This window comes from Marinococcus salis, from assembly GCF_054971365.1.
The window spans coordinates 1-56,961 of record NZ_JBQOJB010000001.1 but is presented as its reverse complement, the minus strand read 5'-3'; the positions used below and the strand labels follow the sequence as shown (position 1 = coordinate 56,961).

58 protein-coding genes, 1 pseudogene and 4 riboswitches are annotated in these 56,961 nt (G+C 48.8%); of the genes and pseudogenes, 42 read left to right on the top strand and 17 right to left on the bottom strand.

What is annotated here, in order from left to right:
• The first annotated feature begins 18 nt into the window (after positions 1-18).
• The 6 genes from ACTTK6_RS00295 to qoxD all read left to right on the top strand — a co-directional run bounded on the left by ACTTK6_RS00295 (position 19) and on the right by qoxD (position 6,847).
• Positions 19-735 carry a class I SAM-dependent methyltransferase gene (locus ACTTK6_RS00295; RefSeq protein ID WP_462832306.1) on the top strand — a complete coding sequence of 239 codons (717 nt, stop codon included), beginning with the start codon at positions 19-21 and terminating at the stop codon, positions 733-735.
• A gap of 113 nt (positions 736-848) precedes the next feature.
• Complete coding sequence (locus tag ACTTK6_RS00290) at positions 849-2,639, top strand: solute:sodium symporter family transporter (protein ID WP_462832305.1); 1,791 nt, start codon at positions 849-851, stop codon at positions 2,637-2,639.
• 303 nt (positions 2,640-2,942) lie between these two features.
• Entirely contained in the window at positions 2,943-3,881 is a 939-nt protein-coding gene (qoxA, locus tag ACTTK6_RS00285; RefSeq protein WP_462832304.1) for a cytochrome aa3 quinol oxidase subunit II, read from the top strand.
• A 39-nt stretch (positions 3,882-3,920) separates the two neighbouring features.
• Positions 3,921-5,870 carry a cytochrome aa3 quinol oxidase subunit I gene (gene qoxB, locus ACTTK6_RS00280; RefSeq protein ID WP_462832303.1) on the top strand — a complete coding sequence of 650 codons (1,950 nt, stop codon included), beginning with the start codon at positions 3,921-3,923 and terminating at the stop codon, positions 5,868-5,870.
• Positions 5,867-6,475 carry a cytochrome aa3 quinol oxidase subunit III gene (gene qoxC, locus ACTTK6_RS00275; RefSeq protein WP_462832302.1) on the top strand — a complete coding sequence of 203 codons (609 nt, stop codon included), beginning with the start codon at positions 5,867-5,869 and terminating at the stop codon, positions 6,473-6,475. The genes qoxB and qoxC overlap by 4 nt, the downstream gene beginning before the upstream one ends.
• Positions 6,476-6,847, top strand: a complete 372-nt coding sequence (qoxD, locus tag ACTTK6_RS00270; protein WP_462832301.1) for a cytochrome aa3 quinol oxidase subunit IV — start codon at positions 6,476-6,478, stop codon at positions 6,845-6,847.
• 69 nt (positions 6,848-6,916) lie between these two features.
• Here the strand turns inward: qoxD and ACTTK6_RS00265 are convergent, their stop codons facing one another.
• The gene (locus ACTTK6_RS00265; RefSeq protein ID WP_462832300.1) at positions 6,917-7,717 is read right to left on the bottom strand and encodes an SDR family NAD(P)-dependent oxidoreductase; all 801 of its coding nucleotides are present in this window, start codon (positions 7,715-7,717) and stop codon (positions 6,917-6,919) included.
• A gap of 143 nt (positions 7,718-7,860) precedes the next feature.
• Here ACTTK6_RS00265 and ACTTK6_RS00260 point away from each other — a divergent pair, with 143 nt between their 5' ends.
• Positions 7,861-8,472 (top strand): flavodoxin family protein, encoded by a 612-nt coding sequence (locus ACTTK6_RS00260; protein WP_079474934.1) that lies wholly within the window; start codon positions 7,861-7,863, stop codon positions 8,470-8,472.
• Positions 8,473-8,529: 57 nt separating this feature from the next.
• Here the strand turns inward: ACTTK6_RS00260 and rpsN are convergent, their stop codons facing one another.
• The gene (rpsN, locus tag ACTTK6_RS00255; protein ID WP_022792513.1) at positions 8,530-8,799 is read right to left on the bottom strand and encodes a 30S ribosomal protein S14; all 270 of its coding nucleotides are present in this window, start codon (positions 8,797-8,799) and stop codon (positions 8,530-8,532) included.
• Between the two features lie 176 nt (positions 8,800-8,975).
• Between rpsN and ACTTK6_RS00250 the strand changes: the two genes are divergently transcribed.
• On the top strand, positions 8,976-9,251 hold the full coding sequence (locus tag ACTTK6_RS00250; protein ID WP_462832299.1) for a GNAT family N-acetyltransferase: 276 nt from the start codon (positions 8,976-8,978) through the stop codon (positions 9,249-9,251).
• Between the two features lie 208 nt (positions 9,252-9,459).
• Here the strand turns inward: ACTTK6_RS00250 and ACTTK6_RS00245 are convergent, their stop codons facing one another.
• Together ACTTK6_RS00245 and ACTTK6_RS00240 are read right to left on the bottom strand one after the other, a co-directional pair.
• Positions 9,460-10,425 (bottom strand): ring-cleaving dioxygenase, encoded by a 966-nt coding sequence (locus tag ACTTK6_RS00245; protein WP_462832298.1) that lies wholly within the window; start codon positions 10,423-10,425, stop codon positions 9,460-9,462.
• A complete protein-coding gene (locus ACTTK6_RS00240; RefSeq protein ID WP_094907531.1) occupies positions 10,425-10,856 on the bottom strand; it encodes a MarR family winged helix-turn-helix transcriptional regulator in 432 nt (143 codons plus the stop codon). The genes ACTTK6_RS00245 and ACTTK6_RS00240 overlap by 1 nt, the downstream gene beginning before the upstream one ends.
• 134 nt (positions 10,857-10,990) lie before the next feature.
• Between ACTTK6_RS00240 and ACTTK6_RS00235 the strand changes: the two genes are divergently transcribed.
• Entirely contained in the window at positions 10,991-11,860 is an 870-nt protein-coding gene (locus ACTTK6_RS00235) for an SMP-30/gluconolactonase/LRE family protein (protein WP_462832297.1), read from the top strand.
• A gap of 17 nt (positions 11,861-11,877) precedes the next feature.
• Positions 11,878-12,942 carry a sulfite oxidase gene (locus ACTTK6_RS00230; RefSeq protein WP_462832296.1) on the top strand — a complete coding sequence of 355 codons (1,065 nt, stop codon included), beginning with the start codon at positions 11,878-11,880 and terminating at the stop codon, positions 12,940-12,942.
• A 47-nt stretch (positions 12,943-12,989) separates the two neighbouring features.
• Here ACTTK6_RS00230 and ACTTK6_RS00225 read toward each other — a convergent pair whose 3' ends face one another.
• Positions 12,990-13,856, bottom strand: a complete 867-nt coding sequence (locus ACTTK6_RS00225; RefSeq protein ID WP_462832295.1) for an SDR family oxidoreductase — start codon at positions 13,854-13,856, stop codon at positions 12,990-12,992.
• A gap of 135 nt (positions 13,857-13,991) precedes the next feature.
• A complete protein-coding gene (locus ACTTK6_RS00220) occupies positions 13,992-15,155 on the bottom strand; it encodes an acyl-CoA dehydrogenase family protein (protein ID WP_462832294.1) in 1,164 nt (387 codons plus the stop codon).
• Positions 15,156-15,550: 395 nt separating this feature from the next.
• On the opposite strand from ACTTK6_RS00220, the gene ACTTK6_RS00215 reads away from it, so the two are divergent.
• The 3 genes from ACTTK6_RS00215 (at position 15,551) to ACTTK6_RS00205 (ending at position 18,460) form a co-directional block, all read left to right on the top strand.
• A complete protein-coding gene (locus ACTTK6_RS00215) occupies positions 15,551-17,083 on the top strand; it encodes a BCCT family transporter (RefSeq protein ID WP_462832293.1) in 1,533 nt (510 codons plus the stop codon).
• 168 nt (positions 17,084-17,251) lie between these two features.
• The gene (locus tag ACTTK6_RS00210) at positions 17,252-17,875 is read left to right on the top strand and encodes a cell wall hydrolase (RefSeq protein ID WP_462832292.1); all 624 of its coding nucleotides are present in this window, start codon (positions 17,252-17,254) and stop codon (positions 17,873-17,875) included.
• 114 nt (positions 17,876-17,989) lie between these two features.
• Positions 17,990-18,460, top strand: a complete 471-nt coding sequence (locus tag ACTTK6_RS00205; RefSeq protein ID WP_462832291.1) for a GNAT family N-acetyltransferase — start codon at positions 17,990-17,992, stop codon at positions 18,458-18,460.
• A 156-nt stretch (positions 18,461-18,616) separates the two neighbouring features.
• Here ACTTK6_RS00205 and ACTTK6_RS00200 read toward each other — a convergent pair whose 3' ends face one another.
• The 8 genes from ACTTK6_RS00200 to ACTTK6_RS00165 all read right to left on the bottom strand — a co-directional run bounded on the left by ACTTK6_RS00200 (position 18,617) and on the right by ACTTK6_RS00165 (position 24,626).
• On the bottom strand, positions 18,617-20,026 hold the full coding sequence (locus ACTTK6_RS00200; protein ID WP_462832290.1) for an MBL fold metallo-hydrolase: 1,410 nt from the start codon (positions 20,024-20,026) through the stop codon (positions 18,617-18,619).
• A 31-nt stretch (positions 20,027-20,057) separates the two neighbouring features.
• On the bottom strand, positions 20,058-20,372 hold the full coding sequence (locus tag ACTTK6_RS00195) for a rhodanese-like domain-containing protein (RefSeq protein ID WP_462832289.1): 315 nt from the start codon (positions 20,370-20,372) through the stop codon (positions 20,058-20,060).
• A 108-nt stretch (positions 20,373-20,480) separates the two neighbouring features.
• Positions 20,481-20,864 carry a DUF302 domain-containing protein gene (locus ACTTK6_RS00190; RefSeq protein ID WP_079474946.1) on the bottom strand — a complete coding sequence of 128 codons (384 nt, stop codon included), beginning with the start codon at positions 20,862-20,864 and terminating at the stop codon, positions 20,481-20,483.
• Positions 20,865-20,927: 63 nt separating this feature from the next.
• The gene (locus tag ACTTK6_RS00185) at positions 20,928-21,746 is read right to left on the bottom strand and encodes a sulfite exporter TauE/SafE family protein (protein WP_462832288.1); all 819 of its coding nucleotides are present in this window, start codon (positions 21,744-21,746) and stop codon (positions 20,928-20,930) included.
• A 27-nt stretch (positions 21,747-21,773) separates the two neighbouring features.
• Entirely contained in the window at positions 21,774-22,001 is a 228-nt protein-coding gene (locus ACTTK6_RS00180) for a sulfurtransferase TusA family protein (protein WP_462832287.1), read from the bottom strand.
• Between the two features lie 124 nt (positions 22,002-22,125).
• Positions 22,126-22,605: a DsrE/DsrF/DrsH-like family protein gene (locus ACTTK6_RS00175; RefSeq protein ID WP_462832286.1), complete on the bottom strand. Its 480-nt coding sequence runs from the start codon at positions 22,603-22,605 to the stop codon at positions 22,126-22,128.
• 263 nt (positions 22,606-22,868) lie between these two features.
• Positions 22,869-23,069, bottom strand: coding sequence for a hypothetical protein (locus ACTTK6_RS00170; RefSeq protein ID WP_079474950.1), 201 nt, complete (start codon positions 23,067-23,069; stop codon positions 22,869-22,871).
• A gap of 105 nt (positions 23,070-23,174) precedes the next feature.
• Positions 23,175-24,626 carry an aldehyde dehydrogenase family protein gene (locus ACTTK6_RS00165; RefSeq protein WP_462832285.1) on the bottom strand — a complete coding sequence of 484 codons (1,452 nt, stop codon included), beginning with the start codon at positions 24,624-24,626 and terminating at the stop codon, positions 23,175-23,177.
• Positions 24,627-24,825: 199 nt separating this feature from the next.
• Here ACTTK6_RS00165 and ACTTK6_RS00160 point away from each other — a divergent pair, with 199 nt between their 5' ends.
• Together ACTTK6_RS00160 and ACTTK6_RS00155 are read left to right on the top strand one after the other, a co-directional pair.
• Positions 24,826-25,779: a DMT family transporter gene (locus ACTTK6_RS00160; RefSeq protein ID WP_462832284.1), complete on the top strand. Its 954-nt coding sequence runs from the start codon at positions 24,826-24,828 to the stop codon at positions 25,777-25,779.
• A 43-nt stretch (positions 25,780-25,822) separates the two neighbouring features.
• On the top strand, positions 25,823-26,461 hold the full coding sequence (locus tag ACTTK6_RS00155; RefSeq protein ID WP_462832283.1) for an SDR family oxidoreductase: 639 nt from the start codon (positions 25,823-25,825) through the stop codon (positions 26,459-26,461).
• Between the two features lie 45 nt (positions 26,462-26,506).
• Here ACTTK6_RS00155 and ACTTK6_RS00150 read toward each other — a convergent pair whose 3' ends face one another.
• Entirely contained in the window at positions 26,507-26,932 is a 426-nt protein-coding gene (locus tag ACTTK6_RS00150) for a pyridoxamine 5'-phosphate oxidase family protein (protein ID WP_079474954.1), read from the bottom strand.
• Between the two features lie 235 nt (positions 26,933-27,167).
• Between ACTTK6_RS00150 and ACTTK6_RS00145 the strand changes: the two genes are divergently transcribed.
• The 4 genes and pseudogenes from ACTTK6_RS00145 to ACTTK6_RS00130 form a co-directional block, all read left to right on the top strand.
• The gene (locus tag ACTTK6_RS00145) at positions 27,168-28,088 is read left to right on the top strand and encodes a manganese catalase family protein (protein WP_342351580.1); all 921 of its coding nucleotides are present in this window, start codon (positions 27,168-27,170) and stop codon (positions 28,086-28,088) included.
• A gap of 90 nt (positions 28,089-28,178) precedes the next feature.
• Positions 28,179-29,096 (top strand): nucleoside hydrolase, encoded by a 918-nt coding sequence (locus ACTTK6_RS00140; protein ID WP_462832282.1) that lies wholly within the window; start codon positions 28,179-28,181, stop codon positions 29,094-29,096.
• Positions 29,097-29,153: 57 nt separating this feature from the next.
• The gene (locus ACTTK6_RS00135; protein WP_079474957.1) at positions 29,154-29,396 is read left to right on the top strand and encodes a DUF2584 family protein; all 243 of its coding nucleotides are present in this window, start codon (positions 29,154-29,156) and stop codon (positions 29,394-29,396) included.
• Positions 29,397-29,653: 257 nt separating this feature from the next.
• Positions 29,654-30,709 (top strand): annotated as a pseudogene (locus ACTTK6_RS00130) (sodium/glutamate symporter); the annotation flags it as partial.
• 458 nt (positions 30,710-31,167) lie between these two features.
• Here the strand turns inward: ACTTK6_RS00130 and ACTTK6_RS00125 are convergent.
• A complete protein-coding gene (locus ACTTK6_RS00125; protein WP_094907528.1) occupies positions 31,168-31,974 on the bottom strand; it encodes a 2OG-Fe dioxygenase family protein in 807 nt (268 codons plus the stop codon).
• 202 nt (positions 31,975-32,176) lie between these two features.
• Between ACTTK6_RS00125 and ACTTK6_RS00120 the strand changes: the two genes are divergently transcribed.
• The 17 genes from ACTTK6_RS00120 (at position 32,177) to ACTTK6_RS00040 (ending at position 47,742) form a co-directional block, all read left to right on the top strand.
• On the top strand, positions 32,177-34,333 hold the full coding sequence (locus ACTTK6_RS00120) for a type IA DNA topoisomerase (protein ID WP_462832281.1): 2,157 nt from the start codon (positions 32,177-32,179) through the stop codon (positions 34,331-34,333).
• Positions 34,334-34,364: 31 nt separating this feature from the next.
• A riboswitch (guanidine-I (ykkC/yxkD leader) is annotated at positions 34,365-34,463 on the top strand.
• A gap of 101 nt (positions 34,464-34,564) precedes the next feature.
• Positions 34,565-34,906 carry a DMT family transporter gene (locus tag ACTTK6_RS00115; protein WP_094907526.1) on the top strand — a complete coding sequence of 114 codons (342 nt, stop codon included), beginning with the start codon at positions 34,565-34,567 and terminating at the stop codon, positions 34,904-34,906.
• The gene (locus tag ACTTK6_RS00110; RefSeq protein WP_079474962.1) at positions 34,906-35,223 is read left to right on the top strand and encodes a DMT family transporter; all 318 of its coding nucleotides are present in this window, start codon (positions 34,906-34,908) and stop codon (positions 35,221-35,223) included. The genes ACTTK6_RS00115 and ACTTK6_RS00110 overlap by 1 nt, the downstream gene beginning before the upstream one ends.
• A gap of 118 nt (positions 35,224-35,341) precedes the next feature.
• Positions 35,342-35,680 carry a DUF1516 family protein gene (locus ACTTK6_RS00105; RefSeq protein WP_094907525.1) on the top strand — a complete coding sequence of 113 codons (339 nt, stop codon included), beginning with the start codon at positions 35,342-35,344 and terminating at the stop codon, positions 35,678-35,680.
• Between the two features lie 178 nt (positions 35,681-35,858).
• Positions 35,859-37,331, top strand: coding sequence for a potassium/proton antiporter (locus ACTTK6_RS00100; RefSeq protein WP_462832280.1), 1,473 nt, complete (start codon positions 35,859-35,861; stop codon positions 37,329-37,331).
• A gap of 57 nt (positions 37,332-37,388) precedes the next feature.
• Positions 37,389-38,288 (top strand): AEC family transporter, encoded by a 900-nt coding sequence (locus ACTTK6_RS00095; protein ID WP_462832279.1) that lies wholly within the window; start codon positions 37,389-37,391, stop codon positions 38,286-38,288.
• A 53-nt stretch (positions 38,289-38,341) separates the two neighbouring features.
• Positions 38,342-38,441, top strand: a riboswitch (TPP riboswitch).
• Between the two features lie 56 nt (positions 38,442-38,497).
• A riboswitch (TPP riboswitch) is annotated at positions 38,498-38,600 on the top strand.
• A 42-nt stretch (positions 38,601-38,642) separates the two neighbouring features.
• Positions 38,643-39,254: a thiamine phosphate synthase gene (locus tag ACTTK6_RS00090; RefSeq protein ID WP_462832278.1), complete on the top strand. Its 612-nt coding sequence runs from the start codon at positions 38,643-38,645 to the stop codon at positions 39,252-39,254.
• Positions 39,244-40,368 (top strand): glycine oxidase ThiO, encoded by a 1,125-nt coding sequence (thiO, locus tag ACTTK6_RS00085; RefSeq protein ID WP_462832277.1) that lies wholly within the window; start codon positions 39,244-39,246, stop codon positions 40,366-40,368. The genes ACTTK6_RS00090 and thiO overlap by 11 nt, the downstream gene beginning before the upstream one ends.
• Positions 40,352-40,552: a sulfur carrier protein ThiS gene (thiS, locus tag ACTTK6_RS00080; protein ID WP_079474968.1), complete on the top strand. Its 201-nt coding sequence runs from the start codon at positions 40,352-40,354 to the stop codon at positions 40,550-40,552. The genes thiO and thiS overlap by 17 nt, the downstream gene beginning before the upstream one ends.
• A 4-nt stretch (positions 40,553-40,556) precedes the next feature.
• On the top strand, positions 40,557-41,321 hold the full coding sequence (locus ACTTK6_RS00075) for a thiazole synthase (protein WP_079474969.1): 765 nt from the start codon (positions 40,557-40,559) through the stop codon (positions 41,319-41,321).
• Positions 41,318-42,337 carry a ThiF family adenylyltransferase gene (locus tag ACTTK6_RS00070; RefSeq protein ID WP_094907520.1) on the top strand — a complete coding sequence of 340 codons (1,020 nt, stop codon included), beginning with the start codon at positions 41,318-41,320 and terminating at the stop codon, positions 42,335-42,337. Before ACTTK6_RS00075 ends, ACTTK6_RS00070 begins: the two co-directional genes overlap by 4 nt.
• 60 nt (positions 42,338-42,397) lie before the next feature.
• Positions 42,398-42,739, top strand: coding sequence for a general stress protein (locus tag ACTTK6_RS00065; protein WP_158219013.1), 342 nt, complete (start codon positions 42,398-42,400; stop codon positions 42,737-42,739).
• Between the two features lie 456 nt (positions 42,740-43,195).
• Positions 43,196-44,344 (top strand): NAD-dependent epimerase/dehydratase family protein, encoded by a 1,149-nt coding sequence (locus ACTTK6_RS00060; protein ID WP_079474972.1) that lies wholly within the window; start codon positions 43,196-43,198, stop codon positions 44,342-44,344.
• Positions 44,345-44,363: 19 nt separating this feature from the next.
• A complete protein-coding gene (locus ACTTK6_RS00055) occupies positions 44,364-45,524 on the top strand; it encodes a glycosyltransferase family 4 protein (RefSeq protein ID WP_462832276.1) in 1,161 nt (386 codons plus the stop codon).
• Positions 45,525-45,555: 31 nt separating this feature from the next.
• Positions 45,556-46,038: a GtrA family protein gene (locus tag ACTTK6_RS00050; protein ID WP_079474974.1), complete on the top strand. Its 483-nt coding sequence runs from the start codon at positions 45,556-45,558 to the stop codon at positions 46,036-46,038.
• Between the two features lie 93 nt (positions 46,039-46,131).
• Positions 46,132-46,581 (top strand): hypothetical protein, encoded by a 450-nt coding sequence (locus ACTTK6_RS00045; protein ID WP_079474975.1) that lies wholly within the window; start codon positions 46,132-46,134, stop codon positions 46,579-46,581.
• 21 nt (positions 46,582-46,602) lie between these two features.
• Positions 46,603-47,742 (top strand): glycerate kinase, encoded by a 1,140-nt coding sequence (locus ACTTK6_RS00040; protein ID WP_079474976.1) that lies wholly within the window; start codon positions 46,603-46,605, stop codon positions 47,740-47,742.
• A 47-nt stretch (positions 47,743-47,789) separates the two neighbouring features.
• Here the strand turns inward: ACTTK6_RS00040 and cls are convergent, their stop codons facing one another.
• A complete protein-coding gene (gene cls, locus ACTTK6_RS00035) occupies positions 47,790-49,247 on the bottom strand; it encodes a cardiolipin synthase (protein ID WP_094907517.1) in 1,458 nt (485 codons plus the stop codon).
• A gap of 244 nt (positions 49,248-49,491) precedes the next feature.
• Here cls and coaW point away from each other — a divergent pair, with 244 nt between their 5' ends.
• The 6 genes from coaW to thiE all read left to right on the top strand — a co-directional run bounded on the left by coaW (position 49,492) and on the right by thiE (position 56,855).
• Positions 49,492-50,352, top strand: coding sequence for a type II pantothenate kinase (gene coaW, locus ACTTK6_RS00030; protein WP_094907516.1), 861 nt, complete (start codon positions 49,492-49,494; stop codon positions 50,350-50,352).
• Between the two features lie 5 nt (positions 50,353-50,357).
• Positions 50,358-50,816 carry a MarR family winged helix-turn-helix transcriptional regulator gene (locus ACTTK6_RS00025; protein ID WP_179124039.1) on the top strand — a complete coding sequence of 153 codons (459 nt, stop codon included), beginning with the start codon at positions 50,358-50,360 and terminating at the stop codon, positions 50,814-50,816.
• A 131-nt stretch (positions 50,817-50,947) separates the two neighbouring features.
• Entirely contained in the window at positions 50,948-54,322 is a 3,375-nt protein-coding gene (locus tag ACTTK6_RS00020) for an efflux RND transporter permease subunit (protein ID WP_094907515.1), read from the top strand.
• 41 nt (positions 54,323-54,363) lie between these two features.
• A riboswitch (TPP riboswitch) is annotated at positions 54,364-54,463 on the top strand.
• A gap of 96 nt (positions 54,464-54,559) precedes the next feature.
• Complete coding sequence (thiD, locus tag ACTTK6_RS00015; RefSeq protein WP_094907514.1) at positions 54,560-55,372, top strand: bifunctional hydroxymethylpyrimidine kinase/phosphomethylpyrimidine kinase; 813 nt, start codon at positions 54,560-54,562, stop codon at positions 55,370-55,372.
• 16 nt (positions 55,373-55,388) lie between these two features.
• The gene (thiM, locus tag ACTTK6_RS00010) at positions 55,389-56,192 is read left to right on the top strand and encodes a hydroxyethylthiazole kinase (RefSeq protein WP_079474982.1); all 804 of its coding nucleotides are present in this window, start codon (positions 55,389-55,391) and stop codon (positions 56,190-56,192) included.
• A gap of 9 nt (positions 56,193-56,201) precedes the next feature.
• On the top strand, positions 56,202-56,855 hold the full coding sequence (gene thiE / locus ACTTK6_RS00005; RefSeq protein ID WP_261763909.1) for a thiamine phosphate synthase: 654 nt from the start codon (positions 56,202-56,204) through the stop codon (positions 56,853-56,855).
• Positions 56,856-56,961 lie beyond the last annotated feature (106 nt).

Sequence of the window (56,961 nt, the reverse complement as noted above, 5' to 3'; positions counted from 1 at the left end):
AATAAAAGAGGTGCTTGTATGAAAGAACCAAGTTTAGAGGAAATCAGGGCCTCGGAAAAAGATTATCACCGCCGGTACTACCAGCAGCATGATTTGTTTGAAAAAGGCACCTGGATGAAAAAACCCGCTTCTCGCATTATCAGCGCCCTGGAACGCATCCGAAAAGGAGAGGACGTGCGGCTGCTTGATCTCGGCTGCGGCATCGGCCGTAACAGCATACCGGCCGCCAAGCAGTTTCAGGAGCAAGGCTGTGAAGTAGTATGTGTCGATTTCTTAGATGAAGCCATCAGCCAATTAACGGAATATGCCAGTGAGTACGGTGTGGAAAAAGAAATTAAACCGGTAAAAAAAGCAATAGAAGACTACATGCCAAAGGAAGCGTATTTTGATGGCGTCATCGCAGTATCAAGCATTGAGCATGTGCCTGATGAGAAAACCTTTTGGAGGCTGATTGATAAACTTCAGAAAGGCACAGCTGAGGGCGGCGTGCATGCGTTCTTAATAAACACTGGTATCCATGAAACAGATACCGAAACAAAGGAAGAACTTCCGGCAAAAATGGAAGTGAATTTTGATACAGGCGATATTATTCAACAGCTTTCCCGGCAGTACGCAGACTGGACGGTTCATAAGCTTGAGAGCGAAGCGCAGTCGTTTACGACCTACCGGGGGGAACGAAAGGTGCTTATTAATTCAAATATGCTGCTGCTTGAAGCAGTTAAAGAACGGGCCTGACGGCTCGTTCTTTTATATCTGCTGCATCGCAGGCTTAACGAATGGAAAAAGCGGGAAAGCAAAAATAAGCTTTTTGTATGCCTGTTTTACCATGAGGAAGGGGGGCAGTCCTGATGACAGAAAATATATTTATGCTTATTTCCTGTATCTTTTTTATGCTGTTGGTAGCTTTTATTTCTTATATGAAAACAAGGAATCGTATTAACAATTCCGACGGCTATTTTCTCGCAGGCAGGAGCCTGACCGGCGGGTTTATTGCGGGATCGCTTCTTCTTACTAATTTGTCGGCCGAGCAGCTGATCGGCTTAAACGGCCAGGCGTATGGGGCGAATATGTCGAATATGGCCTGGGAAGTAACGGCAGCCTTCTCGGTAATTATTTTAGCGCTGCTGCTTCTTCCAAGGTATTTGAGCGGGGCATTCAGCACTCTTCCTGAATTCCTGGGAGAGCGTTTTGACCAGGGTGTCCGCAGGTATGTAGTCGTATTATTCATGCTGGGCTACGTTTTCGTAACCATACCTTCTGTATTATATTCAGGGGCACTCGCTGTTCTGCAATTGTTTAATATTCCCGATTTATTCGGTATTACGTATGAGCAGTCTGTGTGGGCGATGGTCTGGACCGTGGGATTGATTGGCGCAGCTTACGCCATTTTTGGCGGCCTGCGTGCAGTAGCAGTGTCTGATACGTTAAATGGCATCGGCCTGCTCATTGTCGGGCTCATCGTTCCAATTCTTGGCTTTATCGAACTCGGGGGAGGGAATTTGCTGCAAGGAATGGAAACGATGGCGGTAACTGAGCCCGAAAAGCTGAATGCTATAGGGTCAAGTGAGGATGCGGTGCCTATTGGTACAGTATTCTCTGGCATGATAATGATGAATTTATTCTACTGGGCAACGAATCAATATGTTATTCAGCGGACGCTCGGGGCGAAAAACCTGGCGGAAGGGCAGAAGGGGGTATTGTTTTCAGGATTTTACAAAATGCTTGTACCACTTTTTATGATGGTACCCGGGGTGATTGCCTATCATTTATACGGAGATGGGCTGAGAAGTATCGACCTTGCTTATCCGGAATTGATTAATAATCTGCTGCCGGGCTTTTTGAGCGGATTTTTTCTCGCGGTCTTAATGGGAGCGGTGTTATCAAGCTTTAATTCGCTTTTAAACAGTGCTTCTACCATGTTTGCACTGGATGTTTATAAAGCTAACGCCCGAAAAAAAATTTCCGACCAGCATCTGATTACGGTCAGTAAATGGTTTGGAAGTGTTCTCGCGCTTGTTTCTTTTTTTATTGCTCCTTTGCTGATGTTTGCTCCGGAAGGCCTGTGGACCATTATCCGGGAATTCACTGGTTTTTTTAACATTCCAATTATAACGATCGTTTTATTCGGAGTATTTACCAGGCGGGTGCCTCCGCTTGCCGCCAAAATTGTCATTATTTTTCACGTGGTTTCCTATTACATTGCGCTATGGGGACTGCCTCAGTTTACAGGCGTAGAAATACCGATTAATTTTATTTATGTGTCGTTTGTTCTCTTTCTGATAGAAGCAGGCATTATGATGTTATTAGGTTGGTACAGGCCAATGAAAGGGGCAGCAAGACGGAACGCCCCAAAGGTATCGATGGTGCCATGGAAGCATGCTTTAAGTGTCTCATGCGTCCTTATTGGAGGGGTGGCTTTCTTGTTCCTGCTGTTCTCACGTGCGGGACTCGCATACGCCGATGGAATAGTTTCACCGTGGTTTTGGCCGCTCACAGCACTGATTGCAGGAGTGACCGCTGTGCTTGCAGCGTTTTCCTATCGACATTGGAACGAAAAGTATACAAATTACCTGCTTCAGTATAAATCAGGAAAAAATGAAAGTTCCCGGGTTCATATGGAACCGAAGAATAAGGCGTAAAAAAGCTCTGGGAACTTGAGTGATTTGTCCCAAAACCCTCTTTCACAGGTTGAAAATTGGCAGGCGTTAGGATACGATGATAAAGGTTCTAAGCAACAGGCGCATAGAAGTGAACGTTTTATGACATATTTGTGTTTAAAAATCGTCAATTTTGAAATTTTGCCAGAGAAAAAATGACGAGAGGCATAAAAATTTGCTACGATAATGGTGCGCTCTGCATATGAACGGGATGAACCGTGGCTGATGGAGAGAGGGGTTATTCATCACAGAAGTCGGTAATAAAAAGAAAGGAGCGTGAAGCGCTTGAAAAATTTAGTTTCCTGGTTCAAAAGGCTATTTATGGTACCGGGGTTGTTTGCTTTGCTGCTTGTCGCCAGCGGCTGCAGCGGTATTACAGTTTTGGACCCTAAAGGCCCTGTGGCCAGAACGCAGCAGGAACTTATCATTTTTGCTATTACATTGATGTCTGTCATTATCGTTGTTGTTTTTGTACTATTTTTCTACATGATTATTCGGTTTAGGGAACGCCCGAACTGGACAGACAAGGACTATGACCCTCACCAGCACGGGAATACCACGCTTGAGATAATTTGGACGGTCATTCCATTTATTATTGTAGCAGCTCTTTCAGTTCCTACAGTGACCTCTTTGTATGCACTGGAAAAACCACCGGAAGAGACAAATGACCAGGAGCCGCTGGTAATCCATGCCGATACATCCAACTGGAAATGGTATTTCAGTTATCCGGAGCAAAACATTGAAACGGTTAACTACTTACACATACCGGAGAATCGCCCGATCGAATTTAAGCTGGCGTCTGCTGATTCGATGACTGCGCTGTGGATACCGGCGCTTGGCGGCCAGAAATATAACATGGCTGGTATGCAGAATACACTGTATCTGCAGGCAGATGAAGAAGGCGAATTTGCAGGCCGCAACGCAAACTATAATGGCTCCGGATTTGCCGAGCATACGTTCACGGTTACCTCTGAAAGTGAAGAAGAGTTTAACCAGTGGGTAAGCGATATTCAAAATAACGCTCCTGAGTTAACTGAGGAACGGTTTAATGAATACCTTGAGCCGGGGCTTGCGCAGGAAGCGGAATACTCCAGCACGCATTTAGAGTACGTAGACTTTGGCATGAATTCAGGCAGAAGCTATATTACTGATCTTTACAGTGGCAATCTTGGGGAAGAGCTTCACCTTGAAGGTGGCGAAGGCGGTCCCTGGGAGCAAGAGTAATTGAAGCTATTTATAAAAACAGAAAGCAGGTGACATCCTTTGTGGGATTTTATATGGAATGATTTTCTTGTCACCGGAGAGCCGTTAATTTACGGGGCAATGGCTTCCATTGTCCTCGTTACGGTGGGAATTGTATTTGTCCTAACGTATTTCAAATTGTGGAAATGGTTATGGAATGAATACCTGACAACGGTAGACCATAAGAAAATCGGGATTATGTATATTATCGCCGCCCTGGCTATGCTCTTCCGCGGCGGTGTCGATGCCTTAATGATGAGGACGCAGCTTGCACTCCCGGGAATGAACTTTTTGAATTCCGTGCACTATAATGAAATTTTTACTACGCACGGTACGACTATGATCCTGTTCATGGCAATGCCGTTTATTATCGGACTGATGAACGTCGTGGTTCCTTTACAGATCGGCGCCCGGGACGTTGCATTTCCTTTTCTGAACGCACTAAGCTTTTGGACATTTTTCTTTGGAGCGCTGCTGTTTAACGTATCCTTTGTTATTGGAGGTTCTCCGAGCGCCGGGTGGACCAGCTATGTACCAATGGCCGGGCCCGAGCTCAGTCCAGAGATAAATCAGAACTACTATTTATTAGCGCTGCAGCTGTCTGGTATCGGTACGCTTGCCACAGGGATTAACTTTCTTGTTACAATTCTGCGGATGCGTGCGCCAGGCATGACGCTGATGAAGATGCCTATATTCACGTGGTCCGCATTGATAACATCCATTATCATCATCTTTGCTTTTCCAATTTTAACAATTGCCTTGGCTCTGATGACTTTGGACCGTATTTTTGGCACCCACTTCTTTACATTAGCCGGTGAAGGTATGCCGATGATGTGGGCTAACCTTTTCTGGCTGTGGGGACATCCGGAAGTATATATCGTTATCCTTCCGGCGTTCGGGGTCTTTTCTGAAGTTATCTCGACATTCGCCAGAAAGCAGCTGTTTGGTTATAAAGCGATGGTATACGCCATGTGTGTTATTGCAGGGCTAAGCTTTATCGTCTGGGTCCACCACTTCTTTACGATGGGGGCCGGAGCAGGGGTAAACTCTCTTTTCTCCATTACGACGATGCTGATTGCTGTACCTACGGGGATTAAGATATTCAACTGGCTTGGGACAATGTATAAAGGCCGTATTAGATTTAACGTCCCGATGCTGTGGGCGCTTGCCTTTATACCGAACTTTACTATCGGCGGTGTTACCGGGGTAATGCTCGGTATGGCCGCTGCGGACTACCAGTATCACAACACGTATTTCCTGATCGCCCATTTCCACGGGGTATTGATTGCCGGTACGTTGTTTGGAATGTTTGCAGGGCTTACGTACTGGTACCCTAAAATGTTTGGTCACAAGATGAACGAAAAAATAGGGAAAGTCAGCTTCTGGTTGACCGTTATCGGTTTCAATATTACCTTCTTACCGCAGTATTTCCTTGGCCTTATGGGAATGCCGCGCCGGACGTATACGATTGAACCGGAATGGATGCCGCTTAACCTGCTGTCGACCATAGGTGCTTTTATCCTTGCGAGCGGGTTCGTCATCTTTGTATACAACATTTATTTCAGCGCCCGCTACGAGCCGCGGGAAAAAACAGGCGACGCCTGGGATGGCCGTTCGCTCGAATGGGCGACGACAACACCAGTGCCGCATTACAACTTCGCTACTGTTCCATATGTGAACACTCACGAAGCATACTGGGATATGAAAGAAACAGGCGCGACTACCTATGATGAATCGAAGCTTGAGCCTATCCATATGCCTAACTACAAAGGCATGCCGATCATTATGGCAGCTATCATGTTTGTAGCAAGCTTTGGACTTGTCTGGCATTGGTTCTGGCTTGCAATCCCAGGACTCATCGGGGTTATTATATGCATGGTTATCCGCTCCTTCGACTATGATGAAGGGTATCACGTCCCTATTGAAGAAATTAAACGTACTGAGGAGCAGGCAAGGGGGCGTAAAGAATGAGTGAACACGCGGAATTAAAAACCGGGCCTCTTGAGTACCGAAAAGAAGAAGGAACGCTTACCATTCTCGGTTTCTGGATCTTTCTTGCAGCCGAGGTGGTACTCTTCTCCACGCTCTTCGCCACTTACGCCGTTCTGTTCGGCCGCTATGGCGATGCTACTCCGGCTCCGGAACTGTTTGAAATGCCAATGGCGCTTGCCATGACGTTTCTGCTTTTAACAAGTAGTTTTACGTGTGGGATAGCGATTCATATGATGAGAAAGGAATCCTTAAAAGGCCTCCTTATCTGGCTTGGCATCACGCTGGCCTTAGGTCTTGGATTTCTTGGATTTGAAATTTACGAGTTTGTACACTACGTACATGAAGGCGCAACGATCCAGTCAAGCGCATTCTGGTCAGCATTCTTTACGCTTACCGGTACACACGGCTTGCACGTAACGCTTGGTGTCATCTGGTGTCTGTTGATTATCATTCAGCTGGTTCGAGTTGGCCTGACACCGACAACAGCCAGAAAAACATTCGTGATTGGCCTGTACTGGCACTTTTTGGACGTTGTATGGATTTTCATCTTTACAGCCGTCTACCTGATAGGGATGGTGGTTTAAATGAGTGAACATACAGAACACAGTGAGTCGGGCATCCCCGTCAAACACATTATTGGCTTTATTGCTTCTATTGTTTTGACGCTGGTTGCGGCTTACACAACTGTGATGTCCGGACTCCCGGTGCCATGGATTATTGCCATCATTATGATACTTGCAGTAATTCAGGCTGTGCTTCAGCTCGTTATGTTCATGCACATTGCTGAGAAAAACCCAGTGCCGCAGTATGGAAATATCTTGTTTGGATTTTTCATCGCAGCGGTTGTCATCGCAGGTTCTATCTGGGTCATGTCCTTTGGCATGCACGACATGGATATGGACAGCGGCGGCGGATCCGGCGGCGGTTCAGAAGAAATGGATCATTCAGAGCATTAAATAATAAACGCCTGTCCCCAAGCTTGGGGGCAGGCGTTTTTCGTTTATAAAATTGAAAACCACAAACGTTTAGTGCACCACGCTTCCGCCGGAGATTTTTACGGCTTCTCCAACGATATTGGAGGCAGCGTCTGTTAACAGATAAGCAATGGTGTTGGCTACTTCCTGTGGCTGCGTCATCCGCCCGGACGGAAGGCTTTCGGCGGATACCTGCATTTGTTCCTCGAGACTTCTGCCGTTTTCTTCTGCCTTCATCTGCATGAGCTGCTCTACCATTTCTGTCTGCACATAGCCAGGACAGACGGCATTCACCCGGATGCCGTGTTCAATGGCTTCGAGTGCAAGAGACTGGGTAAAACCGGTGAGCGCAAACTTGGAAGCGGAATAAGCGCTATTTCCCGGGGTACCACGCAGGCCAGAAAGGGAAGAAACATTTACGATCGCACCCTTTTTCTGCGCCTGCATGCGCTTATACACAAGCTGAGTTAAAAGCACGGTAGACGTATAGTTTACCTCCATCATTTCCTGGAGGTCCGCCTCTTCGAGCTCTTCCACAAATTTTCGTTTCAGCACGCCTGCCGAATTCACGAGAAGGCTCAACGGTCCATGCGCCCCTTCCGCTGCTGTTACAAGCTCACTGCGCGCTGAAGCATCTGTGATGTCTGCCGGGCAGACAAATACACGAGCCTGCGGTTTCGCTTCGAGTATCAATTGTTTAGTTTCTTCAAGCTTGTCTTTGTTCCGGCCGGTAACTGTTACATCAGCACCCATGCGGGCAAGCTTAACAGCTGTTTCTCTTCCGATCCCCCGGGTGCTTCCGGTCACGAGGACATGTTCATTTTGCAGTGCGTTTTCAGCAAATGGCATCATTATGTATTCCTCCATATTTAAAGTAATTGATTTCTATTTACCCGGGAGAAAAAGAATACAAACGAATTGGAGCATAAGGGAAGATTATATCGGAAAAATTCGGGGTACATAGAGAAGCAGCTACTATAAAAAGAGGTGAAACTATGAAAGCAGTATTTTTAAACGGATCGTTAAAGGATTCTTCTCATACGTCGAATACAGATGCATTGGCAGATGAAATTATGCAAATCTGGGAAGAGGAAGGAGTACAGGTGGAGAAAATCCGTCTGGCAGATTACAATATCCCGTACGGAGTCGCAGACGACCTCGGGGAAGGAGATGACTGGCCGGCCATCCAGGCGAAGATTGAAGAAGCAGAGATGGTGCTGCTCGGCACACCGGTATGGCTGGGTGAAAAAAGCAGCATGATTACCAAGGCAATAGAACGGTTGAACGGCTCAGCCAGCCATACAAACGAAAAAGGACAGGGCGTTTATTATGATAAAGTAGCCGGCGTAGTAGCCACAGGTAACGAAGACGGAGCAAAACACGCCATTCAGTCGATCGTATTTGGCCTTTCTCATTTAGGCTTTACGCTTCCGCCGCGTCCCAACTGCTACTGGGTCGGTGAAGCCGGACCGGGACCTTCGTTTATTGAGGCAGAAGGCATTAAAAGCGAGTTTGTCCAAAAGCACATTCCTAAATTGGCGTACAACATGCTTCATGTGGGCACTATTTTAAAAGAAAATCCAATTCCGACAAAAGGCAATACGTAACAAATAAAAGCATACAAAAAAAGCAGCCGAGTGGCTGCTTTTTTTAGTAAGAACGGCTTACCAGCTTGCTTTTTTCACGCCTGGCACCTGGCCTTTATGGGCCAAGTCACGGAAAGCGATACGGGACATGCCGAATTTACGCATATAGCCGTGTGGACGACCGGAAATCGAACATCTATTGTGAAGGCGTGTTGGAGAAGCGTCACGAGGAAGCTTCTGCAGTGCCTCATAATCGCCTTTTTCTTTTAACTCACGGCGGAGTTCAGCGTATTTCGCTACCGTTTCTTCGCGCTTACGCTCTTTTGCGAGTTTAGATTGTTTAGCCAAAGTTCTCACTCCTTTTCATAATATTCGTGGCATTCATATTTTTAAGCACATACTTCATCATAACAGCTGCCTAAGTATGTGTAAAGGTTTGTTCTGGTTGTTTCTGATGTTTATGATTTGCCGGAAACGGTAATGAATTATCTAGTAACAACGTTTAAACGAAGGGAGTTTCTTTCATGGAAATAAAACATTACGATAACAGATTTACTGCTGAACGGGATGGCAAGGTTATTGGCGACATCTCATTTTTTGAAGAAGGCGAACAAAGCATTGTCATCGATAGTACCAAAGTAATTGAGGAAGAGCAAGGAAAAGGCGTTGGCAAAGAATTAGTCCGCAATGTGGTGGAAAAAGCAAAAGCGGAAAACAAAACGATCGTTCCCCGCTGTCCTTATGCGGAAGAAAAGATCAAAGAAAATGATGATTTCAAGCAGGTGCTTGAAACGCAGTAACAGTAGTACTGCCTCCTTAAATAAAAAGGGAGGCAGTCTTTTTTATGGTGCTCTGTTTATTCCTGTATAGTGCAGTATACTATGCGCCCCGGCTTCTGCTTCCTCTGAGGGTAGCCAAGGCCTTCGTGCGCCCGGTACAGTTCTGTGGAAGCCCCTGCTTCTTCAAAAAGATGATATAGAATTCCTGGCTTCTCCGTCCCATCGTTACTTAATCAATTGGTTTTAAGCGTGCTTCAATTTCCGGACGCTGAGGTTCGAGAAAAGGGGGCAGGGCAAGGGACTCCCCTAAGTGTTCAAACGGTTCATCTCCTTCAAATCCTGGACCATCAGTGGCCAGTTCGAAAAGAATCCCATTTGGTTCGCGGAAGTACAGCGATTGAAAATAGTAGCGTTCCACAAAGCCGGAATTTGGAAGCCGTGCGTTTTTAATGCGTTCAATCCACAGCTGCAGCTCTTCAGCATCTTCCACCCGGAAAGCTACATGGTGCACGGCTCCCCGCCCCTGGCGTTCAGCCGGTAAATCACTGCGCGTCTCTATATGAATTTCGGCGCCGGTTCCGCCTTTTCCTGTTTCAAATACACGAATATCCGGGAGAGTGGCATCGTCTGGATGAGGGTAGGAATCAATTTCGGAAAAACCCATTATATTCTGCAGTACAGCAGCTGTCGGTTCAGCTGATTTAACAGTTAAACGGACTGGCCCGAGCCCAGTGGCGCCATTTGCTGGCGATGCTTTTGAATTTTCCCACGGGACGCCGGGACTCACGCCTTTATTGTGTTCATCAGACACAAATTGCATCCGGTGGCCCTCGGGATCTTCAAATGGAAGGACGAGCCGCCCCGCTTGTTGCTGGATATCGGTATGCTGTACAGCGTGCTCTTCAAACCGTTGTTTCCAGTATTCGAGTGCGCTGTCGCCGTGCACCCGAAGAGAAACGTTTGTAATGCTGTTGGTGCCGCGCTTGTTGGAAGCGGCCATGGGGATTTCGAAAAACGTGACTTCGGTGCCGGGATTGCCCCGTTCGTCCCCGTAAAATAAATGGTAGACAGAAGTATCATCCTGATTAACTGTCTTTTTGACAAGACGCATCCCAAGTACATTAGTATAAAAATCAACATTGCGCGGTGCATTTGCTGTTAATGAAGAAACGTGATGAATTCCTTTCAATTGCATTATGTTTCCTCCTGTTCGGTTGTTTTCTGCAGTTTGCGGAGCAGCCGGAGCAGCTCTCTCTTTTCTGCAGCTGTCAGACTGTCAAACTGTGCGGCCTGAAAATGTTCCTGGCCGGGAGCGACTTCTTCAAGAGTTCTGCTCCCTTTTGGGGTAAGAGAAATATGCTTTTCTTTCCATGTCTGCCTGCGCGTGACAAGATTTTCGTCTTCGAGCTTTTTCAAAAGGTAGGTGACGCTGCCTTTTGTGACAAACAATTTACCCGCCAGCTCCTTTTGGGTAATTGGCTGGTGAGCGCGCACCTGGGCAAGAATATCGAACTGCGAAGGGCTGAGGTTCGCCTGCTTTAAATGGGCGGCTGAACGGCTGAGGTTTTGTTCATACACCCGGGCAAGCCGGAACCAGAGCAAAAGGCCTAACCTGGTTTGATTCATGGGCATTCGCTCCTTTATAACTATCATCAGTTTAAAATTAAACTGATGAAAAGTAAAGAAAATTGTTTTCGTCGCATTAAACATAGGGAGGAGAGGGAAGAAGAGCATTAGACCACTAAAAAGGAGGAGACAGGATGAGAGAGGCATCGCTTGTCATAGACCAGAAGGCAGAGCTTGGGGAGGGCCCGAGCTGGGATGCCCGGCGCGGCGTATTATACTGGGTGGACATTGACGGATTTAAATTAATGGAATATCATCCTTCGTCGGGGCGGCACTGCGAACGTAAGCTCGATCAGCACGTCTGTGCTGCTGTGCCGAGGGAAAAAGGAGGTATGATGCTTGCGTTAAGAGATGGTTTCTATACCTACGACCTCGTGTCCGGTGAAAAAGAGGCCCTCATAGACCCGGAAGAAGACAAGCCGGGCAATCGTTTTAATGACGGTAAATGTGATCCTCTGGGCCGTTTTTGGGCTGGAACTATGGCCGTAGAGCGTGGCACTGGAGAAGCGGCTTTGTACCGTTTGAATAAGGACATGAGTCTCGATACGATATTTGACAACGTCACAATTTCAAATGGACTGGCCTGGACGGAAGATGGAAGCATGATGTATTACATCGACACACCAACGAAGAAAGTCATGGCGTACGATTTAGATGCCGGCTCCGGAGAGATTACCGGCAAGCGAACAGCCATTACGTTCCAGGAAGGGTCCCCCGATGGTATGTGCATGGATCAGGAAGGCATGCTCTGGATCGCGTTGCACCGGCTTGGAAAGGTGGAGCGCTGGAACCCGCAGACGAGTGAACGCCTGGAAACAGTGACCGTTCCAGCCCAAAGGACTACCTCCTGCGTGTTTGGCGGGGAAGATTTGAAAGATCTGTACATTACGACAGCAAGAGGAGAATTGTCCGAGGAAGATCTTCGCAAAGAACCACATGCAGGCGGACTTTTTCACATCCGTACTGACGTGCCGGGCACGCCAACTTATACGTTCGGCGGATAACCCAGAAGGGAGAAATTATGTGCTCAAAAGCAACCCCGGAAGAACTGTATTTGAAAACATTAAGCCTGGAGCCGGAAAACCAGGAAACGCCAATTCCGTTTATAGGAATGGAGCACGTGCATCCTTCCTTGTTTTACCGGCGAAATCATTTCACATATCCGGAGGCACCAGCGGAGGGGATTACAGTCGACGGCCTGGTGGAGAGTCCGGGATTTTTTTCTCTCGCAGATATACATGCTCTGCCTTCGCGGACAGTAGAGACAGTACTTGAGTGTGCGGGTAATAAAAGAAGTTTATTTGAGCCTAAAGCCTTCGGCGAGCCGTGGGGCAAAGGTGCTGTTAGCCAGGGAAAATGGAAGGGAGTCCCGCTGAAAGTTTTTCTCGAAGCAGCCGGTTGGAATAAAGAAGCAGCCGTGGAAGTCATTACTGTAGCGGGAGATAAAGGGGAACGACCTGATAAGAAGGATATTTACGCCTATGCCCGGAGCCTTCCCGTAGAAAAAGCAGCCGACCCGGACACCATTATCGCCTATGAATACAACGGGCGCCCGCTTTCTTTTAAGCACGGAGCGCCGCTGCGGTTAATCGTGCCGGGGTGGTATGCAATGGCTTCCATGAAATGGATGGAGCGGATTACAGTGAGCAAAGATGCGTTCGACGGACCTTTTCAGTCAATTGATTATGTTTATTATCCGCACAAAAACAGCCGGAAGGACGCCTTTCCGGTAACTACGATGAATGTAAACAGCATTATCCAGTCACCGGCCGACATGGAAATTAAAAAAGAAGGAACGCAGGTAATAGAAGGCATTGCCTGGTCCGGAGAAGCTGTGATTGAGCAGGTAGAGGTAAGTACGGACGGCGGCCAGACGTGGGGGGAGGCACGGCTTGAGCATCAAAGTGGCACGGCTTACACGTGGACGAAGTGGACGTTCGAATGGCAGGAAGCTGAGGCGGGGGAATACACAGTAATGGCGAGAGCCTGTGACGCCCAGGGCCGCCAGCAGCCGATGCAGGCCTTCTGGAATCAAAAGGGCTACGGCTACAATGCAGTAGAAGAGATTCAGGTGAAGCTAAAATAAAAGACTTCGAATCCCAGGCCTGGGATTCGAAGTCTTTTTCGTATCTGTTAAGAAGAGGTATAGGCGCCGCCGTTAATATGAATTGTCTGCCCGGTCATATAGGAGGCTTCATCCGAAGCGAGCATCACGTAAGGCCATGCATGCTCCGACGGCTGGCCGGGACGGTTCATCAACGTGTCCTGCCCGAAATCCTCCACGCCGTCTTCTTGAAATGAAGAAGGGATGAGAGGTGTCCAAACAGGCCCTGGGGCTACGCTGTTCACCCGGATTCCTTTCGAAGCGAGACTCTGGGCAATGCTTCGCATAAATGCGGTGATTGCTCCTTTTGTAGCGGAATAATCCATAAGGATTGGATTGCCGCGGAAAGCGTTAATTGAAGAAGTGGAAATGATTGAGTCGCCTTCAGTCAAATAATCCATCGCTGCTTTGGTTAAATAAAACTGGGAGAAGAAATTGGTGCGGAATACGTCCTCAAATTCGTCAGACGGAATATCCTCAACATTTTCATGAACATGCTGGATAGCTGCGTTGTTAACTAAAATGTTTAATCCGCCAAACTCTTCTGCCGTCTGTTTCACGAGGTTGATACAGTGGGATTCCTCTTTGATATCTCCTGGAAGCAGCAGGCATTTGCCTCCCTCTGATTCAACCATGCGCTTTGTTTCTTCGGCGTCTTCATGTTCGTCCAAATAGGAAATAGCGACATTAGCTCCTTCTTTGGCATACAAAAGAGCTACGGAGCGGCCGATGCCGCTGTCGCCTCCGGTGATCAGGGCAGCTTTTCCTTTCAGCTTTCCGGTGCCCTGATAATCGGTGGGATGGGCCGGGAGCGGGTCCATTTTCGATTCAATACCGGGCTGTTTGTCCTGGCGCTGTCTTGGAGTGCTTCCGTTCTGCATATCTCTAGGATCCATGTGTAACATCCTTTCTCATATTGAAATCATGCGTACAGTGTTATTTATACCATTAGTATGCATATTGCAAACGTACAATGAATCAGGAAGCTGTATAGAATGTTATAAAAAAGAAACCACACTGGAGACTGTTTCTTAAACGGAAGGCGGTTGATACCCCAGAAGCCGGCCGGCGAGCTGGTCAATCACCATGTCATCCATCGGCGGGTTATGAAGCCCGGCCCGTATGTCACGGTAATGCCGCTGCAGCGGGTTGGAGGCGGAAAGGCTTCTGGCTCCTGCGACACGCATCGCAAGGTCCACCACCTCGACAGCTTCGTTTACAATGCTCGTCTTAACGGCTCCCAGTTCACCTTTCATCTGCTGTCTGGCCTCTGCATCGGACTCATCCCATTTTGAAGCCACAGAATGGAGAAAGTGCCTGCTTTGCAGCAGCTTAAGTTCTATCCGGCCGAGTTTTTCCCGGACGTTTGGAAGCTCCGATATAGTGCCGTTAATGCTATTCGGGGAGTACGACGCAGCAAAGCGGGCAGCTTCGTCGGCTGCTGTTTGTGCAATTCCCAGATAACAGGCTGGAATGTGCAGGAGCCATCCGGCTGCTGGTTTATTGCCTGGAACGATATACTGGGCCAGGTGGTTTTTTGACACCCGGACGTTTTCGAGCACAACGTCGTGGCTTCCGGTCGCGCGCATGGCGATCGAATCCCACGTGTCAACAATGGATATTCCCGCAGCTTCTTTAGGCACAACAAAGTAAGCCGTAGCTTCTTCTTTTGGAATATGGGCCGTTACGATATAATAATCGAGCACGGGGGACATGGTGGCGAATGTTTTTCGTCCGTTCAGCACCCATTCGCTGTTGCTGTATTCAGCGACAGTGCCGGGAGTGCCGCCGCGAGTCGGACTTCCGGTCGCAGCTTCTGTTGCGATGTTGTTCAATACGGCCCCGTTTTCAACAATATCACTCATGACGCGGCTGTACAGGCTTTCCTCCCAAGGCCGCGTTTCGTTTAAATTTTTAGTGATACCGACATGCCAACCAATAGCAAGCGATGTGGAGCCATCGTAGCGGGCAATGAGCTCCTGGGACTCCACGAGTTCCAGCAGGCCGGCATCTATGCCGCCATAAACAGAAGGAACCGTCAATGCCGGATAGCCAATGTTTTTCAGGGCATCAATGTTTTCGGTTGGAAAGGTGCCGTTTTGGTCATGTTCTTCCGTTCGTTCTGCGAACTCCCGGGCCGTGTCTTCGAGCTGCCGCAGCCGCTCAGCTTTTGTGGAAAATGTAGTTAACGTCATATTGTTTCCTCCAAAGTGATGGAATTTTATTTGAATAATGGACCGGACTTTTATACGCATATACATGAAATCATATTCCCTATGTGGAAGCAAAAAAACGGCTTGTGTAAGGAAAATAAAGGTTAATACAGCCTGGACTCAATTTTATACGTTCTGAAAAATGAAAAATAGTGTGAGAAAAGCTGTCAATAATTAGTTATTTCGTTGTAAATAGCAGTTAAAACGCGCTATAAATGGTGATAAGATTATATAGCGAGTTTACCCCGTATAAATCTAAAATATCGCGATTTACGGGAAAATCTATGCAATTAGTGTGTTTGTTATTTTTCGCTTAATTCTGCATAATGCAAAAGTTCCATAATTTTCAGCATACATAAATAGGAAGGGGTCCCATCGTGGATAATCAAAAACCAAGAGTAGGCTTTGTGTTTTACGGAGCTTTAGTAATACTACTTATTATGGCGGTTGTCGGAATGGCAGTCCCGGAATCGTTTTTTAACGCTACCTCCGCTGTACAGACCTTCGTGTCGAACCGGTTTGGATGGTATTATCTTTTAATTGTGTCAGCATTTGTGCTTTTATGTATTTATTTCATTTTCAGCCGGTATGGCAACATTCGGCTCGGCAAGCCGGATGATCGGCCGGAATACAGTTATCCGACCTGGTTTGCCATGCTGTTTAGCGCTGGCATGGGGGTTGGCCTTGTATTTTGGAGCGGGGCGGAAACGGTCTCGCACTACGCAACGAACGCTCCCGAAGCAGAAGTGGGGACAGATCAGGCGCTCGTTGATTCGATGCGCTACATGTTTTTGCACTGGGGTATACACCCATGGGCGATCTACGGTATTACAGCCATTTGTTTTGCTTATTTTACATTTCGGCGTGGAGCCCCGGGCATGGTAAGCTCGATGCTCAGCCCGATTATGAATGAAAAAGGCATAGGCGGGAAAGTGGTCGACATTATTGCCCTGGTGGCGACGGTCTCAGGTATCGCGACTACCCTTGGCATCGGAGCAGCCCAGGTTTCGGGCGGTATGTCCTATTTGTTTGATACACCCAACACCTACACGGTACAGCTGATTGTTATTATCGTTATTACCATTTTGTTTTTGGTATCAGCCTATACCGGCCTGAATAAGGGCATCAAATTTTTGAGTAACGCGAACATATACTTAACGATTCTCCTCTTTATCTTAATGCTTTTCGTCGGCCCGACATTATTCTCCATGAATTTGTTCACGAATACGATCGGGACGTATCTGCAGTCGCTTCCGAGCATGAGCTTCCGGATCGCTCCGACATCCGATAGTGCCAGGGAGTGGATTAATGCATGGACCATTTTCTACTGGGCCTGGTGGATTTCCTGGTCTCCATTTGTAGGGATATTTATCGCCCGTGTTTCAAAAGGGCGTACCCTGAAGGAGTTTACAATCGGTGTTATTTTAGTGCCGTCGATTGTCAGCTTCATCTGGTTCTCACTGTTTGGAGGCGCTACATTAAATGTTCAGAGCACCGGCATGGCGGACATTGCGTCACTGGCTGCGGAAGAAGCTATTTTCGGCGTGTTTGATAATTATGCGCTTAGTACCATATTGTCTGTTATTACGCTTCTGTTGATCGTTTCTTTCTTTATCACGTCGGCAGACTCCGCTACATTCGTGCTTGGTATGCAGACGTCCAACGGGGCATTAAATCCTTCAGCTGTCGTAAAACTCATCTGGGGGATTATGCTTTCTGCTACAGCGGCCGTACTGCTGTACTCGGGAGGAATAGATGCGCTGCAGAACGTCATGATCATCTCAGCCCTTCCATTTTCCATCGTCATGATCCTGATGGTGTATTCACTGTTTAAAGCACTGCGGGAAGAAAACGATATTGAAACAAAGGATAAGAGCAGAAATACCGATAAACCGGATAAAGCTTCCTAAAAAGACTGCAAGGACTTCCAATTATTTATTGGGAGTCCTTTCTATATGGTAAAATTTGGAACTGGTTAGTACCAGCGCTTAGTACCTTGTTATATACTTTTCATGAAAAGCAGGAATGTTGTTTAGAAAATTGAATTTTTTGGATACAATATGTGTGGAGGTGAAAAAGTGAAAAATAAATTATTATTCAGTACTATTTTTGCAATTATGGCTACAATCTTTATTTTCGCTTCACCAGGCACCACCAAGGCTTCCATGCTGGAAATGGAGGCACAGGGGCCGGAAGTAACGGCGCTTCAGCAGGAATTAATACAGATGGGCTACTTACATACGAATGCGACCGGCTACTACGGACCAGCGACCACCCAGGCAGTGCGGCAGTTTCAAAGTGATTTCGGCTTAATCGTGGACGGTGCGGCGGGAATGCAGACCGATCATCGCATGAACGAAGTAACGTCGGTGGCTAAGGCGGTGTACGGAGAAGCCCGGGGAGAGTCATTTGAAGGGCAGGTTGGCGTGGCAGCAGTTATTTTAAACCGTCTTGAATCTGCGGAGTTTCCCAATGAAGTAAATGGCGTCATCCAGCAGCAGAACGCTTTTACTGCAGTAGCTGACGGCCAGTACAACATGACGCCGGACCAGACAGCATACGAAGCGGTTAAGCAGGCTTGGAAGGGATACGATCCATCTTATGGGTCAATGTATTATTATAATCCAGAAGAAGTTACTTCTGACTGGATTTGGACCCGTACGCCGAATTTATCCATCGGCCAGCACGTGTTTGCAAGCTAAAAAGACAGGAAAGAATCTGCCAGAGTGCAGGTTCTTTTTTTGTCTGAAAAAAAGCCGGATGTGGTAAGATAAATGCTCATAAGCATCGAAAAAGAATCCGCCAGGAGGAAAAGTATGAAAGAAATAACAGAAGCAGGACCGGCAGAAGCGGCTCTGATTAATTCCATTATGTATGAAGCATTTTGGGAATATCGGAACGAACAGCCGCCATCCGGAGCCATTCAGGAAACGACAGAAGCAATTCAAGCTGAGCTGGAGCAGGGAGAGCGTGCTGCTGTCTGGTGGAAGGCCGGGAAAGCAGCAGCAATGATCCGCTTCCGGGCAGAAGATGAGTATATCTATTTTCACCGATTATCGGTTCGTCCTGCTTACCGGGGCAATAGAGCGGCCGCCGACCTTGTCGGCTGGGTAGAGGAAGCCGCAGCTGCAGAACAGTTCGAAGGCGTTTACTGTAAAGTGCGGGCGTCGACGCCGCAAAATGTGTTGATGTATCAGCGCATGGGGTACGAAACGGTGAGAGAATATACTGCAGAAAAAGAAGGGCTGCCGCCATTTGGCGTCGTTGTTATGGCTAAAAGACTATGATTATTCCGGGGATAACGGGGGAGGATCTAAAAGAAAAATCGCCCGAAGATAGGCGATTTTTTTATGACGCTGCGTCTTTCACTATAATTTTTTTCTCACAAATATAGGAATGAGCATCTGAGTTTTTAGCCCCCGGTGCTTTTTATATACAAACAATTAATCGGTTGCTTCAAGCTGTTCCTTTTTCCATTTCATGAAGCCGCCCTCCACGTTGATCACGTCAAAGCCGTGATTTTGGAGAATGCTGGCCGCAATCGCGGAGCGTTTTCCCGAGGCGCAGTGGACGGCCACCGGCTGCTCCGTGGAAAGTTCATCGGTACGGTTTGGCAGCTGTTGGAGGGAGACATGCACCGCGTCCGGCACGTGCGACTGGTCCCATTCGTCCTGGTAGCGGACATCGAGAATCTGCACGTCGTTGTGGCGACGGCGTTGCTCTACCTGTTTCGGGGTTTCCCGGGCATACGTGCGCAGGTTCGACGTGCTGGCCACCACCGACGTGGCATAGAAGCCTTTCAGGCGGTCCATGCCCATGCCGGTGAGAATCCGGCGCAGTTCATTGTATTGGAACGGCTCGGCGATCAGGTAAATATCCGCTTCATAGTCAGCGAGCCGGCCCATCCATTCGGCAAAAGCGCCCGGATACGGCAGGTTAATGGTGCCTGGAATGCTGCCGAGCGCGAACGCGGCCGCACTGCGGGTGTCGACGACCATCGTGTGGGACTGTTCCGCCAGTTGGGCAACCTCGTCTCCGGTGCCCTGCATTTCCACGGCAGCCGGAACGTCGGCGACCGGGGTCACGGCCTGCTTGTTTACTTCTTTCATTTTGGCAAAGTACGCTGGCGGCTCGCTCTGGCCGTCGAGAAGAAAGTCCACGAAGGCCTGCTCCCCGGTCGGCTGAAATGCGGGGTTGTACATCCGCTCGTAGCCGACAGTACTTGTCGGCACGGCGCCGAGCGCTTTGCCGCAGGCGCTTCCGGCGCCGTGGCCCGGCCAGATCTGCATATAATCATCGTATTCCTTGAACTGCTGGAGGGACTCAAACATCTGCCGGGCGCCTTGATCCGCGGCATCCTTCACGCCGACGGATTTTTCAAGCAGGTCCGGACGGCCGACATCGCCGACGAAGACGAAGTCACCGGTGAACACCCCCATCGGATGGTCGGCCGCGGCACCGTCGGTGAGCTCATAGGAGATATGCTCCGGGGTATGACCCGGCGTGTGCAGCGCTCTCAGCTTGACGTTGCCAATATAAATGGCTTCACCATGCGTCACGCCGTGCAGCGGCAGGTTCTGGGCCCATTCATAGCCGCCGTTGTCAGCACCTTCGGTGGAATAATAGATGGTGGCGCCGGTCCGGCGGGCAAGCTCGGTCACCCCGGAGACAAAATCCGCATGAATATGGGTCTCGAACGCTCCGGTAATACGGAAGCCCTGTTCGCGGGCGATCTGCAGATAGTCTTCGATATTACGGGATGGATCGATCACGGCTGCTTCGCCAGTAGCCTGGCAGCCAATCATATAGGAAGCTTGGGCTAACAACGTGTCATAAAAATATTTCAAATACATGAATGATCGCTCCTTCAAATTAGAATAGATGCTACTCAGTCTTGCCGGTCCATGCGTTCATGCCGCCGGCCATGCTGCGGACGGTAAAGCCCTGGTCCTGCAGCGCTTCCGCCGCCCGGGCGCTGCGTTTGCCGGAGCGGCATACGGTCACATAGGACTGCTTAGGATCGAGTTCGTTCATTCGCACAGAGATATCTCCCACAGGGATATGAACCGACTCGGGAATGCGTCCTTCGTCGAGTTCTTCGTCCTCGCGGACATCAATGACCTGGACGCCACTGTTATTTTCGAGTTCCTGCTGAACGTCTGCCGGCTGGACTTCTTCGATGCGCTTGTCTTCTGCCATGATAGTCACCTCATTATTGTTAGATCTTATTCTCTATAATTTTTGCAGCTATTTTCTCTGATTGTCTACCTACTACCTACGGGGTAGGGTATCAAAGGGAGAAAAGTGTTAAACGGTCTGATCGATGCCTTGGATTAAGCGGCGTTCAATATCTTCCGCAGTCGCGGTTAGTTCGGGTTCTTCGGCCAAGCCCATTAACACGGACGGGCGGGGCATGCTGATATACGTAGTTTCTGCTTCTTCGTACACGGTGATCTTACAAGGTAAAAAGTCACCCGCCAGTTTATTTTTATTTAAAATCTGTTCGGCTTCTTTCGGGTTGCATACTTCAAGCACCCGGTGCTGGTCCGGAAAGTCGATGCCCTTTTCCTGCAATTTACCGTGCAGGTCCAAATGCCAGAGCACGCCAAAATCAATGGCTTTCAGGTTGGCTTCGAGATCCTCGACAGTATGGCTGACCGATTTTGATGTAGCTACGGTGTAATGAAACATGAAAAGACCTCCTTTTTGCTTTCTACTTGTTGCTATGCCCGGGGGTGTATAGACTGAAACACGTTATCCGGTAACGATCTGGAGCCATATCTGAATGGCGGTTCCTAGAATGACGACCGCCAGGATGCTCTGCAGCAGCTTGGTGTTGACCTTCTGGCCGGCTTTAGCTCCGAGTGGTGCTGCGATCAGGCTGGCTATAATCATGATCAGGGCCGGGCCGTACAGCACCTGGCCGGTCGCCACCTTGCCCACCGTAGCTCCGATGGATGATATCAGGGTCACGGCGAGCGAAGTCGCGATCGTCATCCGGGTCGGAATTTTTAACACGACGAGCATGAGAGGCACCAGAATAAACGCGCCGGCGGCTCCGACAATGCCTGACCCAATCCCGACCACGAAGGACAAGCCAGCGGCGAGCGGCTTATAAAACGTCACCCGGGTAAGATCCTGGTCGTCGAGGCCTTTTTTCGGCACAAACATCATCACGACGGCGATGGTTGCAAGCAGGGCATACACCATGTTGACGCCCGCTTCGCTGAAAAAATTCGAGGCATAGGCGCCGATAAAGCTGCCGATCAGAATGCTTGTGCCCATGTACAGAATCAGCTGGCCGTTCAGATAGCCGCCTCTGCGGTAGGCCCAGACCCCGCCGATAGTGGCGAAAAAGACCTGAACGGCACTGATGCCGGACACTTCATGCGCGGAAAAGGCGGCGACACCGAGCAGCGGAGGAACGTATAACAGCATGGGGTATTTGATGATCGAGCCGCCGATCCCGACCATGCCGGACACAAAGGAACCGGCAAACCCCAGCAGGAAAATCACGACGATCAATAGTAGTGTCAACGGAAAAACCTCCCTGGCAGTGGCAGGGAAGCACATCCATGACTTCCCCGGGTGCCGATATGGTTAGCCTTTTTGAATCCAGAATGTGTAGACGCCATTGTCTTCCGTGTGATCGAGCAGTTCGTGGCCACCAGCCTTGGTCCAGGCCGTGACGTCACTCTGCGCGCCTTTATCGGTCGCGTGCAGTTCAAGCACCTCGCCGCTTTCCATGTCTTTAATGGCTTTTTTGGTTTTCAGGATCGGCTGCGGGCAGGCAAGCCCTTTGGCATCAATCGTGGTGTTTGGTTCCATCAAATATCTCTCCTTTAAATTAATGTTGATCATTCGTTTATCTCTCCTTTAAATTAATGTTGATCATTCGTTTTAATCCACATTCGTCTACGTTCTGCTCTTTAGGTCTTTCAGTAAAGGCCCCTTAAATAAACAGGTTCACGTTTCCCTCGGAAGCTTCGCCCAGATAGGCTGCAACGCCGGCGTATTCAATATCATCGCGCAATTCTTTTTCATCCAGACCAAGCAGATCCATGGTCATGGTACAGCCAATTAGCCGTACGTCCTGTTCCCGGGCCATATCGATCAGCTCCGGCAGCGGCACAGCGTTGTGTTTTTTCATCACTTTTTTGATCAGTTTTGGTCCGAGACCGAGAAAATTCATGTTGGAAAGCCCCATGCGGTCGGCGCCTCGGGGCATCATTTTAGCGAACATCGCTTCAAGTTTTCCTTTGGCCACGCTTTGCTTTTCCGGTTTGCGGAGAGCATTCAACCCCCAGAAGGTATGGAAAATGGTTACTTCGTGATCATACGCGGCTGCGCCGTTGGCGATAATGTACGCTGCCATGGCTTTGTCGTAATCGCCGCTGAATAATACAATGGTCGTTTTTTTGGCTTCTGTCATTCAATCACTCCATTAATAAATACTATTACGGGTATGGGTATTTTAAAGGTTTAAAAATTTTTCCGGCTGTTTACCAGTGTTCATTTTTTAATCTTAATTACCCTAAGGGGTATATAAGAAATATAAAATAAACAGGGGGAAGTGTCAATATATTTTGCTTAAAACATTAACTGAAAGTCGAAATTCGTAAAAAATAGCAAAAGAGGGACTGTCCTGGAGAAGGACAGTCCCTGCTTTGCTGATATTTAAAGCAAACTTTTCGTTTAGATAGCCGCGCGTTCGACTTCTCCCTTGCGGAGAATAACGCGGGGATAAGGAAATTCCTCTTCCTGGCCGGCGAACGGGTAATGGACATATTCCACACAAATTGTGCGTTCATATTCTGCGATCACCCGGCACTCTTTTCCATCAAAATACAAAAGTTCATCTTTATCGAATATTTTTACGTCTTTTTCTTGTTCCACTTCCAAACCTCCTTGCCCCTCTCTTTATAGAGTACCTAATTTTGAGACACCCCGCAAGGTAATAAAAGGAAACAGAACAATTTCAGCTGCATATTTACAGATGTGTTATAGCGGATAAGGACGGTCCTGAGCTTGTACACTGATCCACTGCTCGGTCGTAAATTCGTCTAATACCCATTCGCCGTTAAAGCGTCCAATACCGGACTGCTTCTCGCCGCCAAATGGCAGGTGAGCCTCATCGTTTACAGACTGGTCGTTTACATGGACCATGCCGGAATTAATACGGCGCGCTGCCTGCATGCCCCGGTAACGATCCTGAGTGAAGACTGATCCGCTCAAGCCGTAAGGAGAATCGTTGGCAATCCGGATAGCTTCATCCTCGCTCGAGGCCCGAATTAATGTTGCAACAGGGCCGAAAACTTCATCTTTTGCTGCCGGCATGTCGTTAGTTACCTCAGAAAGAACAACTGGCGGTATAACCTGGCCGTTGATTTCAAACTCTGTCTGAAGCTTACCTCCGGCGTCGATCGTGCCCTGTACCAGCTTTTCTATATTTTTGACCTGTTCTTCATTAATGATCGGGCCGACGATTACATTTTCATCCGAAGGGTCGCCAGCTTTTAACGTTTTCGCCACGCGGGTAAATTCTTCGACAAATTCATCGTAAATGTCATTATGAACAATTACGCGGTTCAATGCGAGGCAAATTTGTCCCTGGTGAAGGAATGAACCGAACACCGCTGCTTTGGCAGCTTTCTTCACCTCAGCGTCCGGAAGAACGACCATGGCATTGTTACCCCCAAGCTCAAGGGCAGTTTCTTTTAAGTTCTGCGCTGCGAGTTCAGCAATGTGTGTGCCGACTTCGGTGGAACCGGTGAATGATAACAGCGCCGGTACTTCATGAGTAACGAACGCATCGCCAATTTCAGAGCCGCGTCCGGCGGTAACGTGGAGCACGCCTGCCGGGAATCCGGCTTCTTCAAATAATGCTGCAATCAGCAGGCCGGATGTAACTGGTGTGTCGGAAGCCGGTTTAACCACCACGGTATTGCCTGTTGCCACTGCCGGCGCAATTGTTCTCATTGCAAGGTGGAACGGGAAGTTCCAAGGGCCGATGACGCCGATAACTCCTTTGCCCGAACGGAAGGTATAGTTTTCTTTCCCGGGCGTATTCGAAGGAGCAGTCGAGCCGTGGACACGGTTAGGAAATGAAGTGGATTCGAAAACAATGTTGGAAGCTGTATTGAATTCAGTTTCCGCTTTCAGCCTGCTGCTTCCGGATTCTTTAATCAGCCACTCTACAATGGTTTCCTTCTGGTTCTGCATTACATCATAAAGCCGGTGGAGATACTGCTGCTTTTCGGAAGGGCTGTGGGCGTCCCACGTTTTCTGATAATCACTGGCCGAGTGATAAGCTCGGTCAAGATCATTAGCGTCTGCAGAAGCTATTGTTCCGAGTGAATCGCCATTATAAGGGTTGGTATTTTCGATTGTTTTACTGGATGAGCCGCTCACCCAGGAGCCGTTAATATACTGCTTTGTAAAATCGGTATGCATAGCAACCATCCTTTCATAATTGCCGGATAGGATCCGACAGCAATGTATAATATACCTCATGATGTATTTTTTCAAACATTTAAGATCAGGAAAGATCAATACTATTTGAGAATAATTTAAAATATATAGAAAGCCGGTGTGGAAATTTGAGATGATAGCGTAGCTAGAGGAAAAAGATTTACACAAAGGGGGAGGAGCAATGAAACCATCCACTGCTTATCTATTTGCCGTCGCCGGCGCCTCGTTTTGGGGGTTTACAGGATTGTTCGTACAGAATATGTACCGGTACAATATCGAACCCGGCCAGGTAGTGGCGCTTCGCATGGCCGGGTCGGCCCTGATTCTATTTTTGGCTGTGGCCCTGGTCCGGCCGTATCTTTTGAAGGTCCGGTGGTATGATCTGCCGCATTTTATCGGGCTCGGCGTCGGAAGCATAGCTCTCTTCAACTGGTGTTATTTCACTGTCATGGATGAAGCCTCACTTTCCATTGCGGTCGTCCTTCTTTACACAAGCCCCGTGTTTGTAGCACTCATATCGCGGTTTGTATTTAAAGAAAAAATCACAATAAATAAGCTGGCAGCCATTGGGCTTACGATTGCCGGCTGTGTACTGGTGGCCGGGCTTTTTCCCGGCGGAGCCGGTGGGCTTTCGCTGGCGGCCCTTATGATTGGCCTGCTCTCCGGCTTGTGCTGCGGCCTGTACAGTATTCTCGGCAAATTTGTGACGCCGAAATACCACTCCATTACGATTACTGCCTACACGATGCTTGCAGGCGGCCTCGTGATGGTTCCTTTCAGCGGCCTGCTGGCAAATGAAGAAGCCATTCAGGAGCCGATGATGTGGGTGTATGGGTTAGGAGGTATACTGCTTTCTACTATTGCTGCATATATATTATTTACCATCGGGTTGAAATATATTGAATCGGGCAAGGCAGCGATTTTGTCCACCGTGGAGCCGATGGTGGCTATTGTGATTGGCGTCGTCGCCTTCGGGGACAAGCTAAGCGGCTGGCAGGGAATCGGAATTGTTCTCATTTTCTCGGCGGTTGTTCTTTCCATTTATTCAAGACCGGGAAAATTCCGGAAAAAGGGTGGAAGCAGGCAGAAAAAACTACAAAACGAGTGGGAGAAGAAGCCTGGCGAAGACGTTTAAACTGCATATAGCAGGGAACAATTGTAAAAAAGGAGGCAATAACATGGATGTACTGGTTATAGGGGCGAATGGGCATACGGGGAGACTCTTGGTAGAACAGCTTGCAGCTCATCCGGAGCACACTCCGCACGCCATGATACGCGAAGTTTCCCAGGCCGATGAGCTGAAAAAGATGGGAGCGGCATCCACGATTCTTGCAGACCTTGAAGAAAATACGGCGACCGCTTTAAAAGGAATGGACGCTGTAATGTTTGCCGCTGGTTCTGGTTCCTCCACCGGACCGGAAAAAACAGTCAGCGTGGACCAGCAGGGAGCGAAGAAAACAATTGATGCAGCAAGGGTACAGGATGTGAAGCATTACGTTATGCTGAGCGGTATCGGCGTCGACGACCCTCAGGAACCTATTAAACATTACGCGGAAGCAAAATTGAATGCAGATAAGCATTTGCAGAGCAGCGGGATTCCCTACACAATTGTGCGTCCGGGAAGGCTTACGTTTGAAAAAGGTACAGGGAAAGTAGAACTTGCAGAAAAACTTTCTAATCCTGAAGAAAGAGACATTTCCAGAGAAGACGTGGCCCGCACGATGATTGCAGCCCTCGACATTGAAAACGCCCGGGGGAAAACAGTCGAGCTGCTTGCAGGAGATTTGGATATCCAGGAGGCCTGGAAAAATTCATAAAATTAGCCCCCGCCGGAAAATGTTTCGGCGGGGGCTGTCTTTTGCTTAAGAAAAGTCGATTTCTTCCGGAGTGTCTCCTTTAGAGTTCATCAGGCGGATGGAATCCGGCTGAATTTCGAGGACAATGTATTCCGGGTTGTCCGGAGAGCCGAGCCAGGATTGCACGCTGTCAGTCCAGACTTTTTCCTTCGTCTCCTGGTCATGGCGGATCACGGCTTTTCCAGAGATTTCGACAAAGGCATCTCCGTAACCTTCGCCGTCGTACCCGAGCAGAATATGCACGTTGGAATTTTTTTCGATTTCTTCTGCCTTATGGGTTTGACTGCTCGTCGGTGTCAGAAGGGTAAAATTTTCATTGTAGAATGTCATGTAACGGGAATGGGGTTTATTGCCCTCAATTGTCGCAAGTACGCCCACTTTGTTGTTGTCGATAATGTCAAATGCGTGTCTCTGTGCTTCGTTTTTATCCATGGGTAATCCTTCCTTTCGTAATGAAACTAGTTATCATTATTCCTGTCCCCCTGTACTTTTAAACATGAGTGCAAAGCCGTAAAAACAGGGGTTTTCATAATTGATACAAATTTTATAAAAAGAATGAATATTGTTAATATATCAAATTTTAGTGTTTGCTTAAAAGGAAGAACGGAAATAGGTAAGTGTATTTTGCTGGCGAAATACGAATTTAAACCTAATAGGAGGAATCATTGTGTTTAAGAGAATTGACAAACTGCAAATCGACCTCCCGACGCCCAGTAACCCAGACGCTAACTCAGCCAACGTCGTACAGGAGCTTTTAGGTGGAAAATTCGGTGAAATGTCAACGCTCAACAACTATTTATTCCAGTCGTTTAATTTCCGCAGCAAAAAACAGCTACGCCCATTTTATGATCTAGTCGCAAGCATCACAGCCGAAGAACTTGGACACGTAGAGCTGGTTGCCAATACAATAAATTTATGTCTGCAGGGGTCGACAAACCAAAGCGGCCAGGATCCGGCCAATCCGGACAGTACCCCGCTTAGTGAAGCTATGGATTCAAGGAATCCGCAAAGCTTTATTTTTGCCGGCCAGAATTCAGTGCCGAAAGATTCGATGGGGGCGCCGTGGACAGGGGATAACGTCTTTACAAGCGGTAACCTCGTCAACGATCTGCTTCACAATTTCTATCTCGAGTGCGGGGCCAGAACGCACAAGATGCGGGTATATCAAATGACTGACAACGAAACTGCCCGTGAACTATGCGGCTATCTGCTTGTGCGCGGCGGCGTGCACGTGGTGGCTTACGCCAAAGCACTGGAGAAATTAACAGGTGTGGACGTAACGAAAATGCTCCCAGTGCCGGACCTTGATAACAGTAAATATGACCACGCCCACAAATACGAAGCAAAGGGAGCGCACCGTAAGCTCTATCGTTTCAGTGATAATGATTACACAATGCTTGACCGGATCTGGAACGGGCCGTCCCCGGTTGGGCCGCCAGGCGAACTCGAGGTAGTTAGCGACATGCCAACGCCGGAAGGCGGGGAAATTCCGAACCTCGACCACATTCCGGAAGAATTTGCGCCGGGATTTGACGAGCAGCAGTTCCGGGAAATGTCGAAAAAATTGAACTACGAAGCAGGACTTTAAATATTAGTACCCGAAGCAGGAAAGCACCGCCGGCTGGCGGTGCTTTTGGTTTGAACAAACATATAGTTATAGAAAGAAAGGAAGCAGCAGATGAAAACGCCAGTAATTATGGATATGGACCCGGGACACGACGATGTCATTGCTTTATTTCTTGCAGCGGGGCATCCGGATATGGATATCCGGGCTGTGACGACCGTTTCAGGTAATGCAGATATTGGAAAGACAACAAGAAATGCTTTAGTGGCTGCTGATACCGCCGGCCTGGACAAAGTGCCGGTGGCCGAAGGAGCAGGAAGGCCTCTGGTCCGTATGCCGGAGCATGCACCTTCGATTCACGGCGAGTCGGGACTTGACGGGCCTGCACTTCCAGTACCTGCACATATGGTGGAAGAGAGACATGCCGTAGACGTGATGGAGGAGGTTTTGCTTCATTCGGAGGAGGATATTACTGTTATTGCGACAGGCCCTTTCACAAACGTTGCTCTTTTATGCCGGAAAAACCCGAAGGCGGCCCGGAGGATCCGCCGTTTATCGATCATGGGCGGCGGAACGTTCGGTAATTGGACCCCGGCAGCAGAATTTAATATTTATGCGGATGCAGAAGCAGCAGAGATCGTATTTGCAAGCGGCATCCCGATAACGATGTGCGGCCTCGATGTCACCCATCAGGCGTTAGCATCCGAATCTGTGGTGGAGCGGATCAAAGAAATACCGACTATGGCTGCCCAGTTTACGTACGAATTGCTTGACCATTTCCAGCGTGCTTACGAAGAGCGTTTCCACCTGGCACTTCCGCCAATTCATGATCCATGCGCGGTGGCAGTGTGCCTGGCCCCGTCCCTTTTTACATTTGAATCCGCCGATGTGAAAGTGGAAACAGCGGGAAAGCATACGTATGGGGAAACGGTCATCGATACTACTGCTGGAGGACCGGTGCAGATCGCAGTAGATATTGACAATGATAAATTTTGGGGTCTGATCGTACAATCGCTTAAAAATCTGCCATAATGGAGATAGAAAAGAAAGCGTTAAAATTATACAGTCAAGGGAGCAGGAGGGACGCATATGGGTTTTTCTGTAGAAATGAACTGGGAAATTATTACGAATAAGCAGGCTGAGCGCCTGGATGAAAGAAATTTTCGGTTGATCAAAGATAACTATCAAATGTTTCCGCTTGATCATCCGCTTCCAATTCATACGTTTGCTGAAAAAGTACCCTTTGGCAAGGCGGTAATTCACCGGGTGGAATGGGAGTCTCACCGCACAACGATTGAATACGAGCTGGTGTCATTAACGTCTGTAAATTAAGCAAAAAAGTAAGCGAACCGGAAACAAAATCTGCGAAAAACCGAATGGTCAGCTTTCTGCATTCGGTTTTTTTATGTTTTTATTTATGTTCATTTTCATCAAAATTGTACTTGTAACCCTTTAAGACGAACTGCGGGGAAGGGCCGCGTATGATAAAATGAGTTTTTGTCGCCTGGTAATGGTACATATGGATGTTGATCCGACATATTTATTTTAAATGAAAAGGGGCTGCGATTGTGTCGTTTGATGTCATTGGAATGGCTTTAGTTGTTATTAGTATGGTTCTTGCTCTTGGAAAGTGGGTCCGTCTTCGGATTCCTTTATTACAGCGTTTATTTTTGCCAAGTGCCCTCATTGGCGGATTTTTAGCTCTCCTGCTTGGGCCTGGGGTTTTAGGAAGGATTAACCAATCGCTGTTTGGATCCCGCTTTTTGGAAAACGGGCTATTCACAGCGGATATTCTTGAAGTTTGGGGTGCACTGCCAGGCCTCCTTATTAACGTTGTTTTCGCCTGTTTATTCATCGGGTTCCGTCTTCCGAACATGAAAGAAATGCTCAGGGTCGGCGGGCCGCAGATTGCTTTTGGGTACACCCTTTCCTGGGGGCAGTACGTAGTAGGCATCAGTCTTTGCCTGTTATTCTTGACGCCGGTCTTTGGCCTGCCGCCGGCTGCCGGGGCGCTGATTGAAATTGGTTTTGTGGGCGGCCACGGTACAGCCGCCGGGCTGGAAAGTACATTCACCCAGCTGGGCTTTGAGCAGGGTTATGATCTGGCGATCGGCCTTGCCACTGTGGGTGTACTTTCCGGAGTTATCGCTGGGGTCATTTTATTGAATTGGGGTGTGCGCCGTAATAAGTCAAACATACTCAAAAAACCAGAAGATGTTTCGGTGGACGCCCAGTTAGGCATTAATGAGCATGAGGCACGGGATGCTGCGGGCAAAATGACCACGTCTCCCACTTCAATCGATCCTCTTGCTTTTCACGTTGCTCTAGTAGCTATTGCTGTTTTTACCGGATATTTGCTTCTCGAAGCACTCGTGTGGCTGGAATCCGTAACGTGGGGAGCATGGAGCGGAGTCTATATCTTTGAATACATTCCTTTATTTCCGCTAGCTATGATCGGCGGTATTCTGCTTCAACTGGTGTTTACGAAATGGGATCGCTTTGACATCATCGACCGTGGCCTGATCAACCGTATCCAGGGGTTGTCGCTTGACCTGCTGATCGTTAGCGCACTGGCAAGTTTGCAGTTATCAGTACTAGGCACTTATTTCCTGCCTTTTCTCATTTTAGCTGTTTCGGGTATTTTGCTGAATGTGCTCGGTTTTATCTATTTGGCGCCCCGTATGATCCCATCGTATTGGTTTGAGAGAGCTCTTGGCGATTTTGGGCAGTCTACTGGCGTGGCAGCGACTGGGCTTCTCTTAATGAGGGTGGCTGATCCTGAAAATAAGTCCCCTGCCTTTACTGCCTTCGGCTATAAGCAAATTTTATTTGAACCAATGGTGGGCGGCGGTCTCGTAACGGCTGCTTCTATCCCATTTATTTATCAATTCGGTGCATTACCTGTTCTCATTGTTGTAACTGCACTGATGATAGCCTTTATGCTGTTGGGCCTTTTATATTTTGGGCGTAAACGTGAAGCTTCTTCAGAAAAATGAAATCATTGAAAGAAGCATAAGTTTGTTCACCGGGGGCTTTTACAGCAGCCTCCGAAAAAGTTGCTCTCCATTTAAAACCCCTGGCGTCTGTGGCGCCGGGGGTCCTTTTATACATAATCCATGTTGTTGGTATCGCCGTGCATGCTGCGAATTTCATCCGGGTTGGCAACGACGGTTGGCTGGTAATCAATTAAAATGGCTGAGCGCTCCCCGGGCCCGTCCTCTGGCCCCTTGCGTACAGAGCCAACATAATGAGTGACCAGCGGATCATACACTCCGTAGGATTCGAGGGGACGGGTCATGTAAAAGGAGTCAGTGATTTTATCTTTTTCTACATCTTCCGGCATCCGCCCACGGACTTCCGGTACAGAAATAACGTTTCGGGCGCCTTCGATATTTCGCCGGCGGATCAGGTGGGCGAACGTAAACGGCTCTCCGTCCTGGTGCAAGGTATTCGGCGATGAAAATGCTTCGTCTTCTTTCGAGTCAACGTGAAGCTTCACAAAGTGGACTCCCGCATGAAAAGGCATGAGCGCATCTTCGCGCGTCCAGAATGTCTGGCGGAAGTTAAAAGCGATCAGTGCTTCAAGCAGCCGATTGTGCCTGATGTGCTCAGGGATGGCAGGAAAGCGGCGGCTCGCATCGGGATATTCCGGATTGAACGACCCCTGGAAATAATCGTAGTAGCTTTTACCGTCCCTAACCGTTTCCGGCAGCCATTCGATTCGGTGGGTGCCCGGGAAAATAACGGCACGTCCGTACTGGCGGTATCGATTCAGGTGCGGTGCATAATCGTCGGCCGGAAGATCGTCAAAGGCCGCAGTTAAGGCTGCCAGGTCTTCTTCGCTATAACTTTCGTGCAGTATATCAGCTAAGTCGTAATATTCATAACCGTGCTGTTTTAAAGGTTTCATTTGTTTATTTCTCCTCCCGAATGGTGGTTTCTTCGAGTGGAAGCATCCTCCCATTGTTTTCACAAATGCTAGTGTATCACGCCGGGACGGAGTTGAGTATATGAAAGGCAGGCTCCTTCTTTCGTTTTTGTGACAGATTCCTTATAATAAAGAACAAATGTTCTTGAAATTCAAAGAAATCAGCGAAGAGAGGAATTTCTTTATGCCAGTCATATTAGCGGAAAAACCGTCGCAGGCAAAAGCCTATGCGGCCGCGTTTCAGATACAGGAGAAAAAGGACGGGTACATGCGGCTGAAGCCGTGCAGTCTGTTTCCGGACGGGGCAGTGCTTACCTGGGGCTTCGGCCATTTGCTCGAGCTCCGGGCCCCGGCCGATTACGAGTCCTCCTGGAAAAAATGGTCGCTCGACACACTTCCGATGCTTCCTGCCCATTTCCGCTTCAAACCGAACCCGCGGGCGTTCAAGCAGTTGAAGGTCGTTAAGCAGATGCTGCAGGAAGCCGACAGCATTATTATTGCGACCGACTGTGACCGTGAAGGCGAAAACATCGCACGAAGCGTCATTGATTATACGAAAACGTCCCATAAACCGATCCGGCGTCTTTGGATTAACAGCCTGGAAAAGGACGAGGTATACAAAGGCTTTGAACAGCTCCGGGAGGGGGCAGACTATTTTTCGCTATATGAGGAGGCACGGGCCCGCCAGTTTTCCGACTGGATCGTCGGCATGAACGCGAGCCGCCTGTATACGCTTTTGCTAAAACAAAAGGGCATCAATGAAGTGTTCAGTGTCGGCAGGGTCCAGACGCCAACGCTCAAGCTTATTTACGACAGACAGAAAGAAATTGAGGCGTTTGAGCCCGAACCCTACTGGGAGCTTGAAGGAACCTTCCGTGCGGAAGCAGGCGAGTATAAAGGAAAGTATAAAAAGCGCTTCGGCTCAAAGGAAGAAGTACTCCGGATTTGGAAGGAGCACGGCTTGAAAAAGGATACCGAAGGAACAATCAGCAGCATAAAAAAAGAAGAAAAACAGGAAAAGCCGCCGCTTCTTCATTCGCTGTCGAGCCTGCAGACGACGATGAACAAAAAATATAAAATGAGCCCGTCTGCTGTGCTGAAAACGGTCCAGAGCCTTTATGACGAGCCGCTAAAAGCTGTATCCTACCCGAGAACAGACACCCGCCACATTACTTCGGGTGAATTTAACTACTTAAAAGGAAATCTGAACCGGATGCAGGACTGCATGAACGCTTCCTTCGAACCGGCATCCTTGACGCCTTCGAAACGGTTTGTAGACGGGAGTAAAGTCCAGGAGCACCATGCGATCGTCCCAACGAAGAAAGTGTTGAGCGAGGGCCAGTTCGAAAAGCTGAACCGGGCCCAGCAGCAGGTATACAAAGAAATAATGAACAGCGTGCTTGCGATGTTTCACCGGAACTATGTGTATGAAGAAACAACGCTCGAAACGGAGGTCCAGGGCCTCATCTTTGAAAGCAAGGGACGGGTAGACAGCCAGCTGGGCTGGAGGGAGCTGTTTCCAACACCTAAAAAGAAGAAGGAGCAGGAGGATAAAACACTGCCTCCAGTTACTGAAGGAGAGCAGGTTAAAGCGTATGTCCAGGCAGCTGAAAAAGAAACCCAGCCGCCTAAGCCCTACACAGAAGGCCAGCTGATCAATATGATGAAGTCCTGCGGCAAATGGATTGAAGACGACGAAGCTTCCAAAAAAGTACTGCAGGAAACAGAAGGCCTTGGGACAGAAGCGACGCGAAGCACTATTATTCAGACGCTGCAGAAACAGGAATATATCCGGATTCAGAAAAACGTCGTGGAAGTCACCGCCAAAGGCCGCGCCCTCTGCGAGGTAGTAGAGGGAACGCTTTTATCCAAGCCGCTTTTGACCGCGAAATGGGAAGCCTTTTTAAAGCAAATCGGAAGCGGTGAAGCAGATAAAGAAGCTTTTTTAAAGCAGACCGAGGCTTTTACGAAAAAGCTGGTCGAAGAGGCGCCGGCAGGCATGACGAATATGCAGACCAATCCGGATCAGGTGGCCGCCTCCAAAAAACAGCCGCAGCGCGCAGAGCCGATCGCTCTTTGTCCCGTATGCCAAAAAGGGCAGCTGATGGAACGAAAATCCTTTTATGGCTGCAGCGAATATGCAAACGGCTGTAAATTCACCATACCAAAAACATTATTAAAGAAAAAAATCACCCAGGCTCAGGTTAAGAAGCTGTGTGAGAAAGGGGAGACGCAGGTGATCAAAGGATTTAAAGGCAAAAAGCCGTTTGACGCCAAATTAAAACGCAAAGAAAATGGCGTCGAGTTTGTGTTCCCCTCCAAAGACAATGCCTCGTCGTAGACAAAAGCCGTGAATTTGATATACTGAAAGGCATAATGTTTTCTAGGGTTCCGCGGCAGAGCCGGACTGGTCCGAGAGAAAACCCGTAAACGAAACGTTTGCGACACGGAGGGACAAAAACCCGGGAGATCTTCGCTGCGAAGAATTCCCGGGTTTTTTCGTGTGCAAAAGCTGGGGTGAAACAAATATTTCCGGGAAATAATAAGAAGAAATCGGTAAGGAGGACTCGTAGTGGGGTGGATAAACGTCGCGGCAGCAGCAACATTTGAAATTCTCTGGGTAATCGGTTTGAAGCACGCCTCGGCTGGATGGGAGTGGGCGGGAACGCTCGTGGCTATTGTATTGAGCTTTCTCTTTTTGATACGGGCGGGCGAATATCTTCCGGTAGGCACTTCGTATGTAGCCTTTGTCGGCATCGGTACGATCGGGACAACAGTCCTTGATATGATATTTTTTGGCCAGCCGTTCCAATGGAGCAAGATGGCCTTTATTATCATGCTGATTGCCGGAATCTCCGGGCTTCACATGGCCTCCGGAAGGCCAAGGGCAAATGAAGGAGGGGAACAACAGTGATGACGTGGCTGTATTTGATCGGCGCCGGCATTTTTGAGATGATTGGTGTTTCTATGATCAATGAATGGATTCAAAAGCGGGTCATCTGGCCGCTGTTTATGATTGCAGGAGGTTTTGGAGCGAGTTTTTTTCTTCTTTCCCTTGCAATGCAGACCCTTCCGATGGGAACCGCCTACGCTGTCTGGACAGGAATAGGAGCGGCAGGGAGCGCGCTGTTCGGCATGCTTTGGTACAAAGAGCCGGCCAATGTTGGCAGGATAGTAAGCATTGCGGTCATTCTGTCCTCCGTCGTAGGCTTGAAGCTGATAGCGCCATAAAACGTTCAAGAACTAACGCTGTTTCTGGCTTGAGTCCAGGCTTTATTTTGATTATAGTTACAAGCAGGTGAAATATCTGGAAAAGAAACAAATTGAAGAGTGAAAAGGAGGAAAGCATATGGATCTTCAGAGCATTTTGTATGAAGCACATTCCGGTTCGTGGGCATTTTTGATCATCTTCTTTTTGATCAGCTACCTGTTTCCGAAACAAAAAGTAACGATGATGATTGAACGGCTGTTTGTAGTCATTATGGTTCTTTCTGGCGCGGGCATGGTGGCGTTGTATGGCTTCCCGCTCCTGTCCATTGTAAAAGGTGTTTTGGCCCTTGTTTTTATCGGAGTAATGGAAATGATGTTCGTTCGTCGCCGGGCAGGCAGAAAACACGCCATGTTCTGGATTTTATGGATCATTTTGTTCGCAATTATCTTATCCATCGGCTATGATGTGATTGGGTGAGGCAGAAAGCATGCTGTTTTTTGCAGCATGCTTTTTGTATGCTCCCATTTTCGGGTATAGCATTCTTATAAAAATGTCTGTGTGCGGGTTTTTTACACAAAAATTATATGTATCATGCAAGTAATACATAGAAAAGCCGAAGTAGAAAGCTGCGGCAGGTGGAGGGAGGAAACCGTGAGTGTTTGAAGGGAATGCGAATGTGGATTCGTTTATATTATTAGGAGCACTTCTGCTTATTTTAGGCGTCGTCGTAACAAAATTTTCGACACGTCTCGGGGTGCCTTCGCTTATTTTATTCATTATTCTGGGTTTGCTCATGGGAAACGACGGCTTTGGCATCATTGACTTCGAAAATGTCCAGCTTGCCCAGACTGTTGGAATTATAGCCTTAATTATTATTTTATTTGAAGGCGGGACCCAGACAAAGTGGCGCGATATCAAGCCGGTCGTCGGACCTTCTGTAACGCTTGCCACGTTCGGCGTGCTGTTTACGGCTGCCTTGATGGGAGTCGTAGCGAAGCAGCTGCTCGACCTCACCTGGCTTGAAGCGATGCTCCTCGGAGCTACGGTTGGTTCGACAGATGCCGCAGCTGTTTTTGCTGCTTTGAAGGGGCGCAGCATTGATAAAAAAATGGGCTCCACCCTTGAAGCGGAATCAGGCAGCAACGACCCAATGGCTGTGTTTTTAACGCTGTTTTTTATCGAATTAATTCTGGCCGATTCGCCCAACGTATGGCTTTTGTCCGGTGCTTTTTTCTGGCAGATGGGCGTCGGTCTTGCGATGGGCGGTCTGTTCGGGTGGGTAGCCTCCTGGACGATTAACCGCATTAATCTGGATTCGAGTGGCTTGTACCCCTTATTTGCGATCGCGTTTGCGCTGTTAACCTACAGCGTGACCTCTAGCATGAGTGCGAGCGGATTTTTGGCAGTGTATGTAGCGGCACTTTTGATAGGAAACTCCGATTTGATCTACCGCCAGCCGATTTACCGGTTTAATGAGGGAATGGCGTGGATGTCGCAAATAAGCATGTTTATCATTCTGGGCCTGCTTGCCTTTCCAAGAGATATCCTGACGTGGTCGAACATCACTATGGGGCTCATTTTATCAGCGGTGTTAATGTTTTTGGCGCGTCCGCTTGCCACGTTTTTGTCGACCTCTTTTTTCGGCTACAAGCCGAAGCAGAATATATTTCTGTCCTGGGCGGGACTGCGCGGGGCGGTGCCGATCATTTTGGCTACCTATCCGATTGTTGCCGGCGTGGAATCGGGCACCCAAATTTTCAACGTCGTCTTTTTTATTGTGCTCACATCCGCGCTGATCCAGGGCGCGACCATCGCTCCGCTGGCAAAATGGCTTCATTTGTCCGGGCCGCTCCGGGAAGCCCCGACCCATTCCCTGGAACTGGTCTCCCTCGGGAAAGCGAACGCAGAAATTATGGAATTTCAAACGAATGAAGCGACGCCGATCGTCGGCCAGACGCTCCAAAGCATTGAATTTCCCGCCTCTGCGCTGATCAGCGCGATCGTCCGGGAGGATGAGCTGGTCACGCCGATTGGTGAGACAGTAATCCAGGCTGGTGATTATTTGTATATTCTTGTATCACGTAAAGAGAAGCGTATTTTAAAGCAGATGCTCCGGCACGATTACTGACAGAAAAGGGCCGGCGTTAAAGTGTATTAAATTTAAAGAAAGAAGGGAGGGCTCTGCATGGGTGTGCTGATCAATGTATTGGTCCCGATCATTTTAATATTTACGATTGGCTATTTGCTGCAGAAAAGGCAGGCAGTGGGCATTCGGCCGGTGTCAGCTGTCGCTCTCTATGTATTAACGCCCGCGCTTGTTTTCCGGACGTTTTATGAAAGGGAATTGAACAGCGACATGCTGTCGATGGCTCTGTTTTCCGTGGTGTTTTTAGCGGTAATGACCGGCGTGATCAAACTGGTGGCTTACTTGCGCAAATGGCCAAAAGCAAATGAAACCGGCATGATGCTTTCCACCGTATTTATGAATGCGGGCAATTACGGTGCTCCCTTGATTTCTTTTGCTTTCGGTGATACAGCCTTTGCCTATTCGATTGTTTTTATGGTCATCCAGACGATGCTGATGAACACTGTCGGCGTCTATATTGCAAACAGCACCAATATGGATGCGGCCGATGCGTTTCGCACAGTACTGCGGATGCCGGTATTTTACGCCCTGCTCGCAGGCGTCCTTTTTCAGCTGACCGGGATACCGATCGGGGCGACCTACTATGAAGCCCTTGATATGCTTGCCAGTGCAGCGATTCCGGTGGTTATGATTATTCTGGGTATGCAGCTTGCACGTATATCTGTAAAAAGCATGGATTGGAAGCTCGTGAGCGCTGGAACGTTTTTACGACTCGTATTCGCTCCGGCGCTTGCTTATTTGATTGCGTTATTGCTTCAGACTAATGACACGCTTACTACTGTGCTTGTTGTTTCTACAGCGATGCCGAGTGCAGCAACTATGGCGATGATTTCGGTACAGTTTGATTCCAACCCCCAGCTCGTTTCAGGTATTACGCTGGTAACGACTATTTTAAGCGTCCCTTCTTTATGGGTAGTACTGTCGATTTTTCAGGTTTAAAGATTGGGGATAAATTGACGGCAGCGAAGCAGCGCGTTATGATATAAGTAATATCGAACCACTAGGGGTGCCTGTTGGCTGAGACGGCGTAAAGCTGATCCCTTTGAACCTGATCTGGATTATACCAGCGGAGGGAAGTGGGGAAGAGATGCTGATACGACTATCTCCCCTCGCTTTCTAACGAAGGCGGGGTTTTTTGTGGGGAAATATATATTTGCTGGGGGTGCCTGCTGAGGCTGAGACCGGAGAAAGATCCGGAACCCTTTGAACCTGATCTGGAGAGCCAGCGGAGGGAAGCAGCCATGTTGAACCTTTTAACAGGCAGCCTCCTTCCTTCTGGAAGGAGGCTTTTTTATGGATAAAAAGACGAAGCCATGCATTCACGCAGTGTCGCCGCCGGATATCCCGGTGGCTGAGTGGTGGGGGAAGACGAGGGAGCTGGCAGACGTCGTTGATTATGTGCATATACGGGCACCGGAGTGGACGAAGCAGGAAAAAGAAACAGCTGTGAAGCTGGCGTTGGAAGAAGGAGTAAGTCCCGGGAAGCTTATAATAAATGACGAGCCGGAGCTTGCTGCTGCTTATCAGCTGGCCGGCGCTCATCTGCCCGAGCGCCGTACAGACTTCCCGGCTGACGGGCGCTGGGGCCAGTCTGTGCACTCCGCAGAGGCAGCGAAAAGAAGTGAGCGACAGGAAGCATCCTGGCTTTATTTTGGCCATGTTTTTGCTTCAGGCAGCAAGCCCGGAAAGGCTCCGCGCGGGCTCGGGGCGCTGAAAGCAGCCGTAACAAGCGTTCGTATTCCCGTAATTGCTATTGGGGGCATCACTTCTGAAAACGCGGAGGAGTGCATAGAAAACGGGGCCTCCGGGATAGCGGCCATCGCAGCTTTGTACGAAAGAGATTGTCCCGGGGAGGCAGCAGAGCAGCTTCGGGCCAGGGTAAGGAGTGATAGTAATGAAAGTTGATACTGAAGTTCTTATTATTGGGGCGGGGGTCCAGGGATGTTCCCTTGCATACCAGTTAAGCAGACGCGGCCGCCGCGTTATGATAATCGAAAAAGCTTCCATAGCTGCCGGTGCTTCGAAAGCGGCTGCCGGAATGCTTGGGGCGCAGTCCGAGTGGGAGGGTTCAGATCTTTTTCAGGAATTTGCGCTCGAAAGCAGGGCTATGTTTGCTGAACTGGTCCCGGAGGTGGAAGCGCTCAGTGGAATGGACGTTTCTTACGTAAATAATGGCATGCTGAAGCCGGTATGGAACAAAACGGAAGCAGAAAAGTATCAACGGTTATCAGGCCACAGCTATGGCGCGAAATGGCTTTCAGCACGGGAGACGCGAAGCAAAGAGCCAGCGCTTTCTGAGCACATCCACGGGGCCTGGTCTATACCGAAAGACGGGCAGCTCCGGGCCTATGAATGGACATTGGCCCTTGCCAGGGCAGCGGAGGCCAACGGAACGGTGATTCGGGAAAATACCGCAGTCGATCAACTCTTAGAAGCTGACGGCCGGGTCTGTGGAGTGAAAACAAGCGAAGGCAGCATCAAAGCAGATGAAGTTGTTTTTACGGGAGGAAGTGCCGGAGCCCGTCTGTTGGATGAGAGGGAATTCAGCCTCTATCCGGTGAAAGGCGAATGCTTGTCTGTACGCTTACCGGACGCTGCTTTGGAGCATACCCTGTACACTCCGGAAGTGTATATTGTTCCTAAAAAGGACGGAGAAATTTTTATCGGAGCTACAGAGAAGCCCGGAGACGCGAGTACGGAAGTCACGGTAGCCTCAATGCAGAAGCTCATGAAAGCAGCCGTGCATTTAGTGCCGGGGTTAAAGCATGCAGGGATTGAAAGATTCTGGAGCGGTGTCCGGCCGCAGACAGGCGACGGGCTGCCGTATATGGGAAGAACAAGCAAAGGCCTGTGGGTGATGACCGGGCATTATAGAAACGGTATCCTTCTTTCAGCACGGAGTGGGAGCTGGATGGCTGCCCGGATTGAAGGGGAAAGCGTTCGCGAAGACTGGAAGCAGCTGTTCGCCGTGGATCCGAAAATACGAAAAGGAGGAGTCATTCATGCAAATCACGCTTAACGGTCAAATACAGAATATTGAGAACAGTCAAACCGTAGCCGAGTTACTGGAAGAGCTTCAAGTAGCCCATAAGAAGACGGTGGTGGAGCGAAACGGGATTATTGTGATGGAAGAACTGCACAAGGAAGAAGGTTTGAAGGACGGGGACAGAATCGAAATCATTCATTTTGTAGGAGGCGGATGAACGAATGCTTAACATTGGCAGTATGACATTTAACTCACATCTATTTCTCGGTACGGGAAAGTATAAAGACGCAAAAACCCAGCTGCAGGCGGTAGAAGCATCAGAAACTGAAGTATTGACCTTTGCTGTCCGTAGAATGAACTTATTTGACAGCAGTCAGCCGGACCCATTTGAGCAGATGGATGTTTCAAAGTACAGGCTTCTCCCAAATACTGCCGGAGCCAAAACAGCGGAAGAGGCGGTCCGGACAGCTAAGCTGGCGGAAGCAGCCAATATGTGTGACATGATCAAAGTAGAAGTAATTGGCTGTGACAAAACACTTCTACCGGACCCGGTGGAAACGCTCCGGGCTTCAGAACAGCTTCTTAACGAAGGGTTTACGGTTCTCGCCTATACGTCCGATGACGTAGTGCTTGCAAGAAAGCTTCAGGAAACCGGGGTTCATGCAGTTATGCCAGGAGCCTCTCCTATAGGAACGGGGCTCGGGATCATCAACCCATACAATCTTTCGCATATTATCGAACAGGCAAAGGTGCCGGTTATTGTGGACGCAGGCATAGGGAGCCCGAAGGACGCATCTTACGCCATGGAGCTTGGGGCTGACGGTATCCTTTTAAACACAGCGGTTTCAGGAGCAGGCGACCCTGTAAAAATGGCTGAAGCGATGAAACTGGCCATAAGAGCCGGTACTCTTGGTGCAGAGGCAGGAAGAATTGATAAGAAATTTTATGCACAGGCAAGCAGCCCTCTAGGAGGCCTCAGCATTTGAATACAGAAGAACGTTTCTCCCGGCAGCGGTTATTTCATGGAATCGGGCGGAGTGGACAGAAAAAGCTGGAGGAGTCCCATGTAATAGTGATAGGGGCCGGAGCTCTAGGGAGTTTAACAGCTGAAAGCCTCGTGCGTGCGGGGATCGGGAGATTAACGCTAATCGACCGGGATTATGTAGAGGTAAGCAACCTGCAGCGCCAGCAGTTGTATACAGAAGCGGACGCAGCAGCGTATACACCGAAAGCGGAGGCAGCGAAAAGACGGCTGCTCGATATCCGGAGTAACGCAGTCATTGATATAATTGTCGGCGAAGCAGATCCGGCCGTGCTTGAAAACTGTCTGCCTGCAGACCTTATTATTGACGGACTCGATAATATGGAGACGAGGCTGATGATTAATGATACAGCGTTGAAGCACCGGATTCCCTGGATTTACGGAGCCTGTGTGGGGGCATACGGACTAAGCTATACAGTGACACCGGAAGAAGGGCCGTGCCTGCGCTGCCTGATGAAGGGCATTCCGATGGAAGGTGAAACGTGTGACACGATGGGAATTATTGCCCCGGCTGTCCAATTTGTGAGCGCCACGCAGGTGACCGAAGCGATGAAGCTGCTTACTCATTCCTTTAAACAGCTACGCGGAACGCTGTGGTCGTTTGATGTATGGTCGAACGAGAGTTCTTCCATTCGTGTAGACTCGCTTCAGGATGTTCATTGTCCCTCCTGCGGAGAATCGCCAACGTATCCAGCGCTCGCATGGAGTGGGAGAAGCAAGGCAGAGACGTTGTGCGGCAGGGATGCCGTACAAGTGAAGCCTCTTCCGGACATGCAGGTGTCACTCGAGCGTACAGCGGACGCTCATAAAAAGCACCTTTCCAAAGCGAATCAGCATCTGCTGGTGTTAAATATTGAAAACAAGCGGCTGGTGCTCTTTAAAGATGGAAGGGCCATCATTCACGGGGTCTCCGGGGAAGTGGAAGCTAGATCGTTGTATCAGAGATACATTGGAGGATAAATATTCCTTGTTTCATTTTACGGGCGGAGTGGTAATATTCCTTGCAAGGAGGGGGAACTATTGCCTACCGCTCGTATTTTTTCGACTGTAGAAGAAGCACAGAAGGCTGTAGATAAATTGAAAATGCAGGGTGTTCAAAGAGAACAGATTTATGCTTTAGCTCTTGAAGCGGAAAAGGCGACTGCGAAAGAACTAAAAGTAAGTGATACAGAAGCAGACGCTACAAGTCCGGTGGAATTCGTAAAACAGTTTTTCCGCCACGGGGCCTCCGATATTTATGAACGCTTAACAAAGCTGGGCTATAGCGATAAAGAAGCGCGTGACCTGAGCGAACAGCTGGAGGAACATAATATACTAATTGCAGTGGCTGAAGATCCGGAAAAATTCTCTTTTGAAAAGTGAATCTTTTCCGGATTTTGTTCAGTCTCAGGCGTTCGGAGGAGGGGCGGTTCGATTAACATCTATTCTCCGCTTTTCTCTGTCCAGCTCCGGAAGCCAGCGGCGGGGTGTCCCTTCAGATCTTTGGTAAAGAGAAAAGGCCTCTTTATCCAAAGCTCTTCCAGGGCCCGCGCCGCTGAACAGGCTTCCTCCGCTTTTCGATAAAATTTTATGTAATTTTTATGAATTATGGCTGTGACAGCTGCAATGATTAGTTAGTATGATAGAATAACGGTGGTATATAGACTAATAGTTGCGTTAATATAAGGAGAGTGGTATTGTTTCGATGGGAATTCTACTCGGATGTACATATACAACGGCAACTTGCACTCTACGAGGTAGAAATTACCTTTTAGATACCCATAGAATTACGCTTGTTTGAACTATTAGATTGTATTAAATGATGTGGAGGTAACTGACGTGAAAATTATTGTTGCAGGTGGAGATGGATTTTGTGGTTGGCCGACCGCGCTTTACTTATCAAAGCAGGGTCATGACGTATCAATTATCGACAGCATGGTGCGCAGAAAAATTGATGAGGAGCTTCATTCCAACTCGATCACCCCGATCGCGAGCCTTGAAGACCGGGTGGCAAAGTGGAAAGAGCTGACAGGAAAAGAAATACGTACATACGAAGGAGACCTTCAGCATTACGATTTCCTTCAGCAGGTTATGGAGCAGGAAAAGCCGGAGGCCTTCGTGCACTTTGCTGAACAGCGCTCCGCTCCTTATTCGATGATTGACCGGGAGCATGCGGTTTATACGCAGGTGAATAACGTAGTAGGAAATTTAAACGTGCTTTATGCTATTAAAGAAATGGCACCGGACTGTCACCTGATAAAGCTTGGTACAATGGGAGAGTATGGCACTCCTAATATTCCAATTGAAGAAGGCTATCTGGAAGTGGAGCATAAAGGCCGCAAAGACCGCCTTCCGTTTCCGAAACAGCCGGGGTCCTTTTACCACCTATCAAAAGTGCATGACAGCCATAACATTATGTTTGCCTGCCGTGTGTGGGGCATCCGTGCTACGGATTTAAACCAGGGCATTGTTTACGGCCTGGATACGAATGAAACCAACATGGATCCGGTGCTCACCAACCGCCTGGACTATGACGGCGTTTTTGGAACAGCGCTGAATCGCTTTATCATTCAGTCTGCGATTGGCCGGAATTTAACAGTCTACGGAAAGGGTGGGCAGACTCGTGGCTTCCTGAACCTCGAAGATACCGTCCGCTGTGTGGAAATTGCAGCAGAAAAGCCGGCTGAGCCGGGAGAATTCCGTGTGTTCAACCAGTTTACCGAAGACTTCTCCGTGCTTGAACTTGCAGAAAGAGTGAAAAAGGTGGCTGAAGAAGAAGGCTACCAGGTAGATGTTGACCACCTGGAGAACCCTCGCGTAGAACTTGAAGAGCATTTTCTTGAAGCAGTAAACACCAATCTTTTAGACTTAGGGTTGGAACCTCACTTTTTAACAGACGACGTTATCCGTCACATCTTAAAAGCGGTGATCGAACATAAAGAGCGGGTGATCGAAGGAAACGTGCTGCCGAGTGTGAGCTGGAAATAAAAACGGGGAGTTGTCTTCTATGAAGATAATGATCATCACCGAGACTTTTCTGCCTTCTACAGACGGAATCGTTACACGATTGACAGCCTGCATACGCTGGCTGCATCGTGATGGTCATGAAGTACAGATTGTAGCCCCGGATCTGGGTGTGTATGAATTTGATGGAGCAGAAGTGAAAGGGGTGCCGGCGCGCGCCCTCCCTTTTTATCGTTCAAAGAAGTTCGCTCTCCCAAACCGGGTAGTAAAAAAATATATACAGGAGTTCGGACCTGACGTTATACACGTCGTGAACCCGGCGGTGGTGGGGTATTCGGGCATTAACTACGCGAAAAAGCTTGGGGTGCCGCTGGTGGCCTCTTATCATACAAATCTGACCCAGTACATGTCCTACTATAATCTGGGCATGCTGAAATGGCTGATGTGGTGGTATGTCCGGCGTCTCCACAACAAGGCGGACATAAATTTGTGTACGTCACAAACTGTGCAGACAGAACTTCAGGAAAAAAGGTTTGAACGTATGCATTTATGGAAACGTGGAGTAGATACCGAACAATTTCATCCCAGACATCACAGCAGAAAAATGCGGGAGCGGCTTTCCGGTGGAAAAACGGACAGAACACTGCTTCTGTATGTGGGCCGGCTGGCGGCTGAAAAAGAAATTGAAAAAATCCGGGATGTCCTTGAGGAATCAGATCATTTCTGTCTGGCTATTGTGGGGGACGGCCCTCATCGTGAAGAGCTGGAAAAGCATTTCGAAGGCACAGACACCGTATTTACAGGATTTATGCATGGGGACGAGCTGGCTTCTACGTTCGCTTCCTCTGACGTATTTGTGTTTCCTTCTACAACGGAGACGCTGGGTCTGGTGATTATGGAAGCGATGGCCTCCGGCCTGCCTCTGGTTGCTGCAGAAAGCGGGCCGACAAAGGAACAGCTTACATCAGAACGTAACGGCCTTTTATACGATCCGCATATGAAAGACGACTTCAAAAACACTGTTTGCCGTTTTGAGGATGAAACCCTCCGTAAACGTCTGGCCGACCAGGCCTTTACAGATGTCGCATCATTTGGGTGGGAAGCGGCAGCAGAGCAAATCAGGGATTTGTATAAAGAAGCAGCCGGCGTAAAGGATTCTAAAACGCTGGAAAATCGTGAAACAGTTTCAGAAGAACGCCGGTAAGGGGAGATTTCATCAGGAACAGAGGGGTTCTATGGGTAAGAATCAAAAGCGGCGTGGTCCTCTTCAAGCGCTTCAGTTTAGTGCGATTGGTGTAACGAATGCTGTAGTTGATATAGGAGCATTGAACCTGCTTCTATTTCTTTTTCCAAGTGAAGAGCGGGTAACTTTGACGCTTTTTAATACGATCGCTTATGCGCTGGCAGTAACAAACAGCTACATTTGGAACGTGTTTATTACGTTTCGGGATTCAGCGAAAGGAAGCACCCGCCAGCGGCTAGTGTTTATTATTCAGGGGCTGATCAGCCTCGGTATTAATAATGCTGTATTTTTAGGGTTTAATGCTTTATTTCAGGCACTCGGAGTGCCCACGTGGATCCGCCAGAACCTGGCTAAGGGGCTGGCAATGCTGGCTTCATTCACGGCTAGTTTCTTTATGATGAAATACTTTGTGTTTAAAGATTTTAACCGACGGTACCCAGGCCGCGAACAATCTTCGCGGAAGGAAAACCAGTAGATGAACATCTCAGTGCCGCTGTGGCGGAGTGGGGTGTTCTTTTATTATTTCACAGGCATACTCATGCTATACTGAAACAAAGGGGGGAGCTAATTGGAACCTATTCACTTATATTTATCGAGGTACCAGGAGCATATAAACTACCTGCGTGAGACAGGCCAGGAGACCCCGTCCTTCCGTGAGCTTCGGGAAAATGAAATTCCCCGGCTGCTCGAAGTGGCGGATTCCTATGTGCAGATGGCGGCTGCAGACGGAGAAAAAGGACAGAAGGCGTACAAGCTATTGGCTTCAGTACAGTTAACCGATGGAACTGGCTGGAACATGAGCGGCGAATTTGTGCCCTCCGAAAACGATTGGTTTCCGGATGAGCAGCCGTTGACTCATCAAACGTCCTATTGCGGCTTTTGCCAAGGGACGCTTGGCTTTTTTAAAAACGAAGACATGAAGCATTTTGACTGTATGCTGCCGCTGCCGGAAAAGAAGTGGCTGTTTGAAAAAATGCTGAAGCAGCATGCTTCTTCTATTTACCCCAGCCAGTCATAAAGCGTTAAGGAGGAGACAGAAATGAAAGTAGTGATTGCGCCAGATTCATTCAAGGAAAGCATGACAGCCATGGAAGCTGCACAGGCAATTGAAAGAGGGTTTCGCCAGGGGATGGGAAACCCCGGAGCCCTTGTTACAGAGTTAATCCCCATGGCAGACGGCGGAGAAGGGACCACGCAGTCGCTTCGGGACGGCCTTGGCGGGGAAGTTCATGCAGTGGATGTGAGCGGGCCAGATGGAAGTGCTGTAAAGGCGGAATTTGTGTACATCCAGAAATCCCGCACCGCGGTTATTGAGATGGCAGAAGCCTCGGGTATCGGTCTGGTAACCAAAAAAAACAGGGAGCCTTTAACGGCCAGTTCTTATGGTACAGGGCAGATGATTTTGAAAGCGCTGTATGAAGGAGCGGAACGTATTATTTTAGGTCTTGGGGGAAGCGCCACCAACGATGGAGGGGCCGGGATGGCTGCTGCGTTAGGCGTTCGTTTTCTGGATCAAAATGGAGAAGACATCGCCCCTGGTGGAGCAGCATTAAAACATCTGCACCGCATTGATGTGAGCGGCATCGACAAAAGAATTCATGAAGTAACCGTGCGTGCTGCCTGTGATGTTACAAATCCGCTGACAGGGCCGGAGGGAGCAAGTGCCGTCTATGGTCCGCAGAAGGGAGCGGAGCCGGAAGATGTTCAGGAGCTTGACGAAGCGCTTCGTATGTTTGGGGAAGTGATTGAACGGGATCTACATAAACCAGTGCTGCAGGAAAAAGGAGCCGGAGCTGCGGGAGGGCTTGGAGCCGGTGCGATAGCTTTTTTAAATGCTGCGCTTGAGCCCGGTATCGATATCGTGCTTGAAGAAAGCCGCTTTTCTGAGCGGAGTGCCGGAGCCTCTCTTGTAATTACCGGCGAAGGAAAAATCGATGCCCAGACGGTATTTGGCAAAACGCCTGTAGGCGTCGCGAAAGCGTCTCCGCCTGGAAGCACGGTGGTCGCTGTCGCAGGCCAGCTTGGCGATGGTTATGAAAAAGTCTATGAAGCTGGTATTGATGCTGCTTTCAGCATGGTGCCCGGCATTGTTTCACTGGACCAGGCAATGGAGGAAAGCATCCTTTATATGGAAAATTGGGCCCGAAGTCTCGGAGGCCTGTGGAAAACAAAAGCATAAGAAAGTCCGCTGCTTCTTTTTAGCGAGGCAGCGGACTTTTGCATTGTTTATAAAATTGGGGATAAGAGGTGGGACACTGCTTCTTTGATACGGATCCAGAGGGAGCGCTGCCGGTACGCCTCGAGAGTGAGCTCGGAGGAGTGTGTATCCATATCGTACAAAAAGGTATCGGTCAACTGCTTCGTCGTTTGCGCATGATAGATGAAAGCATTCACTTCAAAATTCAGCCGGAAGCTGCGCACATCGATATTGGCCGTACCAACCGAGCTGATTTCGTCGTCCACCATGATGGTCTTGGCGTGGATAAAACCATTGTTGTAAATATACACTCGTGCGCCGGCGCGGAGAACGATCCCGATGTGGGAATAGGTGGCCCAATACACAAAGGGATGGTCAGGCATGCTCGGAATCATAATACGCACATCGACTCCGGATAAAGAAGCAATCCGTATAGCATCCATCAGGCTCTCGTCTGGAATAAAATAAGGAGTCTGGATGTATACCGAGTGCTTGGCAGAGTTAATCATTTTGATATAGCCGTTTTTAATCTGCTCCCATTCCGAATCGGGTCCGCTGGATACAATCTGCATGCTGCACTCCCCAGGCTCTGCGAGGGTTGGAAAATACCGCTCTTCGTAATGGACTGGATTTCTGGAATTGGCCTGGTTCCAGTCCAGAATGAACCTGGTCTGTGCCGTTTTGACAGATTGCCCTTCCAGGCGCAAGTGAGTATCCCGCCAGTAGCCGAATTTTTTACTGAGCCCCAGGTATTCATCGCCGATATTGAAGCCGCCGACATAGGAGGTTTTCCCGTCAATCACTACAATTTTCCGGTGGTTGCGGTAGTTGAGGCGTAAATTAATGATTGGCAGGCGCTTCGGAAAGAAAACAGCTACTTCCCCGCCGGCTGCTTCAAGCCCCGAGAGCTCTTTTTTCCGCATCTTTCTCGAGCCCATGTCGTCATAAAGAAGCCTGACGACCACCCCCTCTTCTGCCTTTTTTCTCAAAGCTTCAATAACACGGCGTCCCAGATGGTCACTTCGAAGAATGTAGTACTGCAGGTGGATATGATCCCGGGCCTTCTCAATATCCTTAATGAGGTTATCGAACTTCTCGTGGCCGTCAGTATACACCCGGACATCGTTTTCCTTCGTAAGTACAGAGCCGTCGTTTGCGAGCTGCATATAAATAAGGTCCCGGTGCTTTGAGGAAACGGAATCCGAAAATTGGAACGTTCCGTTGCGCAGGGTATGCATCTGCTCCTGAATCAGTTCTTCAATTCCGATCTTTTCAATGTCCGCCCAGTCAAACAGCCTTTTTCTGGTCAGGTTCTGCCCAAAGATTAAATAGAGCACAAACCCTAAAAAAGGGATGAAAAACAAAACCATAATCCAGGCCCAAATGGCGGTGGCATTCCGTTTTTCGATAAAGATAATAACGAAGGCGAAAAATAAATTAAAAATCGATAGTATTGCTAAAAAAATGGATATGATTTCGAACCCCATCTGCTTTCTCCATTCTTCCTCTATATAAAAAAGGAGGACCTTGTTAAATTTATGGATAGCTGCGTATTAGGCAGTACTACAATTTTAACAAAATTAGCGGCGCTGCGAAGCAGGAAACTGAGAATTTTGAGAAAAACAGGAAAGAGCGGTATGCTGCATCGTTTTCAATTCGCATAGAAGTAGGATAAAATACGAAGAGACGACAGAAGATATAACTATTTGAGTGCGGGACAGGGGGAGAAGAATGAAAAATGAAGTAGTTGGTATTGATGCAGGAGGTACGCTGATTAAAATTGCGTACCGTGTGAACGATGAGTGGGAACTGCAGAAAATCCCCTTGGCCGATATGGGGAAAGTGCGGACGTGGATTGAAGAACGGGTCGACAATCCGGTCATTCATATAACGGGAGGAAAAGCGGAAACGCTGCGAAAGTCTCTGCCCTGGCCTACGGAGCCTATCAGTGAGTTTGAAGCTACCTGTAAAGGAGTGTCTTATCTGCGGAAGCGGTTCAATGAAAATGACCGTCACGAGGACACATATATTATCACAAACGTCGGGACGGGCACATCGATACATTTTGCCGGGCCGGAAGAATACGAACGTGTTGGTGGAAGTGGAATGGGAGGAGGCACACTTATCGGCCTCTCCTACCTTCTCACTGGTATTGATGCGTATGAAGACATACTGCGGCTTGGAAAAGAAGGAGACGGCCGCTCACTGAATGTGAAGGTGAAGGATATTTACACTGATGAAGAGCCGCCGATTTCCGGCGACCTTACGGCAAGCAATTTCGGAAATATTATGAACATGAGAAATAATAAATACGAAGATAAAGATTATATCGCCGCTGTCGTTCGTATGATTGGCGAGACGATTACGACGATGAGTGTGCAGATGGCTGACCGGCTGAACACTGATTCTATAGTGTATATTGGCTCCACCTTTGATAAACATGACCATTTAAAAGAAATTATCGGCGGCTATACGGAACTTCGCGGAAAAGCACCATGCTTTCTTCCGTACGGAGAATTCAGTGGAGCGGTAGGTGCCTACATGCATGAACAGCCGCAGGCTGCCTCAGAGAAAGCTGAAAGAAAAGGATGAATAAAATGAGCGAAATGGAAGCATGCACACACAGGGAGCTGTTTGAACAGGCAGTAAATACGCTTGAGAACATCAGCACACTGCTGCAGCCCGAGGTTCCGATGCTCGGAGAGCTGCATTTAACTACCCGCCAGGAGGCACTATTTTTTATGAATCTGCGGCACGAAGGCCTGACGCTGACAGAGATGGCCCATCGTCTGCGTATCTCAAAAAGCGCAGTAAGCCAGGCAATGAAACGTCTTGAAGAAGAAGACCTTCTGTACCGCGCTGCCAATAAAGAAAACAAAAGAGAAACCCAGCTCGTTTACGGGGCAAAAGGGCGGAAATTGAAGGAAGAATTGACAAATTTCCAACATTATATTGTGGACCAGTATATTTCGAAAATACCGCTTGAGGAATTAAAGCAGGCAAATCAGGTGATACACCGACTCGAGAAAGAAATTAACAACTCTTATAAGAAATAAAGGTAGCAGGCCGTTCATGCATCTTCATTGACGGAAGTCATCCAGTCGTTTAAGGTTATTCGTGTAGTTAAGTTACTTAACAGTTTAGGCACTGAACCATCGAAATATACATACCAATGGAGGAACGATGCATGAAAATTACCCGCACATCTATCCGGCGGCCGAAACTGACCATTGTCGGCATGATTTTATTTATCATGATGGGTTTCGTATCGCTGACGAATCTGCCCCTGCAGCTATTTCCGGAGATTGAACCGCCGGTCGCAGCTGTAGCGACAAACTATGAGGGAGCCGGACCGGAAGAAATTGAAAGCAGCGTTACGGAACCAATGGAAGAACAGCTCTCTACTATTGAAGGACTGGACCGGATGACCTCGCAGTCAGAGGAAGGCACAAGTCTTGTGCTGCTTGAATTATCTTGGAGCACGTCGGTGGAGGAAGTAGAGCAGGATATCAATAACGCCATGAATAATGCCAACCTGCCGGACGATGCCGGGGACCCTTCCTTTATCGAATTTGATCCCGACGCCCAGGGCATGATCCAAATGGCCGCTTATTCGGAAGGCAGTGGGCTGGCTGAAACGCAGAGCCAGGTAGAGGACATGGTAACCGAGCTTGAGCGGACGGAAGGGGTTGCAAGTGTTGACACAAGCGGCGGATTAAGCGAAGAATTTGAAATTTCGCTCGATCAGGGCTCACTGGAAGACAACAATGTAACCCAGTCTGACGTTGCCAGCGCTTTACAGGCAAATAATATCACGCAGCCAGGGGGCACTATAACCTCTGGAGACCGCACACTAACGACCCGCACCGTCAATGAATTGGGCGGGGTCGAAGATTTAGAGGAAGTGGCCGTCGGGCAGAATGAATCCGGTGATACGGTCACTGTGAGTGATGTAGGGGAAGTTGAACGGACCACTGAAGAGCAGACAGCCTACACCGAGGTGAATCAGGAAGACGGAATTCAGATGACGGTGCTGAAAGAGTCGGATGCCAATACGGCGCAGGTGTCTTCCGATTTTAACGAAACCCTCGACGATTTGCTTGAGGAAGACCAGTACAGCGACCTTGAAACGACGATTATTTACGACGAAGGTGAATACGTCCAGCAGTCCATAAACAGCGTAGCCCTGGCGTTAATTGCCGGTGGCGTGTTTGCCATGGTTGTGCTTTTCTTCTTCTTGAGAAACTTAACTACCCCGCTCATTATCGGTATTGCAATACCGTTTTCGGTAATTGTGACATTTGCATTTCTTTACTTTACCGATGTGAGCCTGAACTTAATGACAATGGGCGGCCTCGCCCTTGGAATTGGGATGCTTGTCGACAATGCGATTGTCGTTATTGAAAATATCTACAGGCATCTGTCAATGAAAAAACTCCCTAAACGGGCTGCTCTCGACGGTACAAAAGAAGTGGCCGGGGCGATTACGGCTTCGACACTGACGACAGTTGCCGTGTTTTTACCGATTGTCTTTATTTCCGGTATTGTTGGTGAGATATTTCAGGCCTTTGCCCTGTCAGTAGCCTTCAGTTTACTTGCGTCCCTTCTTGTAGCTGTAACGGTCGTTCCGATGATTGCAAGCCGGGTGCTGAAGCCCCTGCCGGAAGACCGGGAGCAAAAACGTGAAAAGTCCCGGCCAATGAGATTTCTGGACCGCTCGATCCGCTGGGTGCTTGGCCACCGGGCTGTCGCTCTGATCCTGACAATTCTCCTGCTTATTGGTGGCGCCGGAGGCATTGCCCAGACCGGAGTCAACTTTATTCCGACTACGGACCAGGGCTTTTTCACAATTGATGTTGAAAAAGAGAACGGCACCAATCTGGAGACAACGGGAGAGACAGTAGACGAAATTGAAAGTGTACTTGAAAATCAGGACGAGATCGCAAGCTATATGGCGGTTGTCGGTTCGGGCGGCAGCGGAGTTGCAGCCGGAGGCGGCGGCAGCTCCGGATCCAATGAAGCTTCTATTACAGTTACAATGGAAGACTTGGAAGACCGTGATATATCAACAGAAGAAATGATTGAAGAAATTGAATCCGATGTGGAAAATACGGACGAACAGGCTGACATTTCGCTTTCCTCTTCTGCGGCTATAGGCGGTGGGGAAGCAAATTCTGTAGAGTTTACGCTCTCCAATGAAAATGAAGAGAGGCTGGCTGAGGACGTAGAGGCTGTGCAGTCGGAGCTGGAGAGCGAGAACACCATTCGGAACGTAGAAACGTCGGATGAAGAAACTGCTCCGGAGATTCAGGTGCAGATCAATGAGGACGAAGCCCAGGACAATGGACTGACACCTGCTGAAATAGCTCAGACAGTGAACAGCACAACAAGCGGTGAAGTGGCGACAACGATTCAGACGGATAATGAAGGGCCACTAAACGTCAACGTGCAGTATGCGGAGGATTCCCTGGAAAATCAGGAAGATCTTGAAAACCTGCAGCTTTCTACCCCGCAGGGGGACTATATTAGTTTAAGCGATGTGGCCACGATTGAAGAAGGTCAGGGGCCGGCAGTCATTAACCGGCTCGATCAGGAGCGGAGTACGGAATTTACCGTTACGTATGGCACTGGAACGAGCTTGAATGAAACCTCGACGCTCATTGAAGATACGATTGACGACGTTGATACCGGTGCAGCGACGAGCTTAAATTTCTCCGGCGAACAGGAACTGCTCAATGATAGTATTCAGAGTCTTGTGTTTGCCTTCCTGCTGGCCGTTGTGTTCATTTATCTCGTGATGGCCGGTCAGTTTGAGTCATTTAAATATCCATTTGTGGTAATGTTCAGCGTACCACTGGTTGTCATCGGGGTAATGCTTGGCCTGTTTGCCACTCAGACACCGCTTAGTATTACCGTGTTCATCGGTTTGATTGTGCTTGCAGGTATCGTTGTAAACAACGCTATCGTGCTCGTGGATTATACGAATCAACTCGTGGAACGGGGCATGCCGGTAAGAGAGGCAGTAATTGAATCCGTGAAAAAACGGTCACGCCCAATCTTAATGACGGCCTTTACGACGATTCTTGGTGTGCTTCCGCTTGCCCTTGGATTTGGAGAAGGTTCGGAAATCCAACAGCCGATGGGTATTGCGGTCATCGGTGGTTTGATCAGCAGTACATTCCTTACTCTCTTTATCATTCCGACGATTTATACGCTGTTTACAAAAGAAACTCGAAGTATGAATAAGAAATTCGCCATGCCGGACGGAGGTTATATGTACGGCTGGGAAGTAGAAGAACGGCGTAAGGAACGGGAGAAGAGAGAGCAGGAAGAGCGAGACGCTGAAAAACAACATGCCGAAGAAGAACCACCAAAGGATGAAAATACAGAAGATAGCCGGGAACCGGAGAAAGTAGAAGATAAAAAGCGTGAGGATTTGTCGCGGGATGAAATTCTTCATCTTCTCGAACGTATTGTCGGTAACTCGGATAAACAGGAACGAAGTCGTTCCTCCAATGATCAGGACCACAACAAAAATACCAGCGATGATGAAAAAAATTGACATTAGGACTAGGTATCACGTACGATTAAGAAAAATAGTAAGGAATCCGCTAGGGGCGCTTGCGCTGAGACAAGAACGATTCTTGGTCCCTTTGAACCTGATCTGGGTAGTACCAGCGTAGGGAAGTGGAGCTTCGTTTTATACTACACGTACGTATATGCCAAAGCTCACTCCCTCTTCAAGGGAGTGAGCTTTTTTTGAACCTGGGCAGGATTCCTGTAAAGGAGGATGTAACGTATGCCACAAGTACCGAAAGTATTAACAATTGCCGGCACAGACCCTACCGGCGGGGCTGGCATTCAGGCTGACCTGAAAACATTCCAGGAGTGCGAGGCTTATGGGATGTCTGCTATAACGAGCGTACTTGCACAGAATACGACCGGCGTTCAGCAGGTGGAACACATGAGCCTTGAGCTGCTTCAGGCCCAGCTGGATTCCGTATTTGATGACATCATGCCGGACGCGATCAAAACCGGTATGATTGCAACACCGGCAATGATTCGGACCACGGTGAATATGCTGAAAAAACACGAACTGCCCGTAGTCATCGACCCCGTGATGGTTGCCACAAGCGGAGACTCCCTGGCTGAGGAAGAAACACTCGAAGTGATGAAGCGTGAATTCCTCCCTACGGCGGCGGTCGTTACGCCGAATATGGCGGAAGCAGCAAATCTGACAGATCTTCCGGTGCACACCCTTGAAGACATGGAAGCAGCAGCAAAGAAAATCGTCGATGAGTTAGGGGCCCGGGCAGCACTTGTTAAAGGCGGCCATATGAAAGAAGACGCGGTCGATATTTTGTATGTTGATGGAGATATTCATTATTTTCGCTCCCCCCGGACGGATACGAAGCACACGCACGGGACCGGCTGTACTTTATCAGCCGCGATTGCAGCGAAGCTTGCAAGAGGCAAGTCTATTTATTTAGCCGTGCAGGAAAGCAAAGAATATATTACAAATGCAATTTCGAATCCCCTTGAAATCGGTAAAGGCAACGGCCCCGTTAATCACTGGGGCGCGCGTGTGCCACTCGATCAATTATTAAAATAAAAAGTGAGGGACCGGCATGAAAGCAAAAGAAGTTATACAACTGCTCGAGGAAGTAAGGAAAACGCGCCCGCTGATTCATAATATTACGAACACGGTAGTAACCAATTTCACTGCAAACGGGCTGCTCTCCATGGGAGTCTCCCCGGTAATGGCAAACGCACCGGAAGAAGCAGCAGAAATGGCCAAGGCGGCGAATGCCCTCGTGATCAATATTGGCACACTGAACCGTGAACAGGTGAAGGCAATGCGGATGGCCGGCATAGCGGCAAATGAAAAAGGCATTCCCGTTGTTCTGGACCCAGTAGGAGCAGGAGCTACTGCTTACCGGACAGAAACGGCACTTGCTCTTCTCGAAGAGCTGGATGTGGCACTGATCCGGGCTAATGCGGGAGAAATGGCTGCATTGCTTGGTGAAAGTGGAACTGTCCAGGGTGTGGATGCCTCGGGGGAAGCAGATAATTCGAAGATTGCCAAAGAAGCTTCAAGAAGATTTGAAGCAATAGCAGCCGTTACCGGCGTAGAGGACGCGGTGGCCCATCAGGGAGAGGTATTTATCGTACAGAATGGGCATACGCTGCTCACGAAAGTTACCGGTACCGGCTGCCTTCTCAGCTCCGTCGCAGCTTCATTTTTAACCGTGCAGCATTCTGCTGGAGCGGTGGCAGCAGCGCTTGCCTATTACGGTGCGGCAGCGGAAATCGCAGGCAGTTTAACGACAAGAGAAGGCCCGGGCTCGTTTCAAATTGAATTATTAAACGCTCTTCACGCAACGCAGGAAATGGATCTGCGCCACTATATTCGCGTCAAACAGGAATCGTAGGAGGACGGAATGATGGAGAAGCAGATGCTGAAGCTGTACTTTATTATGGGAAGCAACAATACGGGCGGCCGGGAGCCGGAACAGGTACTGCAGGAAGCTCTTCAGGGCGGCATTACCTGCTTTCAGTTTCGTGAAAAGGGAAAGGGCGCCCTGCCTGAAGAAGAAAAATGGAAGCTCGGTCGAAAATTGAAGGCGAAGTGTGCCGAATTTCATGTGCCATTTATTGTTAACGATGATGTGGACATGGCGATCCGGCTCGAAGCGGACGGGATCCATATCGGACAGGAGGATGATCCGGCTTCCAAAGTCAAGGAACGCTGTCCCTCGCGGATGGTGATCGGAGTATCCGTGCGCACTATTGAAGAAGCGCACCAGGCCGCAGCGGACGGTGCGGATTATCTTGGGGTAGGACCGATGTTTGCGACGGACACTAAAGAAGACGCCAAAGCCCCGGTGGGCCTTGAAGGCATCCGCCGGCTCCGGGCGGAAGGAATTACGCTCCCGATTGTAGGAATCGGCGGCATCGATGTCTCAAATGCTGCTGAGATTGTGGAAGCGGGGGCTGACGGAGTATCACTGATTTCTGCCATCAGCCTGGCAGACGCACCGGAGGAGGCGGCGAGAAATCTGCGGAGCCGATTGGACGGAGTTTCTGGAAGATAAATCAAATAAAGCACCGGCGGGCCTGTCTATGCACTGACCTAGAAATATGAGACAAGATAAAGCACCTAGCCTTCTGCCGTTCGGTATTCCACCGGCGTGTGGAAGG

Coding starts and splice junctions, on each gene's coding strand:
- ACTTK6_RS00295 (WP_462832306.1), top strand. CDS start 19: ATGAAAGAACCAAGTTTAGAGGAAATCAGGGCCTCGGAAAAAGATTAT.
- ACTTK6_RS00290 (WP_462832305.1), top strand. CDS start 849: ATGACAGAAAATATATTTATGCTTATTTCCTGTATCTTTTTTATGCTG.
- qoxC (WP_462832302.1), top strand. CDS start 5,867: ATGAGTGAACACGCGGAATTAAAAACCGGGCCTCTTGAGTACCGAAAA.
- qoxD (WP_462832301.1), top strand. CDS start 6,476: ATGAGTGAACATACAGAACACAGTGAGTCGGGCATCCCCGTCAAACAC.
- ACTTK6_RS00265 (WP_462832300.1), bottom strand. CDS start 7,717: ATGATGCCATTTGCTGAAAACGCACTGCAAAATGAACATGTCCTCGTG.
- ACTTK6_RS00260 (WP_079474934.1), top strand. CDS start 7,861: ATGAAAGCAGTATTTTTAAACGGATCGTTAAAGGATTCTTCTCATACG.
- ACTTK6_RS00250 (WP_462832299.1), top strand. CDS start 8,976: ATGGAAATAAAACATTACGATAACAGATTTACTGCTGAACGGGATGGC.
- ACTTK6_RS00245 (WP_462832298.1), bottom strand. CDS start 10,425: ATGCAATTGAAAGGAATTCATCACGTTTCTTCATTAACAGCAAATGCA.
- ACTTK6_RS00240 (WP_094907531.1), bottom strand. CDS start 10,856: ATGAATCAAACCAGGTTAGGCCTTTTGCTCTGGTTCCGGCTTGCCCGG.
- ACTTK6_RS00235 (WP_462832297.1), top strand. CDS start 10,991: ATGAGAGAGGCATCGCTTGTCATAGACCAGAAGGCAGAGCTTGGGGAG.
- ACTTK6_RS00230 (WP_462832296.1), top strand. CDS start 11,878: ATGTGCTCAAAAGCAACCCCGGAAGAACTGTATTTGAAAACATTAAGC.
- ACTTK6_RS00225 (WP_462832295.1), bottom strand. CDS start 13,856: ATGGATCCTAGAGATATGCAGAACGGAAGCACTCCAAGACAGCGCCAG.
- ACTTK6_RS00220 (WP_462832294.1), bottom strand. CDS start 15,155: ATGACGTTAACTACATTTTCCACAAAAGCTGAGCGGCTGCGGCAGCTC.
- ACTTK6_RS00205 (WP_462832291.1), top strand. CDS start 17,990: ATGAAAGAAATAACAGAAGCAGGACCGGCAGAAGCGGCTCTGATTAAT.
- ACTTK6_RS00200 (WP_462832290.1), bottom strand. CDS start 20,026: ATGTATTTGAAATATTTTTATGACACGTTGTTAGCCCAAGCTTCCTAT.
- ACTTK6_RS00195 (WP_462832289.1), bottom strand. CDS start 20,372: ATGGCAGAAGACAAGCGCATCGAAGAAGTCCAGCCGGCAGACGTTCAG.
- ACTTK6_RS00190 (WP_079474946.1), bottom strand. CDS start 20,864: ATGTTTCATTACACCGTAGCTACATCAAAATCGGTCAGCCATACTGTC.
- ACTTK6_RS00185 (WP_462832288.1), bottom strand. CDS start 21,746: ATGTGCTTCCCTGCCACTGCCAGGGAGGTTTTTCCGTTGACACTACTA.
- ACTTK6_RS00180 (WP_462832287.1), bottom strand. CDS start 22,001: ATGGAACCAAACACCACGATTGATGCCAAAGGGCTTGCCTGCCCGCAG.
- ACTTK6_RS00175 (WP_462832286.1), bottom strand. CDS start 22,605: ATGACAGAAGCCAAAAAAACGACCATTGTATTATTCAGCGGCGATTAC.
- ACTTK6_RS00165 (WP_462832285.1), bottom strand. CDS start 24,626: ATGCATACCGATTTTACAAAGCAGTATATTAACGGCTCCTGGGTGAGC.
- ACTTK6_RS00160 (WP_462832284.1), top strand. CDS start 24,826: ATGAAACCATCCACTGCTTATCTATTTGCCGTCGCCGGCGCCTCGTTT.
- ACTTK6_RS00155 (WP_462832283.1), top strand. CDS start 25,823: ATGGATGTACTGGTTATAGGGGCGAATGGGCATACGGGGAGACTCTTG.
- ACTTK6_RS00150 (WP_079474954.1), bottom strand. CDS start 26,932: ATGGATAAAAACGAAGCACAGAGACACGCATTTGACATTATCGACAAC.
- ACTTK6_RS00140 (WP_462832282.1), top strand. CDS start 28,179: ATGAAAACGCCAGTAATTATGGATATGGACCCGGGACACGACGATGTC.
- ACTTK6_RS00135 (WP_079474957.1), top strand. CDS start 29,154: ATGGGTTTTTCTGTAGAAATGAACTGGGAAATTATTACGAATAAGCAG.
- ACTTK6_RS00125 (WP_094907528.1), bottom strand. CDS start 31,974: ATGAAACCTTTAAAACAGCACGGTTATGAATATTACGACTTAGCTGAT.
- ACTTK6_RS00120 (WP_462832281.1), top strand. CDS start 32,177: ATGCCAGTCATATTAGCGGAAAAACCGTCGCAGGCAAAAGCCTATGCG.
- ACTTK6_RS00110 (WP_079474962.1), top strand. CDS start 34,906: ATGACGTGGCTGTATTTGATCGGCGCCGGCATTTTTGAGATGATTGGT.
- ACTTK6_RS00105 (WP_094907525.1), top strand. CDS start 35,342: ATGGATCTTCAGAGCATTTTGTATGAAGCACATTCCGGTTCGTGGGCA.
- ACTTK6_RS00095 (WP_462832279.1), top strand. CDS start 37,389: ATGGGTGTGCTGATCAATGTATTGGTCCCGATCATTTTAATATTTACG.
- ACTTK6_RS00090 (WP_462832278.1), top strand. CDS start 38,643: ATGGATAAAAAGACGAAGCCATGCATTCACGCAGTGTCGCCGCCGGAT.
- thiO (WP_462832277.1), top strand. CDS start 39,244: ATGAAAGTTGATACTGAAGTTCTTATTATTGGGGCGGGGGTCCAGGGA.
- thiS (WP_079474968.1), top strand. CDS start 40,352: ATGCAAATCACGCTTAACGGTCAAATACAGAATATTGAGAACAGTCAA.
- ACTTK6_RS00075 (WP_079474969.1), top strand. CDS start 40,557: ATGCTTAACATTGGCAGTATGACATTTAACTCACATCTATTTCTCGGT.
- ACTTK6_RS00055 (WP_462832276.1), top strand. CDS start 44,364: ATGAAGATAATGATCATCACCGAGACTTTTCTGCCTTCTACAGACGGA.
- ACTTK6_RS00050 (WP_079474974.1), top strand. CDS start 45,556: ATGGGTAAGAATCAAAAGCGGCGTGGTCCTCTTCAAGCGCTTCAGTTT.
- ACTTK6_RS00040 (WP_079474976.1), top strand. CDS start 46,603: ATGAAAGTAGTGATTGCGCCAGATTCATTCAAGGAAAGCATGACAGCC.
- cls (WP_094907517.1), bottom strand. CDS start 49,247: ATGGGGTTCGAAATCATATCCATTTTTTTAGCAATACTATCGATTTTT.
- coaW (WP_094907516.1), top strand. CDS start 49,492: ATGAAAAATGAAGTAGTTGGTATTGATGCAGGAGGTACGCTGATTAAA.
- ACTTK6_RS00025 (WP_179124039.1), top strand. CDS start 50,358: ATGAGCGAAATGGAAGCATGCACACACAGGGAGCTGTTTGAACAGGCA.
- ACTTK6_RS00020 (WP_094907515.1), top strand. CDS start 50,948: ATGAAAATTACCCGCACATCTATCCGGCGGCCGAAACTGACCATTGTC.
- thiD (WP_094907514.1), top strand. CDS start 54,560: ATGCCACAAGTACCGAAAGTATTAACAATTGCCGGCACAGACCCTACC.
- thiM (WP_079474982.1), top strand. CDS start 55,389: ATGAAAGCAAAAGAAGTTATACAACTGCTCGAGGAAGTAAGGAAAACG.
- thiE (WP_261763909.1), top strand. CDS start 56,202: ATGATGGAGAAGCAGATGCTGAAGCTGTACTTTATTATGGGAAGCAAC.